Genomic DNA, 57671 nt, shown 5'->3' with positions numbered 1-57671 from the left:
GTGCTCGTTTCGTAACACCGCTCCAGCACGAGCAGCCGGGTTTCGTCGCCCGGAATGGCAATGAGTTCCGAGATGCCGCCGAGCGCTTCCTTGGGGTCGCTGGGGCAAAGATTCCGGTTCATTTCGTACGTAAACTCCGCGTCGAACACCACCGAACCGTTAATTTTTTTGTACCGGTAAAAGTGAATCAGCGGATTGTCGATGCGCGCTTCGTCGGTTGATCCCGCTTCGGGCGCAATCCAGAGGTAGTTGGCCGTCAGCGCCAGCGCTTCCACACCTTTGTTCTGATCGACCGGCAGGGGGCGGGGCAGCGGTATCCGTTCGAAGGTCTCGCCCAGGCGCGGCATTACGTGTTTTCGGTAGCCGACGTACGATTCGTTGTCGTCTTCCACCGCGAAGAAGTACGTATCCGATGCGGCATCGTACCGGATGGCTTCGAGGTCAAGCCCGGTTTGAAAACTGGAATCGGGCTGACAAACCCAGTCCGTCAGCTGGTTGATGTTCCGAAACAGAAAGTACTGTCCGCGGTCGCCCGCCAGGTGCCATTCCTGCCGCTCCGGGACGTATTCCAGACCGGAAATGTTGTGCAGGTTGCGGCTGCGCGGCAGGGTCAGGTAATCTTTGAACGTGAACGATACAGTTTGGCTATGGGCCGAAAGGGCGAGAAGAAAATAAAAAAGGCAGCTTAAGAACGGCTTCATGATTGAATGGAACGGACTGAGAAGAAACGAAAAGCGGTTTGGAGTTTTACTTTTCGCTTCAATTTACGACGCTTTGGCCGGAACCGGCGCGAGGAACTGCGTGAACTGGGATAATTACGGACTGGATTGCTAACAGCGCCGGCCAATCTCCCATGATTATGGGGTGGTTCGGTATTGCATCCTTGGTTATTTTGCACCGCAAACCTTGTGACCCGTGCCGTTATGCCAATCCGTGTCCTGATTTATGAAGATAATCATACGTTGCGCGAAGCGCTTTCTTTTCTGACGGAGAGCACGCCCGGTTTTGTGTTGGCTGGCGCTTTTGAAGATACCCTCCAGGTTGAAAAGCAGGTCGGTGAGCTCGCGCCCGATGTGGTGCTGATGGATATTGAAATGCCGGGTCAGGATGGTATTCAGGCGGTGATGAAAATACGCAGCCGGTTTGCCCTGGTGGATGTGTTGATGCTTACGGTTTTTGATGACGACGAGCGGGTTTTTCAGGCGTTGAGCGCCGGAGCAACCGGGTATTTGCTGAAGAAAACCGCCCCCGCCCGCATCATGGAAGCGATCAGCGAAGTGTATAACGGCGGAGCGCCGATGTCGCCCGCCATTGCCCGGCGGGTGTTGCTCTCACTGCGCCCACCCGCGATTTCCGAAGAAATGGCCCAACTCACCAAACGCGAAACCCAGGTGCTTTCGCTGCTGGCGGAAGGATTAAGCTACAAACTGGTGGCGGTTGAAGCCGGAATCAGCATTGAAACGGTGCGGACCCACGTAAAACGAATTTACGAAAAACTACACGTTCATTCCGTCACGGAGGCTATCGCCCGTTACCGGCGCTGAAGGTTCGTCCCTAAAAACCGGGCACCGTACGGTTATTGTTGTTCCCCGGCCTGGTTGCGATTGAACACCAAGCTGGCCACCCAGCTGCGAGATGCGTTGGTGCAGATTGGTCAAACCGTTGCCGGAGCGCCGGAGCAGCGGGTCAAAGCCAATGCCATCGTCCCGAACGACCAGCCAGAGGGTCTCACCAACGATTTGCAGACTGATCGACACTTCACGGGCCTGCGCGTGCCGGATGACGTTGTGCAGAATCTCCTTGTAAGCGAGCAGAAAATCGCGCCGGTGCCGGGTCGCCAGTAAAGTAAGCGGTACGTTCTTCTGAAACGACAGCTTCACGTCAACCGGGGTGTATTCAAACAAGGTATAGGCGGTTTCTTTCAGGCGCAGGCTCAGGTGTTCCATCGAATCCTGCGTTGAGTTCAGGCTCCAGATGATCTCGCGCATGGCCGACATGACGTTCTGAGCGGTTTCGCCAATGGTGTTCAGGGCTGCCCGGACCCGGTCGGGCTGGTCGTCGATTTGCCGGGCGGCCACCTCACTCAGAATGCTGATCCCACTCAGGTCGGAACCAATTTCGTCGTGCAGGTCGCGGGCAATGTCATCGCGGATATGCTGGAGCTGGCGTTGCTTCCGCTCGTTTTCCCGCAGCTGTTCAATCAACTGAGTCTGAAATTGAATTTTATCCTGCTCGGTTTTCCGGTTCAGCAGCGAAATTCCGATGGTGATGCAGATGGTTTCCAGAACCACCCCGGTTTGCATCGGAATCATGGGGAAGGTGAACGGAAAAGCGGGCTGGCGGCTGTCCCAGCCAAAATGGTACATGACCAGCCCCAGCAAGGCGCCTGACACGTAAAACAGCGTTCCGGTGATAAAATAGGAAACAACGGGTTTCCGCAACCGAAGAATGCGGGGGACGGTGGCCAGTGCACAGAAACACACGATATACCGACTCGCGGTATGGAAACCCTGCTGAACCGGATTGTCGGTGGTGCCGATCAGAAAACCAAGCACATCCGCGGCAATCAGCACCAGGGCCAGGGTGGCAATCAGGTTGATCAGCCGGACGCTAACCCGATCGTTGGTCTTTAAATCCATCAAGACAATGGCAAACCGGCCGTAAATAATGAACGAAACGCACTGGACAACGCTTTCGATCAGCAAGGCCCGGTTTATCTGCTCAGTTGAAGCGTTGGTATCCAGATAAAAGTGGCACAGATCGTTTAGCTGAAAATACACTAACAGGTTGACAATGTAGGCGCTATACAACAGATAAAGCGGTTTGCGGTGCCATACGTACGAAATGAGGATGTAGACCAGCATCATGCAAAGCATGCCATCCAGAAATACGCGCAGGCTGGGGTAGTCGATCGGGCGATTCATGGTGAATTGAATGGAATGACAAGCTACAAAGAACTGAGCGTTAGCCATCTATCACGCGCAAAAATACGTAATTCTACGCGATCGGGAAGGGTTTATCCAGTCCCATCATCATGGGATTGACGGGGGTACCAGGTCCACTTACATTTGGGAAAGTTTTAACAAAAAACCGCTTTCCGACTTGTATTCCGCCATGAAGCAGCTCACGTATCTCACACTAGTGGTCGTAGTTATTTTTACCCTGTTCCAATGTAAAAAGTCGCCTGAGCCCGTGACGCCCGGCGGTTCGACCAATCCCGGCAGCAACACCGCTGTTACGGGAACCTCTACCGCACCGACGCTCACCACCGCAACGGCCCCGGCCACGTCCGGTATTTCATCAACCACGGCCACCCTCTCGGCCGTGATCGATGGGAACGGGGGGGCAGCCATCAGTCAACACGGTTTTGTCTACAGCAAAACCAGCCAGACGCCCACTACCGCCGACAGCAAAACCGAACTCGGAGCCACCGCCGGACCGTTTCCGCTGACGATCACGGGCAAGCTGACCGGTTTGGACGCCAACACGACCTACTACGCCCGGGCCTACGCCACCAACGACAAGGGAACCGGTTACGGCGCGGTGGCGCAGGTGAAAACCGGTACCGCAGCAGCAGCCACCGGTGAATTGAGTGGAACCTGGGTCGAACGGGCCAAATTTCCGACCGATCCACGCAATGATTTCTGGTTAGTAGCCGTGAACGATAAAGTTTACCTGTTAGGAGGGTACAGTACTACACAACGGTATTATGATGCCTGGGAATATGATCCCGCCAGCAATCGCTGGACGGAAAAAGCTAAAACCACTTTTACGCAATCGGCGATTTTCTTTCCGCCCATTCGACCCCTGGTCGCCAACGGAAAGATCTTTTTCCCGGCGGCGGTTGGTCCGACACCAAATGATGTGAAAGCCAACGTCCATGAGTTTGATCCGGTTGCCAACAAATGGTCGGTCAAAGGGGCTTTGCCTACCGGATTCGATCCCTATGGAACAGCGGCTTTCGTGATTGGCGACAAGGCCTATTTTGCGGGGCATAGCAGTTCGGCCGGTTTTGTGAAGAAGGTGTGGGAATACACGATTTCATCCGACAAATGGACGCAGAAAGGCGATCTGACCGGTCCTTTATCAAGCGGTTCTATCGGAGCCAGTATAAACGGCAAGGGGCTGGTCATCGGAGCTTCTGAGCCGGGTCAGCCGATAGCCACGCTTTCGTATGACCCGGCAACGGACAAATGGACAACCGCATCCACCCGGGATTACCTCAGCGCGGGCAGCAGTTCGAAAACCCTCGGATTCAGCAGTGATAAAATTGTGGACTACAATACCTGGACGGGCCAGAAATACCGGGATGGTGTGATGCCGATCGTTCTGACGCTGGACCCGCTCAAAGTAACCCCTCAACTAACCAATCTGCTGCCGTATCCCAAAGAGTGTGACGCGTATCCCGAAAGCGGTTTAAGTATGGTACACGTCGGAGACCGGGTTTTCGCGCTGATTAGCAACACCAAATCGCTTTCCAAACTAACCACCTGCGACAAGGAGGAAATGGGCAAACTCTATGAGTTTGTGAAGAAATAATGAACACAATTCACACCTTTCAAAACCGGTTTTACCATGAAAGTTCGTCTGCATTTTCTGAAGATTGCTCTGTTTCTCAGCGTAATAGCCTGTAAAAAAGACACCGAACCCACCAGTGGGCTTTCGGCTAAAATCCAGACCATCGTGCCGCAGGCAACCCTGAACGACCTGAAAGCGAAGGGGATAAGCATTAACGAAGGGTCGTCGCCACCCAACATCGAAGGTGTTTATGAAATCAGCCCGAAGCGGTTGTTGAGTCCCTACAGTGAGAAAGACAGTTACCGGAAGGGGCGGATTATTTCCAACTACAAATACCGGTTTTACCAGCAGCAGGGCGATGTGGTTCAGGTCGATTTCAAAAGCGCGGCCAGTTCGGATACGGGCACCGGCAAAGGCGGTTTTTTGTCGGGATCAGGAAATAAGTTTACTCTTTTTCTGGAAGTTAGCGGGATCGATGGCGGGATTGCGTACAAATCACTGGATGTCATATCGGGGGAGGTCAGCCCGGGCGGTATTGTAAACTTTCAGGCGGGCGAAACCCTGACACAGAAAACCGGTGACGACAGGGACACCCAGCTTATTCCGGTCAATCAGGCTCGCATCTGGGAAGACGGCGATCAGTTGGCGAAGAAGATCAGTACGTATTAACAGAACCAATCTACTCTACACTTACTTTTTCGGGTCATGAAGAACAAAGTCAATATTTTCTGGCTGCTTGTGACGGCTTTCATCCTCTGTTCCTGTGGCCGGACCAAGGTACTGGTAGCAACCTTTGAAAATGACTCCGTAGGCGCTGAACCCAACACCACACTGCCGGGCGATCCTGTCGGGGATATGATTCGATACGATAGGTCTATGGCGCCCAGGATTCGGGTTCAAAACTCAGTTATTGCTGGCGATAAAGCCTTGCATATATCTCAAATACCAATTTCGGGTCAACCGACACGCCATACTGGTTGGGTGGAATTTATAGGGATTCCAATAACTTCAGACAGGAAGCTGCTATTTTCCTGGGCCGCTCAGTATCACAACACCGGTTTTCTGGAAGAATTTGTCCAGACCGATATTACAAACGGAGCCGGAATCGTTTTGGTGAGGTTGTATTTTTACGGAAATGACAGCGTTAAGAATGTCAGCGACATTTCCACTGACGAGGGAAGGGTTAGTAGGCCGATTAATTTAAAAAAAGAACATTCGGTTTTCGTTGAAATTGATCTGCGTACTAAAACATACAATTTGAATATTATTACGGCTGATTCAACTGTTAATTTGCCTAATCAGCCACTGGCTACCATTGGTGGTACAAGGCCGCCCTATGCAGTCCCCTTCAATCCCAAAGTGGCTTTTCAGCTGGATCAAGGCCAGAGTGAAAATCGAAAATACATTCTGGAAGGTGTAGACATCTCCCAGGAAAAATAGCAAAGTGGACGTTGATCCGTCAAAAGATTTCGATGCGATTAACGTCCACCACCGGTTTTTGCTTCGTGTTCCAGCCGCTGATAGGTAGCTTCAAAATCGTCACCTTTCTGAACCGCATCCACCAGCTTCCGCAAACCGCTCCGACCCACTACCGACAGCCAGCGCGACACCTCCCGACCGGCGGTCATGTAGGCCAGCATGACGCGGTCGGAGCTGCCGGAGAAAAAACCGCCCAGTGATTCCAGTTCCTTCAACTCCAAAACCATCTGCTGACCGTGTGACTGTTGCTGCCAGTGATCCTGAAATTCGTCGTAACGACGCAGGCTGTCGGTGCTGCCTGAAAACCGCTGGTCGATCATCAGCGCCAGTCCCTCGTTGAACCACTGCGGAATCTGGCGCTGGGTTTTCAGCCAGCCCAGGCGCATAAACAGTTCGTCGTGGCACATTTCGTGGGCCAGCACGTCGGGATTCCGCCCGTAGGGGTTGATGATGATCCAGGAGTCGCCCCAGGGCGTTCCGAGGCTGCATCCGGCCCCTTCGCCATCCTGGCAATACCGCTTATATTGTTCGGGCGTCTGGCAAAAGATAATCGTTGCGTGGCTCTGAACGGAGTGGCCCCACAGGTCTTTGAGCCGTTTTCGGGCCTCGTTGATTTCAAAAATCAGGTAAACCCGCTGGCGGTCCGGCGTCGTTTTGTCCACCCAGATGGCGGGTGTTAAGCGCTGAAACTCCGATGAATGACCAATCCATTGACAGCGAAAGATTTGCGGGAAGGTCGCAAAATAGGCCAGTGGAACAATCAGCAGAAAAACGAAAACGCGAACTAACCAACGCATTCGGCAAATATAGGGATGGGAGTTGGTTTACGGTTATCCGGTTTTCGGGATACGGTTTACGGTTTTCAGTTTTCGGTATCCGGTTTTCGCCGGGCCGACGTTTCGCCGGGCCGACGTTTCGGTAGGCTGCCGGAGCGCCACCCCACCGGAGCTGGCTCCTTAACGCTCCTTATTCGTTATTCAATATTCGTTATTCAATATTCGATATTTAAGATTGAAGGCGTCAGCCACCGAAACGTCGGCCCGGCGAAACGTCGGCCCGGCGAAAGCCGGACACCGAAAACTGAAAACCGTAAACCGGATAACCGTAAACCGGCTAGGCAACGGATTCATGAGCAATAATCAGTTCGGCTACCTGCCGCCCGGTTTGCATGGCCGCGTTGAGCGATGGATAGGCGGTTTGGTCCCCGCACTGGTAAAGTCGTTCGGCCTTTTGCAGCGGAAGGTGTTGGGCGTCCGGACCGTATGCGGGCAGCGCTTCCGGAAGGTGATAGGTTTTCAGCCAGCGCCAGTGTTCCACTTCCGGGCCAAACCAGCCGGCCAGTTCTTTCCGGATGCGCTCCGTCAGCGCTTTTTCATTCACCACTTCCAGTCCCTGCGTGCTGACCGAGATGAGGGCCTGACCGCCGGGCGCGTAGGCGGGCGCCACATCGCTCAGAATGGCAAGGTTATGAACCACCGACTGCCGGTTGGCATTCAGCAACAGTAATTTTTCGGACCGGGGATGGTGGGGGCGGGGGGGCTGGCTGGCCGTGAAATAGGTATTGGTGGTGTGGTTATAGGAGCGATCCGGTTTTTCGGTGCCGAGCAGGCGGCTGGCGGCTGCGGCATCGACGGCCAGCACCACCGCATCCGCCCGAAGGGTTTCGCCGTTTGCCAGCAAAACCGTCGTGTCCCGGATTTGCTGCACCGGCGTGTTCAATCGGATTTGCGCGGAATTCAGTCGCCCGGCCAGTTGCTGCGGAATGGCCTCCATGCCAGCCGCCGGCAGGGCCGCATCGCCCTCGTAAAAATTTTTGAAACAGAACTGGAAGAAATTGCTGGAGGTAGCCAGCGCATCTTCCAGAAAAATGCCGCCGAAAAACGGCCGGAAAAATCGGTTGATGATCTGCTCCGAAAAACCGGCTTCCTCCAGGAACGTCTCGGTATCGGTTGCCTGTTGATGAAAGAAATCCGGGGTCGACAATCCCGCCACCTGCCGCATCAGCTCGACGACCCGCAGTTTGTCGCTGAACGTTCCGGCTCCTGACGCCAACGTCTGGAACAATCCGGAGGGTTCGCGCAGCGGATTGATGAACGGCAGCCAGTGGCCGGACGTGGGGCCGGTGGATTCGTGGATGAGCGCGCCGGGCCGGAACCGTTGCAGATTCAGGGCGCCGTAATCGAGCAGGCGCCGGGCTTCGGGGTAGGCCGTCAGCAGGATCTGAAAGCCCCGGTCGAGCCGAAAACCGTCGATCACGTCAGTGCGGACGCGACCACCCACGCCGTCGGAGGCTTCCAGCAAGGTGGCCTCAATACCGGCCCGGCGGAGGTAAACGGCGCAGGTCAGGCCGGCCATGCCAGCGCCTACAATCACTACAGTGGGTTTCGACTGCATCGGAACGGAGGTCTATTTTGTGCAAAAATACAGCTTACCGGATAGCGTTATTATTTTTGCGGTTTTAGTTTACTAAGTACATGCATCTACTCGTTCTGGACAATATTGATTCGTTCACCCATATGCTGGTTGATTACCTGAAGCAGGCCGGGGCAACCTGCCGGGTGGTGCGGAATACGGTTCCGCTGGCCGAAATTACGGCGGAATCGTACGACGGGCTGGTGCTGTCGCCTGGTCCCGGAACGCCCCGGCAAGCCGGTTGTCTGATGAACGTGATCGATCATTATTACGAGCAACTGCCGATACTGGGTGTTTGTTTAGGCCATCAGGCGCTGGGCGAGCACCTGGGGGCGCGTCTGGTAAAGGCAGCCAAACCCATGCACGGGAAAGTATCGGTGATCAGAAAACAGGCCGAGGATGTTTTGTGGACCAACCTGCCCGACGAACTGAGGGTGACGCGCTACCATTCGCTGGTGTTGACCGACCTGCCTGCCGGACTGATCCCGCTGGCTGCGACGGAAACCGGCGAGAATATGGCGTTCCGGCACCGGGCGCTGCCCATTTGGGGGATTCAGTTTCATCCCGAAGCAGCCTTGACCCAACAGGGTCTGGAAATATTAAAAAATTGGATTACCTTTGTTAAAACGACAAAATACTGACTATTTCATTGTACTTTTCTAATTTTTCTACGACAAAACCAAGACCGCTATGAACTATCGTGTTCGGACCGAAGGGAACTACCGCTACATAGATGAAGGACAAGGCGATGTATTGCTTTTACTTCATGGATTATTCGGAGCTTTGAGTAACTGGGATGGCGTGATTAGCGCCTTTTCTGACCGGTATCGGGTGGTGATTCCGGTGATGCCCATTTATGAAATGCCGATCCGGGAAGCCGGGCTAGAAGGATTAGTGAATTTTATTGAAGGTTTTCTGGCGTTTAAAAACCTGAACAACCTGACCTTGCTCGGCAACTCGCTGGGCGGTCACGTCGGGTTATTGTATACCCTGAAACATCCGGAGATGGTAAACCGGCTGGTTTTGACGGGGAGTTCCGGTTTATTCGAAAACGGGATGGGCGGTTCTTATCCGAAGCGGGGAAGCTACGATTACATTGCCGAGCGCGTTGCCTACACGTTTTACGACCCGAAGGTGGCAACCAAAGAGCTGATCGACGAAGTATTCGAGATTACCAACAGCATTCCGAAATGCCTGCGGATTGTGGCCATTGCCAAGTCGGCGCAGCGCAATAACGTTGCCAAGGAGATTCAGCGCATTACCGTTCCGACCCTGCTGATCTGGGGACTGAATGATACCATTACACCACCGGAAGTAGCCCACGAATTCAACCGGCTGATTCCGAACTCCGAATTGCACTTTATTGATAAATGTTGTCATGCACCCATGATGGAGCACCCCGACCGGTTTAACGCCCTGTTAACGGAGTGGCTGGAGAAACAACCCCTGAGCGCGACGAGTCGGCAGGGCGATCTGACCGTTGCCTGAGGAAACTGAGAAATTTCCGGAAAGATTTTGAAACTCTAACGGAAATTTCTTAGTTTTCAGCTATACTGTCTTTGCCAGAACCGTACCGGGTAGGTCTTCCGAACGGCTTGAAGCGGCTGGCTGAAAAACAGCAGACAGTTTAGTAAACTTCCGACACCATGCTGGCCTCTGAATTAATAGACCCGATGATACCGGCCCTGAAGCCGACGGATACCGTTGGGCAGGCCCTCGACTGGATGCAGGAACACCGCGTGGGCCAGCTGGCGGTGGTTGATCAGGGACAGTACAAAGGACTGGTCAATGAAGATCTGCTGCTGGACGTTCCCGACGATACCCACCAGCTGAGTGAGGTGATGCGGCTTTTCGAGCATCTGTCAGTCCACGAAAATCAACACCTTTACGAACTGCTCAGCTTGATTACCGAACACCGCCTGCAGGTGTTGGCGGTGGTCAACGAAGAGCAGGAGTTCATGGGAACGGTATCGTCCGGTGAATTGCTCAAACAGTTTGCGCAATTGCTGGGAATTCAGGAAGCCGGGGCCATTCTGATTCTTTCGATCAACGAACGCGATTATTCCATGGCCGAAATCAGCCGCCTGGTCGAATCGAACAACGTCCGGATCATCAGCAGTTATTTCGCGGGAGCCGCCTACGGAATGCCCGATAAATCACGATTGACCCTTAAACTCAACCGCAAAGACATAACGTCGGTGGTGGCCACGCTCGAGCGGTTTGGGTACACCATCGAAGCGGCTTTTGCCAATACGCCCATCGAAACCATCGACCAGGGCCGGCTTGATTTGCTGCTCCGGTATCTGGATTCCTGATCCAACCGCCAATCTGTTCGCTGTCAATGTCAGAATTATTGGACTTTTCTTTCATCTTTGCAATCTGACTGACGAACTGACTGCCGATTTTATGAAAATTGCTATTCACGGGCGTAATGTTGTCGAACTGGCTACACCGTTCATCCAATCGATGTTTGATGAACTGGCCCGGCGACAGATAGAAGTGCAACTCTCAGAAATCTACCGTCTATTCCTGGATTCCGCCGGGATCAATCACCATACCACGTCAACGTATTCCTCGTATCAAACGATCTTCGACGCCGATTTTGCGTTCAGCCTTGGTGGTGACGGCACCCTGCTCGAAGTGCTCACCCATGTTGGGCCGCGGAACATCCCGATTGTCGGGATCAACATCGGCCGGCTGGGTTTTCTGACCACAATCTCGCCCGAAAATCCGGAGTCCCTGCCCAAACTGCTGCAGGCGCTGGACCGTGGCGAATACCGGCTTGATGAACGAACGCTGGTCAACCTGCAATCCGACGAAGATTTGTTCGATGGCGTGCCGTTCGGCTTAAACGACGTGACAATCACCAAAACCGAAACCTCATCGATGATTACGGTTCATACGTATCTCAACGGTGATTTTCTGAATTCCTACTGGGCTGATGGCCTGATCATTTCAACCGCGACCGGTTCAACCGGTTATTCACTGAGTTGCGGAGGGCCTCTGCTGCTGCCCCACAACAGCAATTTTATTGTCACACCCATCAGCCCGCACAACCTGAACGTGCGGCCGATGGTAGTGCCGGATTCGTCGCAGCTCTCCTTCGAAGTCGAGAGCCGAAGCAACACCTTTCTGGTTTCGGTCGATTCCCGGTTTCGTACCGTCAATACCGGCACCCGACTGAGCGTTCGGAAAGAAGAATTTGTGGCCCGACTGGTCAAAATGAGCGACGATACGTTCCTGAATACCCTGCGGAGCAAACTCAGCTGGGGGTGGGACATCCGCAATTAAGCAAGACGCCTGGGCAGGAGATCGCGGTTTTAGGGCGGCAACCGGCAATTTTAACGCTAATTCCGGAACAGTTTTACCCAATGACCCAATAAAACACCAAACGAACACGTTTCAGAGGAGGAGCTTGATCCTGGCCGATCGAATCCAACGAGATGAATCAGAGGCCCGGTTTTCCGGCGCGGTAGTAAGCAAAGAAACATGAAGAATAACCTACTGATTACCAGTGTACTTGCTGCGACCTGTCTGGCGTTGCAGCCGCTTGATGGACAGGCACAAAACGGGCGAAATCCATTCGTGCCGTACTCGGAAGTGGGATTGGGGCTGGGAACCGCCAGTTATTATGGGGAGATTGCCGGGTACCGCAAACCCATAAAATCAACGTTTATCATGATGCGCTGGAATGCCGGCGCCATGTATACCCGGCATTTTACGCCCCGGCTGGCGGCTCGGGCTTCGTTCAACTGGGTGCGCATTGCGGGCGACGATTACACCTACAACCGCAAAGACCTCAATTCCGGCATTATTCAGTACGTCCGGAACCTGCATTTTCGCAACGATCTGAAAGAATTTGCCCTGAGCGGGATTTATCAGTTTGTACCGGACGGACGCAATCCGAACTACCGGGCCAAACTCACCCCTTATATTACGCTGGGACTGGCCGCCGTGGCCCACAGCCCGGAAGCCCGCACGCCGGTCGGTTTTGGCACTACGCCCGACGACACCGAACAACGGTGGGTGAAACTGCAACCGCTCGGCACCGAGGGGCAGGGGCAGAACGGCGTAAAACCGTACTCGCTGATGACGCTGGCGATTCCGGTGGGGCTGGGTGTTCGCTATAAACTCAACGACCGGTTTGATCTGGCGGGTGAAATCAATTACCGCTATACCACAACCGACTACCTGGATGATGCGGGGGGAGCGTATCCCGACCCGACCATCCTGAAAGATGATCTATCCCGGGTTATGTCCGACCGCCGACTGGAGCCGGTAGCCGCCCGGAAAGGGGGCGACCGCGTTGCGGATTTGCAAAGTTATTTAAACACCCCCGACCCGCTGACGGCCATCAGCAACGATCCGACGTACAACGCACGGGGTGCCAACGGCCTGTTCAATGATGGCTACATGACCATCAGTTTTCAGATACACTACGTTCTGACGCCACGAATTAAATGCCCACCGATCAAATAAAGCCTGATTTTTTCCTTTCTCGTTTCGAATTTTTCGGCCCGTTGGGAAACCGGTTTCGGGCGGTTTTCTGGCTAACGGTCAGTTTGTTCGTGCTGTCTGGTTTCGCAGCGCGGGCGCAGTCGACCTGGGAAGTGGGCGGAGGGCTGGGCGGTCTGGTGTACAAGGGCGATCTGGCTCCCAGCCTGATTCCCGCCAACATTCGCCCGGCGGGCAATCTGCTCGTGCGCTACAACGTCAGCCAGCCCTTTACGGTGCGGTTCAATGCGGGCATTGGTCAGATTGCCGGTGACGACAAGCGGTTTAACGATGCCTTTCAACAGGCGCGCGGGCTGGCGTTTAAGACCAACATCCGGGAGATGAACGTGCTCATGGAATACAATTTCCTGAATTATTCGAGTCTGCGCAAAGTGAAAAACTGGACGCCGTACGTGTTTGGCGGGCTGGGCCTGTTTACGTTTAAAACCAACCCGAGCAATCCCGGTTATCAGCGGAAATCGTTGTTTAATTTCCCGCTGGGTGTGGGCGTCAAGTACGAGTTCAAACGCCCCTGGAGCCTGGGGCTGGAATACGGCACCCGGTTTTCCGGTTCCGATTACCTGGATAACTTTGGTCCGAACACCTTTGGCAGCACCAATAAATTGCTGAATGGCAATCCCGATTCCAAAGACAGTTACACCTACATTGGCCTCATGCTGACCTACCGTTTCTACCGGATTACCTGTCCTGAATAAGCGTGTTTCCGAGTTTTTTGCTTATTTTTCGCTCTTAAAAGCGATTGAATACAACCATTTAACGTGAAATCAGGATTTTGGGAAACTATGCGGTGGGTCGGCATCCTAAGCGCTTTGTGGATTGGATTATCAAATTCGGCTTCGTCGCAATCCATCGCCTGGGCCGGCTCCGACATTCCCCGGGTCGATTCGATGTGTCAGCAATTCCAGCAACTGTACACCCAGATTCGGGAGGAGAGCGTGCTGCCCGATACCGCCCGTAAAATCTTCAGTAACATCATGCTCGGGCTACGGGTGAAATTCCGTACGGCCGAATCGTTCCGACTCGATAGTGCCCGTCGCGACAGCCTGCTGCATTCCGCGTATTTTTCCTTTCCACTCCGCAACTACACCCCTGATGCCATTGGCGGGTCGCACGGTGAAGGGTACCGGGCCAAAGGCTTTGATTTATTTGATTACAATGTTCGCGGCAGCCACCCGGCCCAGGATATTTTTATCCGGGACCGCAACCAGGATTGCATCGACGACAATACCGACCAGCCCGCCGATGTGCTGGCCATGACCGGGGGCGTGGTGCTGGCTATCGAAACCGCCTGGTTACCGGGGCAGGAATACCGGGGCGGCAACTGGATTTGGGTCTACGATCCGCTGCTCGACGGCCTGTGGTATTACGCCCACAACAATGCCGTGCTGGTGCGGCCCGGCGACTGGGTGCAATCGGGTCAGAAAATCAGCGAAGTAGGCCGAACCGGCTACAATGCCTACGCGGCCCGCTCGCCAACGCACCTGCACATCATGTACCTGCAACTCCAGCCCGACGGATTGCCACTGCCCCAAAATCCCTACGAGTGGCTCCTGACTGCGCGCACCAACTGAGTTGTGAGTGAGTTGACACGAAGCAATTCATTGGCGCGCGGGCGTCCCCTCACAACTCCTTTCTGCCGTTCAATAATACGGCGCTTCATGACCTGATTTCATCGGCTGTAGGGGGCAATTCGTCCGGCCCGAAAGCCGGCTTCCGATGCGGCCGGTTGTTGTTGCTACTTTTGATTCATCAATCACAAACAACAACATACTTACTGCCATGAAAAAAATCATTTTTGCCCTCGTCACCCTCATCGCCGTTGTTAGCTGCAAAGACCAGGAGGAAATTAAGCCGGAAATGCTCGGTAATTACTTGTTCTACACCAGCTTAACGGCTTCGAAGTTCGATCAGGTGGAAGTAAAACTGAACGGAAAAACCGTCGGGCTGCTGACGCAATCGTTTACCGATGCCAACTCGCCTTCCTGCGAAACCAAGACCTCGGCCCTGGTTCTCAACATCAGCCGCCCGGCCGGAAGCTACTCGCTCGACGCGGTTGCTACCCTGAAAGGAAAAGAAGTAACCAAATGGTCGGATTCCATTCGCATTGAAGAAGGGAGCTGCGGCAGAAGCCGTCTGACATCCCGCCTGTAAGGAAAACGATCCAATAGCCTCCTGTTCAGAACGAATTTTAGCCAGAACCATCGCGCCAAAAAACCGTACCGAACCGTGCGGTTTTTTGTTTTTCACAGCCGCCGTAAAATTACACGACGTAATTCCTTACTTACAGCACGTCAAAAGTCCTTTTCATCGGCTCGGGGCACCCGGCTGATGGTGATCCGCCACATCCTTCGTATCTTGAAGGACGGCACCGTACCCCTTCGTTTACACCTGAATGTCCAGCTTGTTCGTCATCCCGTCAAACCGCCATCTGATCCGAATCCTGATCGGGCTGGTACTGTTTTGCTGGCTGAAAACCGCTGTGGCCCAGCAATTTGCCGACCGAACCTACGGCGTTTACGACGGACTCTCGTACGTGTATGTATCCGGTCTGCACCAGGATCGGGTTGGCCGGATCTGGATTGGGACCTACTTTGGGTTGAACTACTTCGACGGGGTGCCGCCCATTATCAACCAGCGGCAAATTCCGGAATTGCCCGACGGGGGCGACAACCTGACCGATTCGCCCGATGGCACGGTCTGGGCCTGTGCGGGCAATCGCCTGTTCCGGATGAACAACATTTCGTCCACGGGGCTGGCGGTGAAAGAGTTTTCGGTGAACTATGGCCGCACTCCGCAGCAGCAGGTCCTCTTCATGACGTCCGACCACGAAAACAAACTCTGGTTTGCCGCCCGCAGCGGTTCCGAAACCGTTGGCCAGCGCTTATACGTCTGGCAGGATGATCGGATGACGGATGTTACCAGGCGGTTTTTTACCAATCCGGAGCAACGGTTTCGGGGCATCCTGACCGACTGGCCGAATCGCCGGGTTTTGGTCCTGACCGACGACGGTCGGTTGTGGGAACTGAAAAACAAGCAGCGCACCCTGATTGCCGACCGGCTTCCGCTCAACCAGTTGCTGACCGACCCCGCGGGCGGTTTTTACGCCCTGGCCGGCGCGACGGTGTATCGCATTGAGGAACAGACCGTCAGCAAAGTGTACGATGTGCCGGTGCCATCCTCGGAACTGAAGATTTGTGCGATGGGGCCGAACGGGGAACTTGCCTTTCAGAAGAGCCAGGGCGATCTGGACATTTGCTGGTACGATGGCAAAACCGTCACCAATTCGCACATCAGTTCGTCGCCAGTCAATCGGCTGTTGTTCGACCGGCGGGGTGATCTTTGGGCCGGAACGTCAGCGAACGGTCTGGTACACATCAAGATGAGCGGCTGGCAATACTTCGACGGCTCGGAGGGCTGGCTGGAAGAAACCAACAATGTGGTGGAAGACCGGAACGGCGTGGTCTGGTTTGCCTCCTGGGGAAAAGGCCTGAGCCGACTGGCCGAAACCGGCATCGTGCCGGACCGGAAGTACCGAAAAATGATGCCCGCCGATCATTTCCAACCGGTCAGCCGAACGGATGCGGACGGCAATGTTTTTCTGGTGGCCGAGCCGCAAAAAGGGGTTTTTCGCTTCGACGGGAGCCAGTTTCGGTTGTTACCGGGCACCGATACGACGACCCTGCCCCTGCCTTTTTACGACGATGTGCGCCGGAACCGCTACCTGGTGGCTTCCAGTTCGAGCCTGTTTGTTTATAACCGGCAAACGCTGGCGCTCACCGAAACCATTCCGTTGCCATCGCACCAGTACGACAACATGGAAACCGATAAATTCGGACGGTTCTGGATTTGTGGCTGGGAACAAACCCTGTTGTGGGACGGCAAAAGCCGCTCATTCCGGAAACTGACCGTTAAAAACAAAGGCGTTCCGGCGAAAACCGTGGCCGAAGTTCAGCGCGATAAACGCGGCAATTTGTGGCTGGCCACCGGCGACGGGCTCTGGTTTTACGATTACAAAACCTTCCGCCGGGTTGCCCCCGCCTTTCTGCAACGCACCATTACCTACTGCCGACCGCTGGGCCGCTACCTGATGGTGGGCACGCTGGAAGGCTTGTATGTGCTGGACATGGAGCGGTTTTACGAAGCGGGTGAAGAATGGATCGCTTATTTTGACCGGGAAAATGGGTTTCGGGGCAGTCAGTGCATCTTCAATGGCATCCTGCTCGACTCGCGCGGGCGGCTGTGGGTGGCCACGCGCGACCGCATGATGATGATTTCGCAAAAGCGGCTTTTTCAATTGCTCAAACCGGTGCCAACCGGCATTCGGGCGTTTCGGGATATGCGATCAGGCCGGGTGGTTGAAACCCGGGCGGGCCGCATTGCGTTTGAATCCAGCGAAAACGACCTTGAAGTGCAACTTCAGGAAAATTCGGAGAAGAATTTACTGACAAACACCACCTATCAATACCGGCTGGAGCGGCTGGACGGCAACCCGACCACGCCCGAATGGTCGGAGCCGTTTCGCAACGATTTCTTTACCTTACAGAACCTCAGCGACGGATCGTACCGGCTGGCCATTCAGGTGCTGCGGGCCGATGGCCTGTGGAATGCGCGGCCGATTGTGCAGGAGTTCCGGATTGCGCCCCCCTGGTATGCCACCTGGTGGTTCCGGACGCTGGTGATCAGTGTGGTGGTGGGCGGCTTGTTTTACGGTCGGTTGCGGCAGGTGCGGATCCTGGCGCAGCGTCGGCTGAACCGGCTTCAGCTTCAGCGCAAAATGTCGCGGCTGGAGGTGGAAGCCGCCAATCGGGAAAAGCAGGAAGCCGAAATCCGGCGCCAACTGGCCGAAGCCAGCCGGAAGCGCGCACTGCTGGAAGTGAAAGCCATTACGAATCAGATTGATCCGCATTTTGTGGCCAATTTCCTGACTGCCATCCAGTCGATCACCTACGAATCGGATCCGGATACGGTGGTGAGTTACCTGGCTAAATTTGGGTCAATTTTCCGCAACCAGCTGATGACGCGCAGCCGGGTTTTCTGGATGCTGCGGGAAGAACTCGAATTTGTCCAGAACTACCTGGATCTGGAGCGGCTGCGCTTCGGGGACCGGATCCGGTTTACGGTAGAAGTCTGTCCGGGCGTTCCGATGGATACGCATCTGCCGAAAATGCTGATTCAGGGTTACGTTTCCAACGCCATCAAACACGGGTTAGAGCACAAACCAGACGGCGGGATCGTCAGTGTATTTGTCTGCGAATCAGATGGTTGTTTGAAGATTAAGGTGGAGGACGATGGCGTTGGGCTGGAAAAAGCCCGGCAATACCGACGCCGGAGCACGGGCCGTGGACTGAACATCAACCAGGCGGTTTTCGATCAGTTGAACCAGTACAACGAGTTGAAAAGTTCGCAGCAGGTTACGGATTTAACCCAGGCCGAAACCGGTATCTCCGGCGTCCGGCTGGAAGCGGTTTTGCCGCTGCACCCGGTTTTGCCTCCGGAAGAAAATGCGGTCGATACCGAATAGCGGTTTTATAAACACACGGTTTAACAAAAAATTACGATGAATTCATTAATTGTACGGTCGGTCATTATCGACGACGAACTTCCGGTTCGGCGGACACTGCGGAGCATGCTTACGTCGGTATCGGAAGTGAGCGTCGTGGGTGAAGCCGCGAACGTGACGGAAGGGCTGGATCTGATTGCGGAACAAAAACCGGATCTGATTTTTCTGGACATCAAAATGCCTATTCGCAGCGGGTTTGACCTGCTCGACGAACTGACGCTGCAACAGCAGTTTTACGGGGTCATTTTTGTGTCGGGGTATCCGGACGATGCGCTGATGGCCGTTCAGAAGGCGGCTCCGCATTTGCACTCGGATTTTGTGGTGAAACCCATTGATCCGCTGATTCTGAAGGAAAAATTCCGGCTGTTTTACACCAAATGGAAAGCCGACAAGGAGCACGAAATCGAGCTGACGGCCCAACTGGAAAAAGCATTCAGCCAGAATCAGGAACTTACGACCTTATCGGGCCCCCGGTTTTTGACGTTCCAGAACTCCGTCGCGCTCCACCGCATCGAAGTGGCCGACATTATGTATTGCGAATCGGCCAACAAGCAGATCAACGTGTATTGCTCGAAACAGGAACACCTGAATGTGCCCAACCTGACGCTCGATACGCTCGAAAGACTGCTGCCCGCCGATCATTTTATCCGCATCGGCAAGAGCCACATCCTGAACCGGGAAGCCATCAGTTATCTGGAGAAAGGGGCCCGTCCGAAATGCCGGCTGGTGCTGGGCAACCGCGTACGCGAATTGCTCATCTACGCCAGCAACGTCTGGAAAGTGGAAGAAAGTTACGCTTCGTGAGGGTGGCGCGGTAGGAACGTTACCGGAACCGGGTGACGGCCCGCTTATTTGGCAACAACGTCTTTTTCCTGCGAAATCGTGGCGTGGAGCGCTTCTTCGATCCGGTCAATGGCTTTTTCGAAAGTCCACTGTTCCTGAACCAGCCGCCGGGCGTTGCGCGAAAGCCGGTCGGCCAGGGCAGTATCGGTCAGGACTCGCTGAACCGCCAGCGCCATCTCGGCCGGTTTTCGGTTGACCAACAGGCCGTTATAATTGCCAATCACGGTTTCGCGAACCCCGCCTTCGGCCACTGCCACGACGGGCAACCCACAGGCATTGGCTTCCAGCGGAGCCAGTCCGAACGGTTCCAGGGTGGAGGTGTAGAGCAGGCACGACGCCGTATTGAGCAGGCGAACCAGCTCGTCGTGCGGTATTTTCTCGCGTGGTTCGAAGGAAACATTCAGCTGGCGGCTGAGGTCCTGTAGCTTGCCAACGTAGGCTTTGTCGCCCATGTCGCCCACCCAGACCAGTTTGGGCCGAATCGCTTTCGGAATGAGCGCCAGCGACTCAATGGCCATATCGGGACGTTTGTGCTGAAAAAACGCTCCCAGACCCATCACGAACGGCTCGCGGGGTCGATCCTGAAACGGAAACAAACCGGCGTCGATGCCCAGGTAACAGACCTCACCAGCTCCTCCGTAGGCCCGGAGCAGGTTTTCGTTGCTGAAATACGAATTGACCAGCACTTTGTCGTAACTGCGGTAATTTTCAATCTCTTCCCGCACCCGCACCCGCGCCTGCCGGATCTTGAACATATCGTCCCAGTACTGGCTCCGGTAGTCGGCCTTCTTCCAGTTTCCGTTGGCCGGGGGCAGTCCCTCCCAGATCAAATCCGGCGACGATTCAAACAGCGTCCGGTTGGGCTCACCGAGGTAAAGTGCCTTTGGGATGTTGACAAACCGGCCGATGTAAGGCATCGAGAAAGTAATGCAGGAGTTGGCGAACAGCACGTCAAAACCGCCCGCGTTAATCTGGTCGGCACATTGCCGGCAAAAGTCGAGCATCCGCCGGATGCGGGTTTCGGGCTCGAATTTCACTGCCCAGATTTTATCCCGGTATTCGTCCCGGATGCGGATATCCATTGACAGCGGCAGTACGTGCGTTTTGGTCACGTACTGATCCACGTCCAGAAATTTACTGTCGGCAATCGACGATGTCCACACCTCAATGGTGTGACCGCGCTGGGCCAGCCCTTTGATGTGCTGGTGCAAAGCCCGACTTCCTCCTCCGCTCCGCAAATTATGCCAAACTGCAATTTTCATCCAATACCGCCTATTCTGGTAATATGCCTGCCAATTTAGTATTTTTTTCTGACAACTTTCAGCGCTTCCCCAATTCAAGCACTTCCATGTCGCTGATCCGGCCGGCGTCGAGCGTAAATCGAATGGCGGTGCGAATTTTGTGAAAACCGTGTTTGCCAGCCGCTCCTGGATTGATAAACAAGACGTTATTTAATTTGGCGTCCCTGGTTACTTTTAGAAGATGCGAATGTCCGCAGACGAAAAGATCGGGTGGGTTGCGTACCAATTCGGGCCGGACAATAGGATTATACCGGGGCGGAGTACCTCCGATGTGCGTAATCCAGATTGAAAGACCTTCCAGCGAAAACCGCTGGTGTTCGGGGCATTCCAGCGCAATTTCGCGGTTGTCGATGTTGCCAAACACCGCCCGGAGCGGTTTGAAGCCCCGGAGCTGATCGACAATTTCGAGGGAGCCGATGTCGCCCGCGTGCCAGATTTCGTCACACTGCGCGAAGTGGGTGAAGAGTTGCGGGTCCAGAAAACCGTGGGTGTCCGAAAGCAGGCCGATGCGGGTCAAGGTGATTACACGGGGATGATCAGAGAAAACCAAAGGTAATCAGAGATCCCTGATAACCGCTGATGTTCGCTGATAACCCCGTGTAAAAACTTACTGCCAGCCGCCCCCCAGCGCCCGGTACAGGTCGATGAGCGACAGAAACTGCGCCCGTTTGGTGTTGACAAGCGACAGTTCGGCGGTCAACACGCTGCGTTGGGCCGTGATGACTTCCAGGTAATTGGCATAACCGGTGGCAAACAATTCGTCGGAAATGGTGGCGGCCTGGTTCAGCACGGCCACTTCCTGCGTTTGCAAATCCGCCACTTTCCGGTAATTCTCAATGCCGCGCAAGCTGGTCATCACTTCACTATAGCCCGCCAATACGGTTTTGTGATAGTTATAAAAAGCTTCCCGGCTTTGGGCAATGGACAGATTCAGGTTCGATTTGAGAAACCGCCGGTTAAAAACCGGAGCGGCCAAACCGCCCAGCACCCCAAACGCCAGCGACGCCGGGTCGAGCAGAACCGACGCCCGAAAGGTGTTCAGGCCAACGTAGGGCGTTAACGTGAGTGAAGGCAGAAATTCGGCGCGGGCCACATCCACGTCGATGTTGGCGGCCTGTAACCCCAGCTCGGCCTGCTGAATGTCCGGCCGGCGACGCAGCATCTGGCTCGGAATACCGGCAGATACCCGCGCCGGAAATTCCTGGTTGCTGATGGTTTTCTGGCGCACAATGGGTTGCGGAAAGCGTCCCAGCAACTGATTCAACTGATTTTCGGCTTCGACAATCTGCTGCTGCACCTGCGCTTCCAGACTTCGGGTGTTGATCAGCTGGGCGTTAAACTGCTGAACCGCCAGTTCGGTCACGCGTCCGGCGGCTTTCTGGACACCCACCAGCTCGGACGCTCGTTGCTGCAGAGCGACATTTTCCCGGATGATGTCCAGTTCGCCGTCCAGCGCCAGCAGGCTGTAGTACAGCCGGGCGACTTCCGAAATCAGGGAAGTAACGATCAGCTGGCGGCCTTTTTCCGACGCCAGAAAGCGGACGTAGGCGGCCCGTTTGCGGCTTCGTAATTTACCCCAGAGGTCCACCTCCCAGGTGCTCCGAAAACCGAGAAAATAATCGGGCGTGGCATCCGGAATCCGCTGTTTGCCGTCGATATTGGGCGACAGGTTCGTGTCGTAATTGCCTACGCCGTTCAGCGTGTAGCGGCCAAACCGGTCGACGCCCGCGGCTGCTACGGCATTCACCGAAGGCACCAGAGCACCCCGCGTGTACTCAAAATTGGCCCGTGCCAGTTCAATGCGCTGCGTGGCAATCTGCAAATCCGGGTTTCGGGCCAGCGCCGTGTCGATCAGGTTTTCCAGATCCGGATCCGAAAAGAACGCCTTCCAGTTCAGACTTCCGATGGTGGTAGAATCACTACTGCCCGAAAAAGTGGTGGGCACGGGCGTGGTGGCCGGTAATCGCAGGGGTTCGGAAACCCGGCAACCGGTTAAAAACAAAAACGGAAGGCACCAACAGAGAAGCTTGATCAGATTAAAATTATGAATGAACGGTCGTACCATTTTCGTGAGTTTGAGTGAATGCCGGAACCCGGTCAGATTCGTCGTCTTTGGGGGGGCTGGCTTTGAGCATCTGGGCCAGTTTGGCAAAGGCCACGTAAAGGCCCGGAATCAGGAAAAGCCCGAACAGGGTGCCGATGAACATGCCTCCCGCGGCCGCCGTTCCGATCGAGCGGTTGCCGAGCGCCCCGGCACCCGACGCAATACAAAGCGGAATCAGACCGGCGATGAACGCAAACGAGGTCATCAGAATGGGCCGCAGACGCGACAGGGCGCCTTCCATCGCGGCTTTCAGAATCGACAGGCCTTCCTGCTGTTTCTGGTTGGCAAATTCCACAATCAGAATCGCGTTTTTACCCAGCAGACCAATCAGCATGACCAGCGATACCTGCGCGTAGATGTTGTTCTGCAAACCGGCCAATTTCAGACACAGAAACGAACCGAAAATCCCGGCGGGCAACGACAACAAAACCGCTAACGGCAAAAACAGGCTTTCGTACTGCGCCACCAGCAGCAGGTAGACGAACACCAGACAGATCACAAAAATCCAGATGGCCTGATCGCCCGACAGGACTTCCTCCCGCGTCATGCCCGACCATTCAAACGAAAAACCGCGCGGCAGTTTGGCCTTCGCCACCTCTTGAATGGCCCGAATGGCGTCGCCGGAACTGTAGCCCGCGGCCGACTCGCCGTTGATCATGGCGGAGGTAAACATGTTGTAGCGGGTCAACTGTTCCGGCCCGTAGACGCGCTCGAGCGTAATGAAGTTGGAATAAGGCACCATTTCGCCCTGATCGTTTTTCACCCGCATGTTCAGCACGTCTTCCGGTTTGGCGCGGTAGCTCGGAGCCGCCTGCACCATCACTTTGTACATCTGGTTGAACCGGATGAAGTTGGACGCGTAAAAACTACCCATCAGCGTCTGGAGCGTACTCATTGCGTTGTCGATGGAGACACCCTGCTGGGCGGCTTTATCCTGATCGACGTGGAGCATATACTGCGGAAAACTGGGGTCAAAACTCGTGAAGACCCGGCTGATTTCGGGCCGTTTTTCCAGTTCGGCAATGAACTGATCGGCGACTTTCTTCGTGTTTTGCAGGTCGTCGCTCCGGGTTTTATCGAGCAGGCGGATTTCAAAACCGCTGGAATTCCCAAAACCGGGTACGGTCGGCGGGGAAAAGAATTGAATGCTGGCGTCGTTGATGTGCCTGGTTTTTTCGGCCAGCACGGCAATGACGTCATCGACGGTTTCGGCCCGCTGATCCCAGCTTTTGAGGTTGATCATGCCCATCCCGTACGACGCCCCGGCCCCGTCGGTCATCAGACTTAAACCGGCCAGGGTCGAAACGTTCTCCACCGATTCGAGTTTGGAAGCCGCCAGTTGCACCATGTCCATGACTTCTTCCGTCCGCTCGACGGTGGCGCCCACGGGCGTTGTCACGTTTACGTAAATCATGCCCTGATCTTCGGTCGGAATAAAACCGGCGGGCAGTACGGTGTTTACGCCCCAGGTAGCCACGATGAACAGCAGCAGAACGCCCCAGGTGACCATTCCCCGGTTGACAAAAGGCCGAATCCCGCTCAGGTATTTCTGCGCAATCGCGTCGTAGCCCCGGTTGAATTTAGTGAAAAACCGCCCCAACAAACCGGTTTGTTCGCCATGAACCGGGCGGAGCAGCAACGCGCACAAGGCGGGCGTCAGCGTCACGGCGTTAATCCCCGAGATCACAATTGAAATAGCCAGCGTCAGCGAAAATTGCCGGTAGAAAATGCCGACGGGTCCCGACAAAAAAGCCACCGGAATAAAAACTGCCGACATGACGAGCGTAATGGCCACAATGGCTCCGCTGATTTCTTTCATGGCCGCAAACGTGGCCGCGCGCGGGGATAAATGATCCTCGGTCATTTTGGCGTGAACGGCCTCCACGACCACAATGGCATTATCGACGACAATTCCAATGGCCAGCACCAACGCGAACAGCGTCAGCAGGTTAATGGAAAAACCGATCGTCTGCATGAACGCGAACGTTCCGACCAGCGCCACTGGCACCGCCAGCGCACAAATCAGGGTCGAGCGCCAGTCCTGCAGGAACAGGAAGACGACGATAAAGACGAGAATGAAGGCTTCGAACAGGGTCCGGACCACTTCGTGAATGGACGCATCCAGAAAGCGCGAAACGTCGTAGGCAAAATTGTAGGTCATGCCGGGCGGAAACGTGGTCTCCTTCAACTCGGCCATTTTCGCCTTGACATTGTTGATGACCTCCTGCGCGTTGGACCCCGGTCGCTGCTTGAGCATGATAGCTGCCGACGGTTTTCCGTCGTTTTTGGAAAGGATGCTGTAATCCAGCGATCCGAATTCGACATCGGCAATGTCTTTCAGGCGCAGGATCGAACCGTCTTCTTCGGTTTTAATGACCATGCTTTCGTACTGGGACGGTTCAAAAAACTTGCCCGAATACCGCAAAACATACTGCAACACCTGCGCATCGCGGTCGGCGCTCTCCCCGGCTTTTCCCGGTGCGGCTTCGACGTTTTGCCGGCGAATGGCGTTGATCACATCATCGGGCGACACCTGGTAGGCGGTCATCCGGTCGGGCTTGAGCCAAACCCGCATCGAATATTCCCGCGCGCCGAGGATGTCCACAAAACCGACGCCGTCGATCCGCTTTAGCTCGGACAGAATATTGATGTCGGCAAAATTGTAGATAAATTTCTCGTCGGCGGTGGTGTCGCTGCTGATCAGATTGAGATACAGCAACATCGAGTTTACTTCTTTTTCAGTCGTCACCCCGGCCTTGATCACCTCTTCGGGCAATTCGTCGAGCACGGTAGTAACCCGGTTTTGCACGTTCACGGCCGCGAGGTCCGGGTCCGTACCTACTTCAAAGAAAACCTGAATCAGGGTCGAGCCGTCATTACCCGAAACCGAGGTCATGTAGGTCATGTTCGGCACCCCGTTGATGGCGCGCTCGATCGGCATGGCCACGGCTTTGGTGCTGACCTGGGCATTGGCTCCGGTATAATTGGCCGTTACGACCACCGAGGGCGGCACAATGTCGGGGAACTGGGTAATGGGAAGGTTTGTCAACGCCAGCAACCCCAGCAACGTAATCAAAACCGAGATTACGGTGGAGAGCAGCGGCCGTTTTATGAAAGTATTGAACATAAGGCGCGATGATAAAATCCAAAGAGCACGGCCGTATCCTCTTCATCGCGGCTGCGATGAAAGGTCGGTCGTACTTTTAGAGTTGGGTTAGTAGGTAACGACCCGTTAATTGGTTGTTACCTGGGGGTTGGATTTATCCGGATTCAAGGTCAGCAGACTGTCGGACGACATTTCCTGCGGAACAATCTGCATGCCTTCGCGGATGTTCTGAATGCCTTCGTAGACGACTTTTTCGCCCGGTTCCAGACCCGATTTGACGAGGTAAAACTGCGCCAGTCGGCTTTGCGGCACGAAACTGCGCATTTTCACTTTGTTGGACGGATCGACTACATACACGTAGTTTTTGTCCTGAATTTCAAAAACCGCCTTTTGGGGTACCAGAACGGCATTATCAACTTCGTTTTTCAGGCGGACCCGACCCGTCGCGCCGTGCTTGAGCAGTTTGTTCGGGTTCGGAAAACGGGCCCGGAACGCAATCGTACCCGACCCGTCGTCGAAGACGCTTTCCATCGTTTCAATTTTCCCCGATTGGCCATACGGCGTGTTGTCGGCCAGCAGCAGATCCACTTCCTGCCCGCCCATATTGGAGCGGCTTTTCCCTTTTTTAATGTATTCGAGGTATTCTTTTTCCGACACATGGAAATACGCATAAACCTCCCGAATGTCCGAAACCGTCGTCAGCAGGCTGCCTTCTTCGATCAAGCTTCCCATTTTAGACGGAATCCGGTTGATAACGCCGTCGAAAGGCGCCCGCACGCTGGCCTGCGACAGCCGCAGGCTGGCATTTTGCTGCGCCGACTCGGCTTCTTCAATGGCGGCTTTGGCCGCTTCCACTTTCGATTTGGACAGCTCGAGTTCGGAGGCCGAGATTATTTTTTTATCGACCAGCAGTTTGACCCGCCCCATTTCCACCTCGGCGGTTTTGGCTTCGGCCATGGCGCTTTTCAGGCTGGCTTTGGCTTTAGCGAGTTCGGCCTGGTACTCGGCCTGATTGATCTGGAACAACAACTGGCCTTTGCTCACCTGCTGTCCTTCATCAACGTGTATTTTATCCAAATAGCCGCCGACGCGGGCGCGAATTTCGACATTCCGAACGGCTTCGACATTGCCCGCATATTCGCGCTGCAGGGTGGTCGATTGCCGGGTGACTTCAAAAATCGGTAAGGCCGGTTTTTCAGTCTCGCTTTTTTCTTCGGTCGTTTGCGAACAACCCGCCAGTAAGCTGCTGATCAACAGTGAACTTACAATAATGTATCCTTTCATAGTTATTAAGTAGAAAGCCAGACAAGAGGGAAAAGAAGGGCGGTTTTAGTTAGTTGTTTGCCTGTCTCCTGCCCCCTGTCTGATATAGTGTTTCGAGTTAAGCGTGTTAGGTATAGTCATGCCACAGCTCATCCGGGCCGGATGCCTGTCATGAAAATTCATCGTAGAATGGTAACTGAGGTTTTGTCGTACGCGATTGCAATAGGCCTTTCGCCGGGGCGAAACGGATTTATTGCTGCGGTGGAGGAGAGGTAATCTCCTGAACGTGCGAAAACACGCGAATGAAGGTGAGGCCGATGGGCCGGGGAGTCAAATGCCAACAAACCGGTTTCAGCGCAAAGGCGAAAAGCGGAGAGAAAAAATAATCATGCTCGATATTGGCAACGTCGGACTCTTCTTTGGAATCATCCTGCTCCGGAACGGCGTCGATAAAGCCCAGCCAATGCTCCAGAACCAACTCGCCAATGCTTTCGATCCGGTTAACGGATAAGTCTTCTTTTTGGGCACCATGCAGTATCCTGGCTGAATAATGGGAAGGCACATCCACGCTGATGTTGATGATGTGCAAAGCCATTAGCCAGCAGAATAAGCGGTGCAGAAAGAAGTTTTTTCCCCGTTTACCCATTGTGCGCTTTATTCCTTATTGATTCAAAAGTAAGCTCTTATATCGGAAATATGCAAATTTTAATCTAATAATAGGGCAAATTTGCAATTATTTACTGCTTTTTCTCCGATCATTACAATTTATAGGACTCGGAAAACCGTACTTTTCGAGCCAATTCGACCGCTTTCTATAAAAATAAACCCGGAAGACTCAAAAGAGTTCGGCCGTTGGATTATTTTGGGCGGCTCGTTTCTCGTTTTTGTCATAAATTGGCCTCTGATTTTCGGCTAAAACTCGAAACGAACTGGTGTTGGTTATGAAAACGTACCTGGCCATGCTGCGTGGCATCAATGTAAGCGGGCAGAAAAAAATCAGCATGGCGGAGCTGAAAAGCCTCTTCGAGTCGCTGGACTTTGAACAGGTGAAAACCTACATTCAAAGCGGTCATGTCCTCTTTAAGCAGGAAGTGATGAACCACGAAGAGCAGGCAAAACGGATTGAAAAAAAGATTGCGGAGCAGTACGGTTTTGCCGTGCCGGTTATCGTCCGGTCGCAGGAGGAACTGGCTGAAGCGATTGATAAGAACCCGTTTCTGAACGAACCGGGCGTCGAGTTGGACAAACTCCACGTCACGTTTCTGACCGATGCGCCGAGCCCGGCCAACTACGACAAAATCAAGGACGTATCGTTCGGAAGCGACCGGTTTAGGCTGGCTGGCAAAAACGTCTACGTTTACTGTCCGGGCGGTTATGGAGTCACCAAACTGAGCAATGCATTTTTTGAAACGAAATTGAAGGAAACGGCCACAACCCGCAACTGGAAAACCGTCAATGAACTTTTAAGAATGATGGAACCGGCATACTTGTAAACCGGTGTCACCGATTCAATTCAAGAGTGCAATGAAGGGTGACAGACCAGCCGCCCAGGCCGGCGAAAGGATCATTTCTACAACAGCAGACCCGCCAGCGTGGCCGACATATACGAGGCCAGGGTTCCGCAGATCAGCGCCTTGAAGCCCAGTTTGGCCAGATCACTCCGGCGGGCCGGAGCCAACTCGCCAATGCCGCCCACCTGAATGGCAATGGACGAGAAATTGGCAAAACCGCAAAGGGCAAAACTGGTGATGGCAATGGTTTTGGGGTCGAGCGTGCTTTTCACTTTGACCAGATCGAGGTAAGCCACAAACTCGTTAACCACCATTTTGGTCCCCATCAGTGATCCGGCCACCTGAATGTCCTTTGACGGTACGCCCATTGCCCAGGCAAAAATAGAGAAGATGTTGCCCAGTAAATAGTTGAGACTCAGGTTTGAAAAGCCGAAAATGTAGTAGCCGATCCGGAACAGAATACTGTCGACCAGCGCCATCAGGGCGATGAAGCCGATCAGCATGGCAATGACGTTAAAACCGACTTTTAATCCTTCACTCGCGCCGGATGCAATGGCGTCGAGCAGGTTTGCGTGGCTCTTTTTGATTTCCAGCCGCACCGTGCCCTCCGTTTCCGATACTTGTGTTTCCGGAAAAACAATTTTACTGATGACCAGCGCGCCCGGTGCCGCCATCAGACTGGCCGCCAGCAGGTACGGGGCCGGGACACCCAATGAAATATAAACCGCCAGAACACCCCCGGCAATACAGGCAAAGCTGCCCGTCATCGACGCCAGCAGCTCCGACTGGGTCATGGTTTTCAGGTAGGGCTTAATCATAATTTGAGCCTCTACTTGTCCGACAAAGGTGCTCGATACATTCGACAAAGCCTCGGCACCACTCACGCCCATCAGCCATTTCATGACCCGGGCCAGAATGGCCACCACGCGCTGCATGATGCCCAGGTGGTAGAAAATGTTGACCAGCACGGCCACAAAAATTATGGTCGGAATCACCTGAAAGAAGAAGATAAAGCCATTTTCGGGTCCGAACGCCCGGCTAAGCAGTTCCCGGTTTACCAAAGGAGAAAAAACAAACTCGGCCCCTTTAACGGATTTTTGCAGCAACCGATCAACAAACTGGCCCAGCGTCTGGAAAATCTGTTGACCAATGTCTGTTTTTAAAATGAAAACCGCTAACCCAAACTGGAGTAAAAGGCCCACACCAACGGTGCGGTAATTAATGGCTTTGCGGTTGTTTGACATGGCATAGGAGATGCCCAGAATCAGTACAATGCCGATCAGTCCGGTAAAACGGCTCATTCAGAAAGCTTGGTTAATGGAAGTGTATAGTAGTTTACAAAAAACCTGTGAAGATACGAAGGAATGAGCGGTCTTGCGTGAGAATCATACGGTTTTCTCAAGGGGTAACGGTCACTTTATACGGCGACAAGTCCCGGAGCCGCCAGGCAATTGGTACCCAATACGCTCATCGGCTATTTATTTTTCTGTTGATTATCAGACAAAAATATATATTATTTGTTACTGTATAATATTAATCGTCAGCACATTGGTTTGAAGTTTATTCCTGATTAAAGAACATTATGAAAAACCGATGGATTCTACTTTTACCGGTCATTTTCCTGATGACGACAAACGCCTGTCAGAATCCTCTGGAAAATGTGACAATTGGGTTCAAAGATCCAATTGAGAACGGAATTGTTGAAATTCGGTTCAGGAGTTTGAAAGGCCCCATTCCCAAAACCGTTGCGCTGGCCCTGACCGGCCCCGACGCCAGTCAGGTTGTAACGACGCTGAATACCACCAACTATAAGGTGAACGAAGACGGGATGCTGCTGCTGGCGGCTTCTCCCGAATCGAATTATTCGAAAACCGATCCGCTGACGTTTACGGTGGCTGCCAGGGCCAATGGCTATCTGGATATTCTTCAGCCGGTTCAACTGGCTGATACGGGAAGGCAGGCGTTATCGCCCGCCTGGATCAACTTGAACAACCCGCCCCCGCATCTGTCGGCGGTACAAACGACCGGTTTTCAGACTCCGTCGGCCAGTGCGATGACGATCAGTACGCCCGCTTTTAATCAAAAGAAAGATAACATAACGGTTTTGATTCCAGCGGGTTCTGAATTCCAAACAACGGAAGGAAGTACCTTGGCCGGTCCGTTTACCGCAGCGGTACAACACATGGAAAACCGGGGCAACAACCCCGCCGACTACCTGCCCAGCGGAGCCATTATGCCGGGCGTCACGGGTTTGTCAGCCGAAAATCTGGGCTCCCTGCAACTAAGCCAGATTGCGGGTGCGTTTTCACTGGAACTCTACAACGACGCCTTTCAGGTTGCGGAAGCGTTTTCCAAGCCGATTCTGTACACCATGGCTCTGAATCCGGCGACGGTTAATCCGGTAAAGGGCGTTCCCGTTCAGCCGGGCGATGAAATTCCGGTTTACCGTTACGAACGGTTTCGCAACCGCTGGCACCAGGAAAAGCCGGTTTTGGTCAGCCGCAATTCGGCGACGGGGCAACCGGAATGCCGGCTTTCGTCTTCCCGCCCGGGGCTTTGGGTTATGGGCTGGACGCAGGCGGTTTGCGATGCCGGCCCGGTTTTTACGGTAAAAAGTCTACTGAAGCAGGTCGATATCCGGTTTCTCTGCAAAGTCGTCGATGCCAATACCCGGCAGGAAATAAGCTCGTTTTATGCGTCGCTGAATGATGGCGAACGGCTGGTGCTGACCCACTTGCGGCAGAATCAGCAAATTCGGTTGCAGGTTTACAACGTCAACGATGCCTACAGGACCGGAAATCCGGGCCAGCCGATTCTGGAAACCGGGCCGTTGCTGGCCTGCAACCAGACTCCGCAACCACTGGACCTCCAGAAGCTGCCGGTTCCGCCGGCCATCACTGTACGCTTCGATTTTGTGTGTCCACCGCCGACGCAGTTGAACCAGTCGTTGCTGCCCGCGAAACTGCGGTTACAATACAGTGAATCGGGCCAGCGCAACTGGCGGGATCTGGTCACGCTGAATCGCGACAATCCGAAAGCGGTTTCTTCTAAATTACAGCTGAAACAACCCTATGATATTCGGGTCAGTACCGACGGCGGGGCCAGTTGGCCGTTGGAGAAAAGCCGGTTTGTGCCGAACAACAACACGCTGGCTTTTGAACTGGCGTCGCCGGAGTTTTGCAAGTAGGAGGGGCGGTATACGGTTTTCAGTTTTCAGTATACGGTTTACGCTGGGCCGTCGGTACGGTGGGCTGACGCCTTCATTGATGAATAGCGAATAATGAATAACGAACATTAAACGCTGAAGGCGTCAGCCACTGTAAACCAAAAACCGTAAACTGAAACTATTTGTGAACCTCTTCCGGTTCGGGCTGCTCGGGGGCGGTTTCGGGTTCAGCCGGTTTTTCGTTCACGAAGAGTTTTGCCTGCATCACCTCTTTCTGCGTTACTTCAAAAAACTTCTTCTGAATGTTGAACGGTTGTTCCAGGCCCTCCTGCACACAGCACTTGACGTAATTGCCGTCTTCGTAAAGCTCGTACGCGTTCACGTTGTCGCGCAGGTTGTAATCCAAAAGGTGGATGGCCTGCTGTTTCACCCGCTTGTCGACCAGCAGAAACAAGGATTCGATGCGCCGGTCGAAACTGCGAACCATCACATCCGCACTGCCCCCGTAAATTTTGGGATCGTTGTTGTTGTGGAAATAAAATAACCGGGTGTGTTCCAGAAAATCACCGACAATCGACCGAACCGTAATGTTCTCGCTCAGGCCCTGGCGGTGGGGCCGCAGGCAGCAAATGCCGCGTACGATTAATCGGATGGGCACACCGGCCTGCGAGGCTTTGTACAATTCGTCGATAACAACCTGATCTTCCAGCGAGTTGATTTTTATACAGATACCGCTCGGTAACCCCTGGCTGGCGTTTTCTGCTTCATGCCGAATGAGCTTGACCAGTTGCTTCCGCATGTCGCGCGGAGCCGTGATCAGGTATTCATAATCATTCGGCAGGGAGTGTCCGGTAATGACGTTGAAAAACTCCGAAATATCGTGCGTATAGACTTCATCGGTCGTCAGCAAACCGATGTCGGTATACAGCTTGGACGTTTCTTCGTTGTAGTTTCCGCTCGACAAGTGGGCATAGCGAACCACCCGGTTTCCTTCGCTCCGGACTACCAGCAGCAGTTTGGTGTGCGTTTTGAAACTACTGATCCCGTAAATGACAAAGCACCCGGCTTTCTGCAGCCGTTGTGCTTCCCGGATGTTGTTTTCTTCATCAAAACGGGCTTTTACTTCAAACAACACCGAAACATGTTTGCCGTTCTCGGCGGCTTTCAATAAGGCTTCCGTAATCCGGGACCGTTTCGCCAGACGGTAAATGGTCAGCTTGATGGCCAACACGTTCGGGTCTTCGGCGGCCTGTTCCAGCAGGGCAATAACCGGCTCAAAGTTGTTATACGGATGATGCAGCAGGATATCCCGCTCCTTCATCAGCTCGAAAATGTCGGTATTTTTCTCCCGGCGCATCCCCAGGGCGGGTACGGGTGGGGGAGAAGCGGGCAGTTCATCGCGGAATTCCGGATGGCGAATCACCTGCCAGAGACTCGTATAGTCAATCAGTTGGCCGTTTTCAAACAGGTTGTAGCTGTCGATTTCCCACTTTTTTTTCAGCAGGTTAATCATCCATTCCGAGGCATCGGGTTCAATCTCGACCCGAACGACCCGGCCCAGCCGCCGGTTTTTGATCTTCTGTTTGATCTCGTCGATAAAGTCGGTTTCAATGTCGTCGCTTTCTTCCAGCGTAAAGTCACCGTTGCGCGTAATCCGCAACAAATTGACCGCGACAATATCAACGTTTCGGTATAACTTCTTGATTTCCTGCCTGATAATTTCTTCAATCGGCAGAAAACAGGTTTCGTCCTTTCGCTCAAATGGCATAAACCGGGGCAGGTTCGCCGGAATCTGAACGAACGACATGCGCTGGTTTTCGTCGTCATCACCGGCTTTCACCGGACGGTTGGGGTCTTGCGTAACGACGCAGAAAATCAAGACTTTAGCCAGTAAAACCGGAAACGTGTGCGTGTAGTCGTAGACCATCGGCGTCAGCATGGGGTAGATCGTCCGGTCGAAATAATCGACGGCTTTCTCCCGCTCTTCCTCCGTCAGGTCATCGAGTCGGATAAACCGCAGATCAATGTCGTCGAACGAGCCTTTCAGATCTTCAAAAACCTCCAGCTGGTCCTTACTGAATTGCTGCGCGGCCGTCATCAGGGCCTTCCGAAACGGGATTTCCCGCAAACCGGAGTAATCGACCCGCTCTTTACCGTAGTCGAGGTAATTGTATAAACTACCGACGCGAATGGTGAAAAACTCGTCCAGGTTGGACGCGGTGATGGCCAGAAACTTCAGCCGATCAAGAATATGCCGTTCGGGGTTGCGGGCCTGATCCAGCACCCGCGCGTTGAATTTCAGCCAGCTTAGGTCGCGGCTGATGTAATTACTCTGGTCGATGACATTCGCCAGTTTCTCGTTCATTTTCATGGCCTTACCGTCTTCCGAATCTGCCGGTAAAGTTACTTTTCGTCCTGAGAAAAACGAGAAAATGCCCCCGAAAGAACCCTTTCTTTCTATATTATCTTTTTGTGAAGAACTTTTGTCGTTCATAGGTTGGGTGGATTGCTTCTAGATAGGTAACGCAAAGTAGTACAACTTCGTACGAAATTTTTAGTTTTCGATCTTATTGCCGGTTGATACGGCTGTAACCCGCATTGCACTTGCCGAAAACCCGCACAGGGCTAAAAAAAAGCGGGCTATTCGCCCGCTCTTCTTTAAACATCCACTTTCGCATATTTAGCGTTTCGTTCAATGAATTCCCGGCGGGGGGCCACTTCGTCGCCCATCAGGGTCGAAAAGACGTGGTCGGCTTCGGCGGCTGACTCGATGGTCACCCGTTTGAGGCTCCGTTTGTCGGGGTCCATGGTCGTGCTCCACAACTGCTCGGGGTTCATTTCACCCAGACCTTTGTAGCGTTGCACGTTCACGTTTTCTTCCCGACCCGCTCCGGCCAGTTCACGAATGGCAATTTCCCGCTGCTGTTCGGTCCAGCAATACCGCTCTTCTTTGCCTTTCTTGACCAGATACAAGGGCGGCTGGGCGATGTACACGAAAGCGTTGTCGATCAGCGTCCGCATGTGCCGGAAAAACAAGGTCAGAATCAGCGTCCGGATGTGGCTGCCATCGACGTCGGCATCGGTCATGATGATAACTTTGTGGTACCGCAGCCGCTCCAGGTTCATCACGGTTTCGCCGTTCACCCGTTCGTACCGGATGCCGAGGGCCGTGATGATGTTCTTGATCTCTTCGTTCTCGTAAATTTTGTGCTCCAGGGCTTTCTCCACGTTCAGGATTTTCCCGCGCAGGGGCAGAATGGCCTGGAACGCCCGGTTCCGGCCCTGCTTGGCCGACCCACCGGCCGAATCACCCTCGACGAGGTAGATTTCGCACTTTTCCGGATTGGTATCCGAACAGTCGGCCAGTTTACCCGGCAGGCCCATGCCGCTCATGAAGTCCTTGCGGTCGGTCATGATGCGTTTGTAGGCCAGATCGGCGGCAATCCGGGCCTGGGCCGAGATCAACACCTTGCGAACAATGGCACCGGCTTCTTTCGGGTGTTCTTCCAGCCACATCTCGAGCATTTCGGCCACCGTTGAGCTGACGGCGCCAACGACGTCGCTGTTGCCCAGCTTGGTTTTGGTCTGCCCTTCAAATTGCGGCTCAGCCACTTTTACCGAAATAACGGCGGTCAGGCCCTTGCGGAAGTCACTGCCGTCGAAGCTCACTTTGCCGGAGTTTTTACCCAGCAGATGCGCATTCCGTTCGGCATAGGCCTTCAAAATCCGGGTTAGCGCCGTCCGGAAGCCCTGTACATGCGTACCGCCTTCGATGGTGTTGATGTTATTGACGTACGACGAGATGTTCTCTCCGGCTTCGAGGTTATACACCATCGCTACCTGCACGGGCGTTGAACCGGTTTCCCGTTCCATGTAGATCGGCTGCATGCCTTCCAGCGATGCCCGGTTTTCGTCCACGTATTTCACAAACTCGGTCAAACCGCCTTCCGAGTAGAACTCGGTTTTCAGCGGCTCGCCCTGCTCATTGATATCGCGCAAATCCGTCAGCGTAATGCGGATGCCTTTGTTGAGGAACGCCAGCTCGCGCAGACGCCCGGCAACCGTATCGTATTTGTAAACGCTTTCGGTAAAAATGGATTCGTCGGGCTTGAAACGCACCGTCGTACCGGTATCCTCCGCCGTTCCGATTTCCCGAACGCTGTAGAGTGGATTCCCGATGCTGAATTCCTGTTCAAATATTTTGCCTTCGCGGTGCACTTCGACCCGCAGGTGCGTCGAGAGGGCGTTCACGCAGGAAACCCCGACCCCGTGCAAACCGCCGGACACTTTGTAGGTATCTTTGTCAAACTTACCACCGGCGTGCAAAACCGTCATGACCACTTCCAGCGCCGACCGACCGGTTTTGTGCATTCCGGTCGGAATGCCCCGGCCATTGTCCTGTACGGTAATGGAATTATCTTCGTTGATGATTACGTGGATGGTGTCGCAGTAGCCGGCCAGAGCCTCATCAATGGAGTTGTCGACTACTTCCCAGATCAAATGGTGTAATCCCTTGATTCCAACATCACCGATGTACATAGCTGGCCGTTTGCGAACGGCTTCAAGACCTTCCAGAACCTGGATGTTACTGGCTCCGTAATCACCCTGCATATGCTCTTCCGGTGTGGTGTCGGCTTCAATCAATTCGTTTGTCATAGAATGCAACCAGTATGGTTCCGCTTTGCGGAAATGTTATAAGAAATACGGTTAAAAAGACGTTTTCAGATAGTAAAAATACAAATTTTTCAGGTCATTTCCTAGCCTGATACTCCTTACCGTATAAATATACCAACAAAACAATGGACGGCAAAATTTTAGGCGGGTGAAAAACGTTGAAAAACGCAAAGAATTCGCTTTTTTTAAACTAAACCATCGCTGGTTTCGTCTATCTAAGTGCAACATCCATCAAGAATGACAAGTACATGAAAAAACTGTTGTTTTTCGCCTTTATTTCCACGCTCGTGCTGACATTCAGTCAATGCAGTGTCAACCGTCAGATCAGCCAGGCCAAAGCCCTGGGCGACTGTAAATTCAATATCACATCGGCCGATAGCGTCTACCTGTCGGGCATCGATGTCCGGAAGCTGAAAAACATCGAAGACCTCAACCCGATGCGGTATCCGCAACTGGCCGCGGGGTTTCTGTCCAAAAGCATTCCGGTGAGCGCGCGTCTGAACATCGATATCACCAATCCGACCACGAAAACGGCGGCTATCGATCAACTGGAATATAAAATTCTGCTGGCCGAGCAGGAATTGTTCAACGGGTTTGTGAACCAGCGCATTGAAGTTGCGCCCGGGGGCGGCACCACGCGCGTTCCGGTCAAACTGAACGCCAACGCCTATCAGCTCATGACCGACGAAAAAACGCGGGTGGCCTTCACGGACCTGGTTCGGAACATGGGCGGCAACAGCAACGCCAAGCCGTCGAAACTGACGATCAAAATCAAGCCGACGCTGGCGCTGGGGAATAAAAAAATCGATTACCCCGGCTACATCACCATTGATCAGGATGTGACGAGCAAGATGTTTCTGGGGCAATAATCGGGAGTGAAGCGCGAAGCGTTACGGGTTAAAACACGAACGGCGAACTGATGATCAGTTCGCCGTTCGTGTTACGGGGAAGACGGTTTTTTAAAGCGGTATTTGCTCGAACACAACCGCCGGTTTTTCGCTGTCCTTGAAGGCTTTGCGCGGACGGATGTTCAGCGTCTGGAACAACTGCCGGTCCTGATCTTCCTCCGGATTCGGCGTGGTCAGCAATTTGTCACCGGCAAAAATGGAGTTGGCACCGGCCAGAAAACAAAGCGCCTGCTCCTCGGTGCTCATCCGGACCCGGCCCGCCGAAAGCCGTACCATCGCTCTGGGCATGATGATGCGGGCGGTGGCAATCATCCGGATCATTTCCCAGACCGATACGCGGGGCTGGTCTTCCAGCGGAGTACCTTCCACCGGCACCAGGGCGTTGACGGGCACCGATTCGGGGTGTTCGGGCAAGTTTGCCAGGGTGCGCAACATGCCAATCCGGTCCTGGTGCGATTCGCCCATGCCGATGATGCCACCCGAACAAACCGAAATACCGGCCTGCCGAACGTTGCCGAGCGTATCCAGCCGGTCGTCGTAGGTGCGGGTCGAGATGATGTCGCCGTAGAAATCTTCGCTGGTGTCGAGGTTGTGGTTGTAGGCGTACAAGCCGGCATCTTTCAGTTTCTCGGCCTGGCTCTCGGTCAGCATTCCGAGCGTACAGCACACTTCCATGCCCATCCGATTCACGCCTTTGACCATTTCCAGCACCTTGTCGAAGTCGCGGTTATCGCGCACCTCGCGCCAGGCGGCTCCCATACAAAACCGGGTGCTGCCCGACTCTTTGGCCCGGTGAGCGGCCGTCAGGACTTCATCGACTTCCATCAGCTTATGTACCTTCACGCTGGTGTGATACCGGGCGGCCTGCGGGCAATAGGCGCAGTCTTCGGGACAACCGCCGGTTTTGACCGACAGCAGCGTACAGACCTGCACTTCCTGCGGATCGTGGTGCTGGCGGTGAACCGTAGCCGCGCGGTAAATCAGGTCCAGAACGGGAGAATTGTAAATTTCGGCGATTTCGTCGCGGGTCCAATTCGTGCGAACGTCAGTCATATAGGTCAATCTTGGAATCTGTGCAAAAGCTAAGTAAAGCCAAATATAGGGCGCGCAGAAGATTAGCGCAAACCGCCAGCCGCTTCAAACCGCCCGTTGGAAAAGATTACCGGACCGAACCGGCCTTTGAAACGAAATCTAGTGGCGCAGCGGGCGCTTGTTTGAGTTGCCGTTGGGCCCTGACCACCAGGTACAGCAGATAACCGATGATAAAAAGCTCCATGCCGTATTCGAGGGCGTAATCAGGGCGACTCAGAAGCTGGCGGATGGACTGGTAGTAGGGCTGCCCGATGCGCCACCAGAAGGACGGTTGCACGGCGGCCACCACGTTGAACAGCAGCAGAACAACCGGGGCGGTTTTCTTCCGGAAATCGACCATCTGAAAAACCAGCGGCAACATGAACAGGTACGCATAATTGGCGATGGCGTTTTTCTGAACCACCGTCATGATGCTGAACGTGGCGATGTAAAACAGCGGGAAATAGGTTCGGTAATCGTGATTGGCCCGCAGACGAAGCGTCTGAACGCCAACCAGTAGGCAGATCAGCAAACCGGCGTAGGTCCAGATGGACAGGTCCGGATTGATGAACCCGGACGTCCAGGGGTGGAGCACCGAGGCCCAGTTGGGGGCTTTTAAATACCGCCCTTCTTCCAGCGGCTGGTCGATAAAAAGCGAGTGGGTTTTGAGGTACAGGAAAACCAGCGCCGGAACACCCAGCGTGGCCAGCCCCGCCAGCAGCGGAAGCCACCGGCGGGTGAGCAGAAAAAACGGAAGGATGATCAGGATAAAAACCGCCTTGGTCGACAAAATGCCCAGGGCCAGCAGCAACCCGCAGCGGTAGGCATTGCCGTCGCGTTTGAGCACCACGATGGTCAGCAGGGCAAAAATCCAGAGGAAAATATCTTCCTGCCCGCTCAGCACCGACATAACAAAGGGCACCGGCAGCATAAAATAAAACAAGGCCCGGAAGAGCCGTTCACCGCGGGCGAGCAGGCCGTCGTAGGTTCGGAAGGTGAGCCAAACCGCCACAAGTTCGACCAGCGTCAGAAAAAGCACCAGCGAGCGGGTATTGTTCCAGATCACCAGCGGAATCGCCATCCAGAAACCGTACAGCGGAGCGTACGGATTGTACACGTCACGGTACGGAATCTCCAGGGATTTGGCCGACAAACCGATGGGGTAATAGTAATTGGCGACGTCGGACTGGGGCGCAAAATCAAAAATCAGGTAAACCGCCAGAAAGGGCACCAGCCGCAGCAGCGCCCAGAAAATCAGGAGCCAGGGCGCGTCGCGCCGATCCAGAAACGACTCGATGGCCGAACGTCGGTTCCACACCAGCACGAGCAAAACACTCAGAAAAAGCGATGCAGCCGCCTTCGCGTAGACGATGAACATAATGGGGGGGAACCGACCTACACCGATTGCGTTGCGTACAGGCGGGTGGGTACCCGATCGATTGATTTAAGATGAGCGAGCGTTTGCCACACCAGCGACAGCAGCAAACCGACTTCGGCAACCTGAATGAAATAATCGGCGGTGCAGACGGCCGACGAAAAGACGGTTTGCCAGTCGTCGTAATTTTTCATGCCGACGTACAACACCCAGATGATGGGCTGGATGCAGATCAGAAAATTCAGCGCAACGAGCTGATAGCCAAACGCTTTGTTGTTGGTGCGCAAAAGCTCGAACAGCACCACGATCATGTGGATGAACAAATAAAAACCGGGTGCGCTGGGCTGAGCGAGCATGAAAACGCCGAACGTCAGAATGAAAATGGACGGGAAAATTTCCCGGTAACCGAGGTGTTTGTACCGAATGACCACGTAGGTGGTGATGCCCATGGTGATGAACAGGCTGATGGTGTTCAGGCGGGTCAGGCTCACCTGATTGTACAAATCGCTGAGGAACGGGCGGGTAACGCTGACGATGTTCGGCGTCATGTGGTAGCCGGAATGTTGCAGCGGCATCAGGAACGCATCGCCCATCAGCAGGTACAGAATCACGATGGTTGGAACCCCCACCAGGGCCAGCCCGAGCACGTATTTGAATTTGTTATCGACCAGAAAAAACAAGGGAATCAGCAGAACGATCACCATGCTTTTGATGATGATCATCGACAAACCCCAGATGACGCCGATCCACAAACTACCTTGCGCGCGGCTGGCGTAAAGCATCGTAATCAGGCCAACGCCCCAAAACCAGATGTCTTCTTCGCTGCTCAGCACCATCGCAATGAACGGCATCGGCAGCAGAAAATACAAAACCGCCATCAGCAAGGCATCGGGCCGGGTGACCTGGTAATAGCGCCAGGTGGCCCAGACAATCGCAAATTCGACGATTGCCATAAACGGAATCAGAATCTTGGCGTTGTTCCAGAGATAAAGGGGCAGGCTGATGAGGTAGCCAAAGAGCGGAGCGTGGTAGGAGAGGAAATCGCGGTAGACCAGTCCGCCGTTAAAGGCCCCCAGGGCTTTTTTGTAAAAAAACTCGGTATCGCTCCGGGGCGCAAAATCCATGATCAGGTACACGATGATAAACGGAACAATCCGTAAACCGATAAAGGAAGCCCAGAGGGTCACGCCGGGTCGGGGATCCAGCAGTTTGCGGAAAGAAGCCGGGTAGCGGATCAGGAGCCAGCTGGCGATGGAAAGCAGCAACGATACGGCCACTTTAACGACGGAAACCGTATCCTCGAAAAATATCATGTAAACAACGGTGGAGGTTTAATTGTCAGGTAAAGTTCGCGAATACCACAATAGCTACCAAATTTAAAAATGATCATGGACATTGCATCATAATTTTTGGTAAAATTCACAGAATCGCGTCAGAGTTACCAGACGGCAGGTTTACTCCGTGATGGAAAGGCCAATAGGCGCTATTTCGGGGTAAAGCGGGTGGATTTCAGGAAACTACCGGGCACCGGACAGGGAAGGGCAATCGGTTTTCAGGAGCTTGTATTTATACCCGGTCTGGGCCTCTTTCAGAACCCAACGGCCCTCTTTTTCAACGCGTTCGCCTTCCATCCAGGTTACGGCATCGCCGGTTAGGGTAAAAATCATTTCGTAGGGCTGCGTAACGCCTTCGCCCGACCGCTGCCAGTCGGCCCGGATCTGGTTGTTGGCGACTGTTCCATTGATCGGGCCGCGGGCCCGGTCTTTTTCAAATGGTAAAATTGCCAGTTCGCCCGTTACGGCCGACCCGTCGATCACCAGCCGGAGCGTCGTGGTGTCGTTGCCCACAATCTGCCGGAAACAAACCGTATCCGTTGAGGCAGAACCCGTTGTGCCGGTGGTGTCCGCCGTGTTTTCAGAACGCCGGGAGCCATCACCGCAGCCCACCAGAATAGAAAGTAGAAATCCCAACAGCAGAAAAGAGCGCATCGGTCTTTGGAAAGGATAAGTTAATTTTAATGATAAATGTTGACTGTGGAAGTGTCTGACGAGGCCCACTTTTTACCGGCAACATTCATCTTTTTACAGGTCGTATTTCTATTAACCCGCTAAACACCCCAATGGTTGGAATGACCGGAACGGCGACCGGCTGCATCCTGAACTTTATCATTCCGCATTTAGTATTTTACATTAAGGATTGAACCCTTTTTCGGCTGCGGTTTTTATAAACACATGACAACACAAACTGACAAACACGAAACCGTGGGTTGCCCGCGTTGCGGCACGGTTTTCGAATGCAAGGTGGGCAGCATCAATCTCTGCCAGTGCGTGGCTGTTCAGCTGACCGACGAACAGCGGGATTTTGTTCGTTCGAAGTTCAGCCACTGTCTGTGTGCCACCTGTCTGCGGGAAATGCGGGCGGAATACAACCAGAAAAAGCACCTGGAAACGCTGGCGAAATTCCGGAATGCGCATTGAAACGCCTGGCGGGTTTTAGAGCCGGTTTGGGACCCGGAAAAGCCGCTTCGTCAAATACCTGCGGACCGGTTCGTCGTACAGTTTCAAGCATCCATACGCCAGAGCAACGGAGCCGACCACCAGCGCTACAGCACCGGGCAACGATTGTTCGATGGTGAGGTTTTCATTTTTAACCCACGCGTAATACAGGTAAATAAAGGGATAATGAACCATGTACAGCGGATACGATAAGTCGCCTAAAAATTTACACAAGCGATTGGTTACCAGATCGGTTGTCTTTTCGGAAGCGCCCAGATAAACCAGGAGGGGGAAGAGAACCGTAACGCAGAGGGTGTCGTATAAACCGTTCATCCAGAAACTCTCGTTGCCACCGATGCGGGGGATGGCGGATAAAACAACAATCGACAGACTGCCGATCCAGAAAGTCCCTTTTACCCGGACCGGTTTGAAGACGCGGGAGAGGAGCAATCCGGCCGGAAATGAAAACAACAGCCGCAAAAAACCGCCCATGATGTTGTCTCCGGTTAGCGAAAATCCGACGCATACATCGCCGTAAGGTCCCCAAATGGCAAAAACCGCCAATCCGCAACCGGCTAGCACGACCAGGATGGCCAGCGCGGTGGTCGAAAGTTTACGGAGAACGAACGCGTAGAGCAGCGTGCCGATGTATTCAAACAGTAACGACCAGCTCGGGCCATTCAGCGGGAACATTTCACCAACGCCCCGGACTTCAAAACCGGGGGTGGCCGGAATCAGGCAAGCATTCAGCAGAGTCGCCACCAGGAGCATCGGAACCGACACTTTTGAAACGTCCCAGGCCGCACAACCCTGAAAGTAGAAGACAATTGCGCCGATCAGCGCCCCAATCACCACCAGCGGATGCAGCCGGATAAATCTGCGTTTAAGAAAGTCCCTGCTGGTCATTGTTTTCCAGCGGTCATCGTACGCATACCCGACCACAAAACCGGACAGGATAAAGAAGAAATCAACGGCCAGGTAACCGTGGTTGATTTTTTGGTCAACGTGACTGGTGGCAAACGCTTCAAATACATGAAAACAGACCACGGTTAATGCCGCTACGCCCCGTAACCCGTCCAGGAGGTTGTAATGCGGTTTGGTGTCCGCAAAGGCAGCAGACGGTTTTTGTTTTACCATTGATCGTAAATTTGTACGCGTTTAGAGACGGCCCGGTTGCCGGAACATAGGCGCAATACCTATTTTTTAATTCTAAAAGCTCGAACCGAAATACATGAGTGCACTCGACGAAAAAATTAAACTGGCCGAAACCCGCGTTTTTAAGGCGGTTTTTCCGAATACGACCAATCATTACGACACGCTCTTTGGCGGCACGGCCATGCAGATGATGGACGAAATTGCGTTCATCACGGCCACCCGGTTTACGCGCAAACGGGTGGTGACGGTTTCGTCCGACAAGATCAATTTCAATAAACCGATTCCCGCCGGAACGATTGTGGAGCTGGTGGGCAGCGTGGCCCAGATCGGCAATACGAGTCTGAAAATCGATGTCGAAATTTACGTCGAAGAAATGTACAGCGACCACCGCGAGCGGGCCGTTCACGGTTCGTTCACCTTCGTCGCCATCGACGAACACAAAAATCCGGTGAAAGTGCTCTAACTTATTTTCCGGTTCCGGAACCCCCTGCCTCCTTGCTGGGTTCGTTCCAGTTGGGCGGATCAACACCCAGCAGGGTTTTAACGAAGAAATCCCGCCGTTTGCGTTCCCCGAACTCGCCCCCGGCGGTGTGGCTCAGGCCCGGCAGCGTCACCAGTTCAAAGTTTTTATTGGCTTTGATGAGCGCGTTGGCCAGTTGGTAGGTCGAAGCCGGGTCCACGTTGTCGTCCACTTCCCCGACCAGCAGCAGCAGATTTCCCTGCAGTTTGTGGGCGTTTGTGACGTTCGAGCATTCGTCGTAGTGCGGCCCGATGGGGTATCCCATCCACTGCTCGTTCCACCACATTTTATCCATGCGGTTGTCGTGGCAGCCGCAGGACGAAACGGCCGCTTTGTAAAATTCGGGATGGAACAACAGCGCGCCCGTCGAACTTTGTCCGCCCGCCGAGGTGCCGTAAATGCCGACTTTGCCCAAATCCAGGTGATTGTATTTCCGCGCAGCGGCCTGCAGCCACAAAATCCGGTCGGGAAAACCGGCATCTTTCAGGTTTTTCCAGCACACGTCCTGAAACGCTTTGGAGCGGTTGGACGTGCCCATGCCGTCGATCTGCACCACGATAAAGCCCAGTTCGGCCAGTTCGTGCATCGACACATTGTTGGTCATAAACGTTTTCGGAACAAACGAACCGTGCGGCCCGGCGTAGATGTTTTCAATGACCGGGTATTTTTTGGCCGGATCAAAATTCGTCGGGCGGATGATGACGCCCCAGATGTCGGTTTTGCCGTCGCGCCCTTTGGAAACAAACACTTCCGGCGCTTTCCAGCCCGCTTTCTGCCATTCGCTAATGTTTGCTTTTTCGAGTTCGAGCACCACGCTACCGTCGGTGGCGCTCCGCAAAACCGTCACCGGCGGCAAGTCCACACGCGAATACGAATCGACAAAATACTGGTAATCCGGCGAAAACGTCGCCGTATGATTGGCGTTTTCGCTGGTCAGGGCGGTCAGGCCCGAACCGTCGAAATTAACTTTGTAGTAGTGCACAAAATACGGGTCCTGATCGGCATTCCGGCCGCTGGCGGCAAACAGAATCGTGCGGTTTTTGTCATCGACGTGCACCAGATTCCGCACCACCCACTCGCCTTTGGTCAGCTGTTTTTTGACCTTTCCGGTGGGGCCGTCCAGCAGATACAGATGATTCCAGCCGTCGCGTTCCGACGCCCAGATGATTTCCTGCCCGTCGTTGGCGTCGTGCCGGGCGCGTTTGCCGCTGTAGTCAATGAAGGTGTTGCTGCGTTCTTCGATCAACGGTTTTACCTGGCCGGTCGTTGCGTTGACTTCCAGCACCCGGTAAATCTGGTGGCCGCGCTGGTTGTATTCAAACGTAAACGCCCGGCTGTCTTTCCGCCATTCCAGCCGCGACAGACTGAATTGCTGGTTGAACAGAGCGTCGTCAACCGAAAGCTGCTTTTTCGACTCCACCCAAAACAACTGGGGCCGCCGAACCGGCAGCGCGTCACCCGGTTTCAGGTATTCGCGGCTTTCCAGTTTGGGCTGAAGCTGGTCCTCCGGCGACGAGCGGACGAAGTAGATCAAATGCTTTTTGTTGGGCCGGATTTTGTTGGTCACCAGTTTTTTCGAGTCGGGCGACCACTGGACGTTGCCGGAATAGTAGTCACCTTCCGAACCATCGTAGCTGAGCTGCGTTTCCTGCTTTGTTTTTTCGGAACGGAGGTAAACGTTGTAGTTCTTGATGAAAGCCGTCTGCGTGCTGTCGGGCGAGAAAACCGGTTTTTCGTCGAGCTCTTCGCGGCTGTTGCCCCAATACCGGCGGTCGGTGGGTTCGGCCCGGAACGGTCCTTTTTTTCGGAAGGCAAACGAACCGGTGGCATACTGCCAGACGGAGCCTTCGGCGGTAAATTCGACTTCTTCATCGTCCTTGCCGAAGGTGATGGACGTAAACGGCAGGTTGAACGGGTCGATCTTTTTGCCGGTCGCTTCGGCCAGCTTCTTCGCGAGTTGTTCCTGATCAAAAGCCGGTTGGCGGTTTTTTTTCTTGGGATCAACCACCACAAATTCCCGGCCCCGCGCCGTTCGGATCAGGTACCAGAGCTTCTGGCCGGGTGTCCAGTAAACGTTGGCCGGGGCGTTGTAGACTTTGCCCTGCAACTTTTCCTTCAGGGCCGCCGAGCGATTGTAGTCATCCCGCTTGCCCTGCGCCCAAACCGGGTGGAAAAAAAGCAGACCGGCGGTAGCGGAAAGCAGGGCTGGGATACGGGGGGAAACCAAACGCCGGAGAAAAAGGCGGTTTTTAAGAAAAAGAGAATGCATGACAAGGCGGTTTTCAGGCAGATGCCGAACGAATCCCCCGAAAATACGAAAAAAAGAACACCCGGCCATTCCGAAGTGAATCGGAACAACCGGGCGTGTTCTAGCAGACCCTCATAACACGAACCGGTAACATCAGCGGTTCCCCTGGCGCTTCGTTATCATAGATAGGTCGGGTCAAAGGCTTCTGTGACTCATATACGAACCAGAAGCCCAAACGGTTGCGTGGAAATGAAAAAAGATTTTTTTAGTGTGGGACCTGGCGTAAAACCGGCTTGTTGTTATCGCTATCTTAGCGGAGAACTGGATACAGTTGCCAATGGCCGACTTTGACGAAAAAGACAACGAAGGAAGCGGGCTGCCGAATAGTCAGAAATTCGGGCAGCTCCGGGAAGCCCTCATGCATTTAATCAGCAGCGTTGATCCGACCATCGACTGGTCGAAAGTCGGCTGGGAACAGGAAGCGGGTGCGGGGTACGGTTCCTGCAAATCCGATGACCCCGAAACAACCCAGAAATTGCAGGCTGCTTTTTTTAAACTGAAATCGGACGCTGGGCAAACCGAGTAACGGGGTCGCATCCGGTCCACCGGCACGGTCAATCCTGAAAAATGCGCGTTACGGTTTGCATGACCTGATCCACGGAAATGGTTTGCATACAGAGGTTGGCGGGGCAGGAAGACAGCCGGTTGTTGTAGACGTTGTAGCAGGGGCTGCAAGGCAAGGCGTTGTAAATGACGTGCGTTCGGGCGGACAGGGGCGCGTAGAGAGCCGGCGTTTCGGGTCCAAACAGCACAATCGTGTGCACGGAGGTCATGGCGGCAAAGTGGGCCGGGCCGCTGTCGCTGGTGAGCAGCAATTTCGAGCAGCTATAGAGCGTCAGAACATCCCGCAGCGTGGTTTTGCCGCACAGATTAACGGCCGAGGACAGGCCCACCCGCTGAATCAGGTGGTCGGTTTTTTCCTGCTCATCCACCCGGCCCGTAAAAACGAACAAGTGACCGGGAAACTGCCGGTTGACGGTTTCGATGAACGTCATAAACTGCCGGGCGGGCCACTGACGCAGGGGCAGAACGTCGTTCAGACTCGGATTGATGATGATAATGGGCTTGGAAAGGTCGGCGTGGGCACCCAGAAGAACCCGAATCCGGCCCAGATCCTGCGGGCCCGGTTGAAAGCTGATCTCGGTTGGGTTGTTGTTCAACGGAACCGGCAGGGCCGGTAAATTTTTTACGGGGATTTCCAGACTCTTGAGCAGACACCAACTGCTGGCCGTTACGTGGACATAGTGCGAATAGTTCAATTTATGGGTGAACAGGTCGCCCCGGTAATTTTGTGAACCCTTAAACCGGTGATAACCCGCCCGTTTGGTGGCGCCCGTCAAATAACAGAAAATGGCGGTTGCGCACGAAAAAAATTCCAGATCAATGGCGGTGTCAATGCGGTTTTTCCGAATCCGGATCAGCGCCTGCGCAAATCCTTTGAGAAAAAGCAAGATGCTTTTCTCGTTGATCTCAATCCGGTTTTCCGGTGGAACTACGTTCAGTAAGTCGATCAGCGGGGCGCTGGCTGCGAAGGTGCAGAGGTACACATTGGCGCGGCCGTAGTGGCTAACGGCTTCTTTGAACGTATTCTGGTGCAGAACCAAAGCGCCCTGTTCAATGAATTTTACAAAAAGGATCTTCCGGCTTGGCGCATCCACCCGGTTTTCCCGCACCACCACCGCCAGGGCTTTTCGAACCAATGTGAGCAACGCGCAGCCCATAAATCCGGCGTATTTTTCAAGCAGCGAGATCGCAGAATTGGTCATTTTTTGGATTTTAGGCCAAGAAAAGCGGATTTCGGAAGAAAGCCGCCTTCCGGGAGCCGGTTTTTATCCACCGGGCCGCGCACACCGTTTTGCACGGAAGCCGCCGAATCCTTAACCGGACGCTAAAACGATGCCCATTTGTTTCGGTTTACGGTCGATGCGCCCTGACGCCGAATCGTTACGGCAATTGATAGGCCACGACGTAATCGCCCAGTTTGGTGCCGAGTTTGCCGTGTCCTCCGGCGGCAATGACGAGGTATTGTTTCCCGTTGACCTGATAGGTCATGGGGGTGGCCTGCCCACCGGCGGGGAGTGGCACCTCCCACTGCAGGCTGCCATCGGCGGTTTTGAACGCCCGGAAATGCCCATCGACCGTAGCTGCCACGAACACCAGACCGCCCGCCGTGGCGATGGCCCCCCCAAGATTTATGGATCCCCATTGTTTGGCCTCCGGAAACTGGGCCGGATTGTACATGAAACCGAGGGGCACCTCCCAGGCCAGCGTTCCTTTTTTCAGATTGACAGCCGCCAGCGTCCCCCAGGGCGGGGCGGTTTGCATCGCAATGCCCTGTTCACCTTTGGTAAATAAATAGCTTCGTTTGAGCACATACGGCGTTCCGGACTGAAAACCGGTTTCGGACCGCAGCAACTCCTGGTCGTCTTTCACCGCCACCGCCAGGCCCTCGCGGGGCAGTAGCCGGATCACGGCCGCAATCCGGTTGACATTCGCGATCAACAGGCCCGATTCGGGGTCGTAACACATCCCGCTCCAGTTCATGCCCCCGACGTTGCTCGGCGCAATGATCGAACCCTGCAACGAAGGCGGGGTGAAAATACCCTGGTATTGAAAAGACGAAATGCGTTTTTGGGCGGCTGCTTTGGCTTCCGGCGTGGCCCCCCAGGCTTCTACTTTGTGGAGCCCCAGGGCCGGGAGCGAAACCGGGAACGGCTGCGTCGGATAGGCTTCTTCGCCCGGAACGCTGGAAGCCGGAACGCCCCGTTCTTCCACCGGCAGCAGCGGAACGCCAGTTTCGCGGTGGAGAATAAAAATGTGGCCCATTTTGGTGCCAACGGCCACGGCGGGCACGGTTTTGCCCTTCTGGTCGAAGGAAAACAACAGCGGCTGGGAGGCATTGTCGTAATCCCACAAATCATGGTGAACGGTTTGAAAACTCCACACCACGTTGCCGGTCGATGCCCTGATGGCGACGATGGAGCTGGCGTACAGGTTCTGGCCCAGCCGTTCACCGCCGTAATAATCGGGGCTGGGCGAGGTAGTCGGGACGAAAACAAGGTCGCGTTCGGCGTCTGCCGAAATCACCGACCAGGCGTTGGCGGCTCCGGTTTGGGTGGCGCTGGAACCTTTCCAGGTTTTGGCCCCCGGGTCCTTGTCCGATCGCGGAATCGGGTCCCAGCTCCAGCGCAGTTTTCCGGTTAACACGTCGTACGCGCGAACCACGCCCCGGTCGTAGTTAAACCGCTGGTTGTCGCCCATTGACGAGCCAACGACGAGGGTATTGCCGATGATGGCGGGGGGCGACGTCACGCTGATGTTTCCGACGCCCTGCCGCAGGTCGATGGTGCCGTTTTTGCCAAAGGAAGCGATTGGCTGGCCGGTTTTGGCATCCAGCGCAATCAACCGCCCGTCGAGGGTGGGTACAAAAACCCGTTTGGGAGCGCTGGTGTTGGTTTTGTCGGTTGCTGCGGGCCAGATGGACACCCCCCGCGAAGTGACTTCCGACAAATCCTGCCGCAGGTAAACATCGGGATCGTAGGCCCATTTTTTTGCACCGGTGGCGGCATCAATGGCAAAAACCCGGGTGGTGGGCGTTGTGAAGATAAGCGTTCCATCGACCATCACCGGTGTGGCTTCAAAGGCGGCTTTTTCGGCGGCATCGGTGCCTTTGTAGTGTTCCAGTTCGCCGGTGCGAAACGTCCAGGCGACTTGCAACTGCTTGACATTGTCGGGGGTAATCTGCTTCAGGGGCGAAAACCGCATGCCGCCCGCGTCGTTGCCGTAAGCGGGCCATTCCTGACCGGATGCGGTTTGCCCCGGGGCCGGGAGTGTCAAAAAGCAATTGAAGAGGGAGACCCAGACTACGAAAGTTTTCATAGGGAGATGAAGGAATGGGCGGTTATTTTAATCCAAACAGAAAACGGGTAACTCTAAAAGGCCGAATCAGGAACCAGTAAACCGTTCCACAAAGCAGCAGCGTGGACAGACTGATCAGCCAAAAACCGCCGTAAATACCGAACTGCTCCGATTTTAACACATAAAAGCCAAGGACAATAATAGCGGTTTGGTGCAGAATATAAAACGGGTACACGGCTTCGGTTAAATACGGAAGAATGGGTCGGTCGACGTTCAGGTACCGAAATCCGTAGGCAACCGAAGTCAAGACAGAGAACCAGGTCAGGCAGGTGACATTGAGGTGGTACAGGGTTTCCCAGGGCAACTGCGCTTCCAGGTCCGGATGGCGGTCAATGTAGGCCCGCGACGCATAGAGGTAAATGGTGCAAAGCAGCGTTCCGAACAGGAAAAACCGCCTTTGTTCGCTCAGAAACCGGGCAAATTGCGGGCGGCTGACCAGCACATACCCCGACCAGAACAGCAGCAGATTGAAAACAAAATAGGCCCAGTCGTTCACCAGCGCGTGGGTGTCATCCGGAAAAAACGGCCGGAGCAGCACCTGACTGGCAATGATCGGCAGAACGAAGGTCATGGCCCCGCCTGGTTTTTTAAGCAGAATCTCGATCCGGTCGAGCCACCGCTGGCCCCCGGCTGATTTCAGATACCGGAACAGCGGAATACTGATCAGGGAATACAGGAATAAGTACAGGATGAACCAGAGGTGGTGCCAGCTAAAAGCGCCCCCCCGGCCGCCCTCCTGATACGGCTGGAAGCCAAACACGTTGGGGTAGAACTCGGCGTAGCTGCCCGAAAACCGCCCCCGGAACAGCCATTCGTAATAAATCTGGGGCGGCACAATGACGAACATGCCAAACAGCAGCGGCACAAAAAGCCGGTTAAAGCGCTCCCGGGCGTAATGACCGTTGGTCCGTTTGCGAAGGGCGTAGTAAGTTCCGGCACCGGAGATAAAAAACAGCAGCGGCATCCGCCAGCGGTGCAGCCAGCGCATGATATCCTCAAACAAGGGACTGGTTTCCGGGCTTTGGAGGTGAAACCCCCAACTGACGTAGATCATGCCGGTGTGGTAGAACAGCAAAATAACAATGGCAAACACGCGCAGCCAGTCGAGGTCGTAGCGTCGAATGGAGGCAAGGGGTCTTGAAACGGGACTGGGTGGAGCAGGAACTGCTTGCATGGCCTTTTCGGTTGATCGGGACAAAAGTGGCCGCTCCGGGCGCAAAAACCGCTATTTCCCGATCATCCCGAAGTTCAAGCCGACCGGGACGAAGTTGCCGTGGCCCGAAACTGGGCGGGCGTCTGGCCCGTCAGGCGCTTGAACGCCGTGTGGAAAGCCGAGCTGGAATTGTAACCGACGCGCTCGGCAATCTCGTCGATTTTCAGATTGGTGGTGGCCGGGTCCTGCAACAGAACCTGCGCTTCCCGAACGCGGTAGGTGGCCAGCAGGTCAAAAAAACTTTGCTCCAGCCGGTCGTTGATCAATTGGGAGAGGTGGTGGGGTGAGGTGTTCAGGCGCTGGGAAAGTTTAGGCAGCGACAGGTCGCTTTCCAGATACGGTTTTTCCTCCTCAAAAAGCCGGGTCAACTTGCTGAGCAGATTTTCTTCAATTTCTTCCGAAAGGGAAGACCGCTCGTACTTTTTTCGGTGGTCGGAAGCGGGGTCGGGAGTCGTTTCCAGGGGCTCCGACGGAGTGGCTTCCCGGAAAAAATCGGATCGGCGCATCACCAGAAAACTGGTGGCGTAAATGGTGGCGGCAATGTAGGTAGCCAGCAGATAATCCCCGACATCCCGCTGAAACTGCGGTTTTACCAGAATGATCAGGAACGGAACCAGCGCAAATAAACCGCTCAAAAACCGCAACGACTGGAGCCGACCGGAGGCCCGGAGGTCGGGATTCTGGCGCATGGCCTTTCGGATGGCCAGCAACGAAAGAACGGCATACACCAGGCAACTGAGCAGCGTCATTTCGTTGATGTAGGTCCGTAGTTCGGTGAAATCCTCGGCCAGATACGGTTTGGCGTCGATCGGAGGGAGTTCGGGGTGCTGCGAATGCAGGTAGGAGTTGTACTTGTACTCCAGGGGTTGGTAAAACCAGGTAATCGAATTAACGGCCCAGATCGCAAACGGAATCAGATGCAGCAGCCACCGCCGGGGCAGGCGTTTCCAGATTCGGCTGAACGTGAAAAAATAAAACAGCGGCCCGATGACAAAGTTGAGCGGTTCGGAAAAGTCCACCGTCCACAGGGCCCGGAACGTGTAATTGCTGTAATTGAGAAAGATTTCGCCACTGATGGCCGCCAGCGCGAGCGTAAACCAGCCCTGACAGCGGTTGGCAACGCTGCGGCTGCGTTCGCCCGTCAGAAAGAAAATTCCCAGAAAGAACCCCTGTACCACGCCCATCAGAATGATGAGTGCGTAGAAATCAATCTGAACCGGGAGTATCTTCATAAAGGCCAATCGTGAATCGGTTGGTAAGATACAAAAAAGAAAGACCTGCCAAGTTTCTAAAACCTGCAGGTCTCCACACGCATGAAATTTAGTCCGTGCGTCTTACTTGATATCCAATCCAAACGGCAGACGGGCCTGAGCGCCTTCCATCCGCTTCAGCATTTTCAGGTACGTCACGTAGGGAGCCAGGTCACCCAGTTTGGCCTGAAGCTGCTCATCTTCATCGCCGGAAAACGATTTAACCAATTCTTCCAGGGCATTTTTCTTGTCCGGCGTGTAGCGAACCCGGTAATCGCCTTCCTTCAGGTTGGCGGCCTGGGCCGCCAGTTGAACGGCTTTGTCTAGCCCGCCCAGCTCGTCGACCAGCCCGTTGGCTTTGGCCTGCACCCCCGACCAGACGCGGCCCGACGCCAGCGCTTTCAGGCTATCGACGGGGATTTTCCGACCCTGCGCGGCTTTGCTCGTGAAAATTTCGTACCCCCGATTCACGCTTTGTTGCAGCACATTTTTCTCGAACGGCGTCATCTCGCGGGTAAACGAGGGGAAGTCCGCGTGGGTGTTCGTAACGACGCGGTCGTAGGTGATGCCCAGTTTATCCTTGAAGAAACCTTCGGTATTGAAGAGCATCCCGAAAATGCCGATGGAACCGGTAATAGTATTCGGCTCGGCCACAATTTTGCGGGCCCCCATCGCCAGGTAATAACCGCCCGAAGCCGCATAATCCGACATGGATGCAATTACCGGCTTGGCCTTGTTGGCCAGCACCACTTCGCGCCACATCACATCCGAGGCCAGCGCGCTACCGCCCGGTGAGTTCACCCGGATCACGATGGCTTTTACTTTTTCGTCCAGCCGGGCTTTGCGGATTTGCTCGGCCACGCGGTCGGACGCAATGTTGTCGTCGTCTTTGCCGGAAACAATCTCGCCGTCGGTCACAATGACGGCTACCCGGTTTTTGATGTTGCCTTCTTCGATGTATTTTTTGGCATTTTCGTACTTCCCGAGTGAGATGAAGTCGATCTTTTTCTTTTCCTCGATTTTCAGCGACTTCCGGATGTCGGCTTCCACTTCGTCGTAATACGCCACTTTCGTCACCAGTTTGGCCCGCAGTGCATCACCGGCGGTTTGAATCGACAGCTCGTCGGCCAGTTTCTTCAGTTCCGGAACCTGCAAGCCCCGGCTTTGGGCCACGTTGACCAGAAAATGGTTGTTGAGCGAGTTCAGGAACGAGGTCGTCTGCGCCTTGTTGGCTTCGCTCATATTTTCCCGAATGAAGGGCTCCACGGCGCTTTTGAACTCACCCACCCGAAAGATTTCCGGTTTGATGCCCAGTTTGTCAAACGTCCCTTTGAAAAACGTGTACTCGGCATCCAGTCCGTTCCATTCCAGCGCCCCGGCGGGGTTCAGGTAAATGTTGTCGGCCACCGAAGCAATGTAATACCCTTTTTCGGTCATCACTTCGCCGTAGGCCACCACAAATTTCTTGGATTTTTTGAAGTCGATCAGCGCCGTCCGGATTTCTTCGAGCGACGCCCAGCCGGTTTGCGGGTATTCCGTTTGCAGGTAAACCCCTTTGATGTTCGGGTCGAGTTTGGCGTTGGCCAGCGCCTGTTTCAGGTCAATCAGACCAATCACGTCGCCGGTTGAATTAAGCGGGGCAAAACCGCCGAAGGGGTTGTCAACGCCGATTTCGCGAATGGGGCTGTTCAGGTTGAGCTTCAGAACCGAATTTTCTTTCACGGCTACTTCATCCCCGGACGCAGCTGAGAAAGCCGACCCAATGGCGAGTAACATCAGGAAGGCCACGAAGGTAAAAAGCAGCATACCGACGACGGTTGCAAAAACGAATTTAAAAAACTGACGCATGTTTTGTATCGAAAACGAACGATTGACGGGTTGATAAATAATTTCAGGTGAAAGCGAATCCGTTTCCCTGTAGCAGTATAACAAAAATAAAAAGGAGACGGCTCCCCATCTCCTTAATTTGTATTGAAGGTAACTATTTGAGGAGGAAAGGAGAAAGGGGAGGAGGGGAGGAAAACCGCTGGACTCAGTTTTCCTTCTCACTTTCCTGCCTTTTCCTTTTCCGGCCTTACTTGGCCCAATTCCGAACGAGCATCCAGTAATCTTCCTCCGCCCGGCGAATGACGTCGTGGGCCTCTTCCCGGCCGTATACGTTGACGATCTCACAGGTCATGGGTTCGCCGGGTAAGTTCTTGTACGTCAGAAAGTAATGCTTCAAACGCTGCACAACGCTGTCGGGCAGCTGGTTGAGATCCTCGTAGCCTTTGTACATGCCGTCGCCTTTCAAAATGGCAATAATTTTGTCATCGGCTTCGCCTTTGTCGAGCAGCCGAAAACCGCCGATGGGAATGGCCTGCAAGATGATGTTTCCGTGCGTGATGGCGTGTTCGCTCAATACGCAGATATCAATGGGGTCACCGTCGCCTTTTTCGATCTCCCGACCGGACCGCTCCCGGGCCAGCGAAGCCACCTGCTCGTCGCAGTAGGTCATCGGAATAAAACCGTATAAGGCCGGAACGATGTTGGAATATTTCTGGGGACGGTCAATTTTCAGGTAACCCGTATCCTTGTCCACTTCGTACTTCACGGTATCGGTCGGTACGATTTCGATGAAAGCCGTCACCTGATGCGGTGCATTTTCGCCAATGGGAATCCCGTGCCAGGGATGTGCTTTAAACTGATTGTTCATGCTTAATTCAGGTAAATCGGTTGGTAGCTGAATGGTTGTAATGGCTTAATTGATTTTATGGTTGTAAATGGCTGGTGATGGTTAATATGGTTTTTAATGGTTGAATGGTTTTAATGGCTAAATCTTGAGGTGGTCGCGGGTGTACTTTATTTGTTGGTTGATTAGCTTGGGTAATAGCAATAAGCGGGAGTGGATGTCATTATATTCCTGATCACTCAGTAAGTTTCTAATTTTCGCTTTACTTACCCAGTCAATCGATTCCTTGATTGAACCAGCTGCAATGAAATAAAACCGTATTTTATCATTCCGGCCATGACGACCATATCCTTCAGCGATATTGGCTGAAATGCTATCGATGGCTCTGACAAATTGCTTTCCAATGGTATCTTTTGCAAACGGGGTCCACTCGATGACCAATTTCCAAATTAGATTACTCAAATCGAACGAGACTTTATAAACTTCCAAATCCGTTACGTCAATGTATTTTGGAGGATTCAAATTCATTCAGTAGCCATTAACCATTTAACTATTTAACCATTAAAACCATCTGAGTGATCTAGAACCCCGCTTTTTCCGAGATTAAATAATCCCCGGTTTTGTGGCTCGATTGCCGGACGAGCATTTCGCCCAGAAAACCGGCCAAAAATAATTGAACACCAAGAATAATAGCGACTAAGGCCAGAAAAAATAAGGGATTATCAGTCACGTTCCGGTAGCGGAGGTGATTGGCAATGTTGTATAGTTTCTCCCCGATCAGGTAAACGGTAATCATGGTTCCGACGAAAAACGACAGCGTTCCGAAGGTGCCGAAAAAGTGCATGGGCCGCCGGCTGAATTTCTGAACGAACGCAATGACGAGCAGGTCCAGAAAACCGTTGATGAACCGGTCGAGGCCAAACTTGGTGCTGCCGTATTTACGCGCCTGGTGCCTGACCACCTTCTCGCCAATTTTCGAAAAACCGTTCCATTTGGCCACAATCGGCAGATTCCGGTGCATTTCGCCGTAGAGATTCATTGATTTGACGACCCGTTGCCGGTAGGCTTTGATCCCGGAGTTGAAGTCGTGCAACTGAACGCCCGACACCCAGCGCGAAACCGCATTGAAAAATTTGGTCGGAATGGTTTTGCTCAGCGGATCGTAGCGCTTTTGCTTCCAGCCCGATACCAGGTCGTACCCTTCGGTGGTAATCATGCGGTACAGGTCCGGAATTTCGTCGGGACTGTCCTGTAAATCAGCGTCCAACGTAACGACCACGCTTCCGGCAGCGGCCTGAAAACCGGTTTGCAAAGCGGCTGTTTTGCCGTAATTCCGCGTAAACCGGATGCCCCGGACGTGCGGATTTTCGGCGGAAAGCCGAACAATGACCTCCCAGGAGCGATCGGTGCTGCCGTCGTCGATGAACAGAATTTCGTACGTATACCCTTGCTCCGTCATCACCCGCACAATCCAGTCGTGCAGTTCAGGTAACGATTCGTCCTCGTTGTAAAGCGGGATAACGACGGAAAGTTGAAGTTTTTCAGTCATGTAGCTAGCCTCCTTTAGAGACCGGCTTTGTGGCGCGTTCAAACCGCCAGCCTCACAAAGCACAGCGCAAAGGTCGTAAGGATTTTAGAAAATCAGATAAAAAGCTTGCAATAACTGACGGAATGCCTCAGTGTACGTTTTTCCGTCCAATTCAAAAATGGATAATTCATGCATTTCGGGTTCAGCGCAGGGGGCGGAAACGAAACCCGTGATGGTTCGGAAAACCGGCTTCCGGGCGTGATGGCGGACGTTCAACTTGTGGAATGGGTGTAAACCGGCCCGCTGGGCCAGCGCCGTCAGCCGTTCCATTTCAAACGGGGGCAGCAAAACCCAGAACTGCCCCGCCGGTTTCAGCAAGCGCAGCACACTGGCAATCAGGTCTTCAAACGGCAGTTCGTCGTTGTGGAGCGCCCGGCTGGTCGCCGAATTGGGTGAGCGCAGGTGATTGGTGTAAAAAGGCGGATTGGAAAGGATCCGATCATACGGTTTTTCCGAAAACAACTGAATGGAACTGTGAATTACGCGCACCCGATCCGCGAACGGACTGTTCATCACATTATCGGTGGCCTGGCCAAAAGCCGCTTCGTCTACTTCCACCGCGTCGATCCGGGCCACCGGATTTCGCTGGGCCACCGGATTTCGCTGGGCCGCCATCAGGGCCAGCAAGCCCGTACCCGTGCCGATGTCCAGCAATCGTCCGCCCGCACCCAGATCGGCGTAGGCGCCCAGAATGCAGGAATCCGTGCAAACCTTCATGGCCGCCCGATCCTGCTGAATAGTGAATTG

Annotated in this window: 49 protein-coding genes (1 of these 49 running past the window's edge); 20 read left to right on the top strand and 29 right to left on the bottom strand. The window is 54.0% G+C overall.

Going from position 1 to position 57671, the window contains the following annotated elements; translation table 11 throughout:
• A protein-coding gene (locus ACYVHX_RS00520) for an esterase-like activity of phytase family protein (protein ID WP_460669637.1) crosses the window boundary here: on the bottom strand, window positions 1-701 show its 5' portion. The gene continues 244 nt to the left of window position 1, outside the view; only the first 701 of its 945 coding nucleotides appear in the window; the start codon lies at window positions 699-701; its stop codon lies beyond the left edge, outside the window.
• Between the two features lie 222 nt (window positions 702-923).
• Here ACYVHX_RS00520 and ACYVHX_RS00515 point away from each other — a divergent pair, with 222 nt between their 5' ends.
• Entirely contained in the window at window positions 924-1544 is a 621-nt protein-coding gene (locus ACYVHX_RS00515; protein ID WP_460669636.1) for a response regulator, read from the top strand.
• Here ACYVHX_RS00515 and ACYVHX_RS00510 read toward each other — a convergent pair.
• A complete protein-coding gene (locus tag ACYVHX_RS00510; protein WP_460669635.1) occupies window positions 1497-2924 on the bottom strand; it encodes a sensor histidine kinase in 1428 nt (475 codons plus the stop codon). The two genes, ACYVHX_RS00515 and ACYVHX_RS00510, sit on opposite strands and share 48 nt — an antisense overlap.
• 190 nt (window positions 2925-3114) lie before the next feature.
• Between ACYVHX_RS00510 and ACYVHX_RS00505 the strand changes: the two genes are divergently transcribed.
• The 3 genes from ACYVHX_RS00505 to ACYVHX_RS00495 are packed head-to-tail and all read left to right on the top strand — an operon-like array spanning window position 3115 to window position 5958.
• Window positions 3115-4539, top strand: coding sequence for a Kelch repeat-containing protein (locus tag ACYVHX_RS00505; RefSeq protein WP_460669634.1), 1425 nt, complete (start codon window positions 3115-3117; stop codon window positions 4537-4539).
• A gap of 36 nt (window positions 4540-4575) precedes the next feature.
• The gene (locus ACYVHX_RS00500) at window positions 4576-5187 is read left to right on the top strand and encodes a hypothetical protein (RefSeq protein ID WP_460669633.1); all 612 of its coding nucleotides are present in this window, start codon (window positions 4576-4578) and stop codon (window positions 5185-5187) included.
• Window positions 5188-5223: 36 nt separating this feature from the next.
• Window positions 5224-5958: a hypothetical protein gene (locus ACYVHX_RS00495; protein ID WP_460669632.1), complete on the top strand. Its 735-nt coding sequence runs from the start codon at window positions 5224-5226 to the stop codon at window positions 5956-5958.
• A gap of 38 nt (window positions 5959-5996) precedes the next feature.
• Here the strand turns inward: ACYVHX_RS00495 and ACYVHX_RS00490 are convergent, their stop codons facing one another.
• From ACYVHX_RS00490 to ACYVHX_RS00480, 3 genes are all read right to left on the bottom strand, one after another.
• Window positions 5997-6794 carry a hypothetical protein gene (locus tag ACYVHX_RS00490; protein WP_460669631.1) on the bottom strand — a complete coding sequence of 266 codons (798 nt, stop codon included), beginning with the start codon at window positions 6792-6794 and terminating at the stop codon, window positions 5997-5999.
• 180 nt (window positions 6795-6974) lie between these two features.
• Window positions 6975-7127 carry a hypothetical protein gene (locus ACYVHX_RS00485; RefSeq protein ID WP_460669630.1) on the bottom strand — a complete coding sequence of 51 codons (153 nt, stop codon included), beginning with the start codon at window positions 7125-7127 and terminating at the stop codon, window positions 6975-6977.
• Complete coding sequence (locus ACYVHX_RS00480; protein ID WP_460669629.1) at window positions 7111-8391, bottom strand: NAD(P)/FAD-dependent oxidoreductase; 1281 nt, start codon at window positions 8389-8391, stop codon at window positions 7111-7113. Before ACYVHX_RS00480 ends, ACYVHX_RS00485 begins: the two co-directional genes overlap by 17 nt.
• Before the next feature lie 80 nt (window positions 8392-8471).
• On the opposite strand from ACYVHX_RS00480, the gene ACYVHX_RS00475 reads away from it, so the two are divergent.
• The 10 genes from ACYVHX_RS00475 to ACYVHX_RS00430 all read left to right on the top strand — a co-directional run bounded on the left by ACYVHX_RS00475 (window position 8472) and on the right by ACYVHX_RS00430 (window position 19288).
• The gene (locus ACYVHX_RS00475) at window positions 8472-9050 is read left to right on the top strand and encodes an anthranilate synthase component II (protein WP_460669628.1); all 579 of its coding nucleotides are present in this window, start codon (window positions 8472-8474) and stop codon (window positions 9048-9050) included.
• 49 nt (window positions 9051-9099) lie between these two features.
• Window positions 9100-9897 (top strand): alpha/beta fold hydrolase, encoded by a 798-nt coding sequence (locus tag ACYVHX_RS00470; RefSeq protein WP_460669627.1) that lies wholly within the window; start codon window positions 9100-9102, stop codon window positions 9895-9897.
• Between the two features lie 158 nt (window positions 9898-10055).
• A complete protein-coding gene (locus ACYVHX_RS00465; RefSeq protein ID WP_460669626.1) occupies window positions 10056-10724 on the top strand; it encodes a CBS domain-containing protein in 669 nt (222 codons plus the stop codon).
• A gap of 91 nt (window positions 10725-10815) precedes the next feature.
• Entirely contained in the window at window positions 10816-11700 is an 885-nt protein-coding gene (locus tag ACYVHX_RS00460) for an NAD kinase (RefSeq protein WP_460669625.1), read from the top strand.
• Between the two features lie 198 nt (window positions 11701-11898).
• Window positions 11899-12888, top strand: coding sequence for an outer membrane beta-barrel protein (locus tag ACYVHX_RS00455; protein ID WP_460669624.1), 990 nt, complete (start codon window positions 11899-11901; stop codon window positions 12886-12888).
• Entirely contained in the window at window positions 12870-13619 is a 750-nt protein-coding gene (gene porG / locus ACYVHX_RS00450) for a type IX secretion system protein PorG (RefSeq protein WP_460669623.1), read from the top strand. Before ACYVHX_RS00455 ends, porG begins: the two co-directional genes overlap by 19 nt.
• Window positions 13620-13706: 87 nt before the next feature.
• Window positions 13707-14495, top strand: a complete 789-nt coding sequence (locus tag ACYVHX_RS00445) for a M23 family metallopeptidase (protein ID WP_460669622.1) — start codon at window positions 13707-13709, stop codon at window positions 14493-14495.
• A 208-nt stretch (window positions 14496-14703) separates the two neighbouring features.
• Window positions 14704-15075 carry a hypothetical protein gene (locus ACYVHX_RS00440; protein ID WP_460669621.1) on the top strand — a complete coding sequence of 124 codons (372 nt, stop codon included), beginning with the start codon at window positions 14704-14706 and terminating at the stop codon, window positions 15073-15075.
• Window positions 15076-15316: 241 nt separating this feature from the next.
• Complete coding sequence (locus tag ACYVHX_RS00435; protein ID WP_460669620.1) at window positions 15317-18445, top strand: two-component regulator propeller domain-containing protein; 3129 nt, start codon at window positions 15317-15319, stop codon at window positions 18443-18445.
• A 36-nt stretch (window positions 18446-18481) separates the two neighbouring features.
• Complete coding sequence (locus ACYVHX_RS00430; protein ID WP_460669619.1) at window positions 18482-19288, top strand: LytR/AlgR family response regulator transcription factor; 807 nt, start codon at window positions 18482-18484, stop codon at window positions 19286-19288.
• Between the two features lie 44 nt (window positions 19289-19332).
• On the opposite strand, the gene ACYVHX_RS00425 is transcribed toward ACYVHX_RS00430, so the two are convergent.
• The 6 genes from ACYVHX_RS00425 to ACYVHX_RS00400 all read right to left on the bottom strand — a co-directional run bounded on the left by ACYVHX_RS00425 (window position 19333) and on the right by ACYVHX_RS00400 (window position 27696).
• Complete coding sequence (locus ACYVHX_RS00425; RefSeq protein WP_460669618.1) at window positions 19333-20589, bottom strand: glycosyltransferase family 4 protein; 1257 nt, start codon at window positions 20587-20589, stop codon at window positions 19333-19335.
• Window positions 20590-20647: 58 nt separating this feature from the next.
• Window positions 20648-21145: a metallophosphoesterase family protein gene (locus tag ACYVHX_RS00420; RefSeq protein WP_460669617.1), complete on the bottom strand. Its 498-nt coding sequence runs from the start codon at window positions 21143-21145 to the stop codon at window positions 20648-20650.
• Between the two features lie 90 nt (window positions 21146-21235).
• The gene (locus ACYVHX_RS00415) at window positions 21236-22693 is read right to left on the bottom strand and encodes an efflux transporter outer membrane subunit (protein ID WP_460669616.1); all 1458 of its coding nucleotides are present in this window, start codon (window positions 22691-22693) and stop codon (window positions 21236-21238) included.
• Window positions 22671-25859, bottom strand: coding sequence for an efflux RND transporter permease subunit (locus tag ACYVHX_RS00410; protein WP_460669615.1), 3189 nt, complete (start codon window positions 25857-25859; stop codon window positions 22671-22673). The genes ACYVHX_RS00415 and ACYVHX_RS00410 overlap by 23 nt, the downstream gene beginning before the upstream one ends.
• A gap of 105 nt (window positions 25860-25964) precedes the next feature.
• The gene (locus ACYVHX_RS00405; protein ID WP_460669614.1) at window positions 25965-27122 is read right to left on the bottom strand and encodes an efflux RND transporter periplasmic adaptor subunit; all 1158 of its coding nucleotides are present in this window, start codon (window positions 27120-27122) and stop codon (window positions 25965-25967) included.
• A gap of 229 nt (window positions 27123-27351) precedes the next feature.
• A complete protein-coding gene (locus tag ACYVHX_RS00400; protein WP_460669613.1) occupies window positions 27352-27696 on the bottom strand; it encodes a hypothetical protein in 345 nt (114 codons plus the stop codon).
• 346 nt (window positions 27697-28042) lie between these two features.
• Between ACYVHX_RS00400 and ACYVHX_RS00395 the strand changes: the two genes are divergently transcribed.
• Entirely contained in the window at window positions 28043-28594 is a 552-nt protein-coding gene (locus ACYVHX_RS00395; RefSeq protein WP_460669612.1) for a DUF1697 domain-containing protein, read from the top strand.
• Between the two features lie 77 nt (window positions 28595-28671).
• Here the strand turns inward: ACYVHX_RS00395 and ACYVHX_RS00390 are convergent, their stop codons facing one another.
• A complete protein-coding gene (locus ACYVHX_RS00390) occupies window positions 28672-29913 on the bottom strand; it encodes a NupC/NupG family nucleoside CNT transporter (protein WP_460669611.1) in 1242 nt (413 codons plus the stop codon).
• Between the two features lie 281 nt (window positions 29914-30194).
• Here ACYVHX_RS00390 and ACYVHX_RS00385 point away from each other — a divergent pair, with 281 nt between their 5' ends.
• The gene (locus ACYVHX_RS00385; RefSeq protein ID WP_460669610.1) at window positions 30195-31799 is read left to right on the top strand and encodes a hypothetical protein; all 1605 of its coding nucleotides are present in this window, start codon (window positions 30195-30197) and stop codon (window positions 31797-31799) included.
• Between the two features lie 157 nt (window positions 31800-31956).
• Here ACYVHX_RS00385 and ppk1 read toward each other — a convergent pair whose 3' ends face one another.
• Window positions 31957-34149 (bottom strand): polyphosphate kinase 1, encoded by a 2193-nt coding sequence (gene ppk1, locus ACYVHX_RS00380; RefSeq protein WP_460669609.1) that lies wholly within the window; start codon window positions 34147-34149, stop codon window positions 31957-31959.
• 287 nt (window positions 34150-34436) lie between these two features.
• Window positions 34437-36434, bottom strand: coding sequence for a DNA topoisomerase (ATP-hydrolyzing) subunit B (gene gyrB / locus ACYVHX_RS00375; RefSeq protein WP_460669608.1), 1998 nt, complete (start codon window positions 36432-36434; stop codon window positions 34437-34439).
• A gap of 266 nt (window positions 36435-36700) precedes the next feature.
• Between gyrB and ACYVHX_RS00370 the strand changes: the two genes are divergently transcribed.
• The gene (locus ACYVHX_RS00370) at window positions 36701-37321 is read left to right on the top strand and encodes a hypothetical protein (RefSeq protein ID WP_460669607.1); all 621 of its coding nucleotides are present in this window, start codon (window positions 36701-36703) and stop codon (window positions 37319-37321) included.
• A gap of 90 nt (window positions 37322-37411) precedes the next feature.
• Here ACYVHX_RS00370 and bioB read toward each other — a convergent pair whose 3' ends face one another.
• The 4 genes from bioB to ACYVHX_RS00350 all read right to left on the bottom strand — a co-directional run bounded on the left by bioB (window position 37412) and on the right by ACYVHX_RS00350 (window position 41794).
• Window positions 37412-38413 carry a biotin synthase BioB gene (gene bioB, locus ACYVHX_RS00365; RefSeq protein WP_460669606.1) on the bottom strand — a complete coding sequence of 334 codons (1002 nt, stop codon included), beginning with the start codon at window positions 38411-38413 and terminating at the stop codon, window positions 37412-37414.
• 106 nt (window positions 38414-38519) lie between these two features.
• Window positions 38520-39809: a hypothetical protein gene (locus ACYVHX_RS00360; RefSeq protein WP_460669605.1), complete on the bottom strand. Its 1290-nt coding sequence runs from the start codon at window positions 39807-39809 to the stop codon at window positions 38520-38522.
• 17 nt (window positions 39810-39826) lie between these two features.
• Window positions 39827-41119, bottom strand: coding sequence for a hypothetical protein (locus ACYVHX_RS00355; RefSeq protein ID WP_460669604.1), 1293 nt, complete (start codon window positions 41117-41119; stop codon window positions 39827-39829).
• A gap of 204 nt (window positions 41120-41323) precedes the next feature.
• Complete coding sequence (locus tag ACYVHX_RS00350) at window positions 41324-41794, bottom strand: hypothetical protein (RefSeq protein WP_460669603.1); 471 nt, start codon at window positions 41792-41794, stop codon at window positions 41324-41326.
• Between the two features lie 243 nt (window positions 41795-42037).
• Here ACYVHX_RS00350 and ACYVHX_RS00345 point away from each other — a divergent pair, with 243 nt between their 5' ends.
• Window positions 42038-42283 (top strand): cysteine-rich CWC family protein, encoded by a 246-nt coding sequence (locus tag ACYVHX_RS00345; RefSeq protein WP_460669602.1) that lies wholly within the window; start codon window positions 42038-42040, stop codon window positions 42281-42283.
• Window positions 42284-42298: 15 nt separating this feature from the next.
• Here the strand turns inward: ACYVHX_RS00345 and ACYVHX_RS00340 are convergent, their stop codons facing one another.
• Window positions 42299-43438 carry an acyltransferase family protein gene (locus tag ACYVHX_RS00340; protein WP_460669601.1) on the bottom strand — a complete coding sequence of 380 codons (1140 nt, stop codon included), beginning with the start codon at window positions 43436-43438 and terminating at the stop codon, window positions 42299-42301.
• Between the two features lie 94 nt (window positions 43439-43532).
• On the opposite strand from ACYVHX_RS00340, the gene ACYVHX_RS00335 reads away from it, so the two are divergent.
• Window positions 43533-43919 carry an acyl-CoA thioesterase gene (locus tag ACYVHX_RS00335; protein ID WP_460669600.1) on the top strand — a complete coding sequence of 129 codons (387 nt, stop codon included), beginning with the start codon at window positions 43533-43535 and terminating at the stop codon, window positions 43917-43919.
• A 1-nt stretch (window position 43920) separates the two neighbouring features.
• Here the strand turns inward: ACYVHX_RS00335 and ACYVHX_RS00330 are convergent, their stop codons facing one another.
• The gene (locus tag ACYVHX_RS00330; protein ID WP_460669599.1) at window positions 43921-46245 is read right to left on the bottom strand and encodes a S9 family peptidase; all 2325 of its coding nucleotides are present in this window, start codon (window positions 46243-46245) and stop codon (window positions 43921-43923) included.
• Window positions 46246-46561: 316 nt separating this feature from the next.
• On the opposite strand from ACYVHX_RS00330, the gene ACYVHX_RS00325 reads away from it, so the two are divergent.
• Window positions 46562-46810, top strand: a complete 249-nt coding sequence (locus ACYVHX_RS00325) for a hypothetical protein (RefSeq protein WP_460669598.1) — start codon at window positions 46562-46564, stop codon at window positions 46808-46810.
• 28 nt (window positions 46811-46838) lie between these two features.
• Here the strand turns inward: ACYVHX_RS00325 and ACYVHX_RS00320 are convergent, their stop codons facing one another.
• The 9 genes from ACYVHX_RS00320 to ACYVHX_RS00280 form a co-directional block, all read right to left on the bottom strand.
• The gene (locus ACYVHX_RS00320) at window positions 46839-48050 is read right to left on the bottom strand and encodes a glycosyltransferase family 9 protein (RefSeq protein ID WP_460669597.1); all 1212 of its coding nucleotides are present in this window, start codon (window positions 48048-48050) and stop codon (window positions 46839-46841) included.
• A 178-nt stretch (window positions 48051-48228) separates the two neighbouring features.
• Entirely contained in the window at window positions 48229-50163 is a 1935-nt protein-coding gene (locus ACYVHX_RS00315) for a pyrroloquinoline quinone-dependent dehydrogenase (protein WP_460669596.1), read from the bottom strand.
• A gap of 22 nt (window positions 50164-50185) precedes the next feature.
• Window positions 50186-51376 (bottom strand): acyltransferase family protein, encoded by a 1191-nt coding sequence (locus tag ACYVHX_RS00310; protein WP_460669595.1) that lies wholly within the window; start codon window positions 51374-51376, stop codon window positions 50186-50188.
• Window positions 51377-51450: 74 nt separating this feature from the next.
• Window positions 51451-52647, bottom strand: coding sequence for a helix-turn-helix domain-containing protein (locus ACYVHX_RS00305; protein WP_460669594.1), 1197 nt, complete (start codon window positions 52645-52647; stop codon window positions 51451-51453).
• Between the two features lie 102 nt (window positions 52648-52749).
• The gene (gene sppA, locus ACYVHX_RS00300) at window positions 52750-54513 is read right to left on the bottom strand and encodes a signal peptide peptidase SppA (RefSeq protein WP_460669593.1); all 1764 of its coding nucleotides are present in this window, start codon (window positions 54511-54513) and stop codon (window positions 52750-52752) included.
• A 226-nt stretch (window positions 54514-54739) separates the two neighbouring features.
• Entirely contained in the window at window positions 54740-55360 is a 621-nt protein-coding gene (locus ACYVHX_RS00295; RefSeq protein ID WP_460669592.1) for an inorganic pyrophosphatase, read from the bottom strand.
• 117 nt (window positions 55361-55477) lie between these two features.
• Entirely contained in the window at window positions 55478-55864 is a 387-nt protein-coding gene (locus ACYVHX_RS00290; protein ID WP_460669591.1) for a four helix bundle protein, read from the bottom strand.
• A gap of 52 nt (window positions 55865-55916) precedes the next feature.
• Entirely contained in the window at window positions 55917-56885 is a 969-nt protein-coding gene (locus ACYVHX_RS00285) for a glycosyltransferase family 2 protein (RefSeq protein WP_460669590.1), read from the bottom strand.
• A gap of 84 nt (window positions 56886-56969) precedes the next feature.
• Complete coding sequence (locus ACYVHX_RS00280) at window positions 56970-57641, bottom strand: tRNA1(Val) (adenine(37)-N6)-methyltransferase (RefSeq protein WP_460670403.1); 672 nt, start codon at window positions 57639-57641, stop codon at window positions 56970-56972.
• Between the last annotated feature and the right edge of the window lie 30 nt (window positions 57642-57671).

It is taken from the genome of Larkinella ripae (assembly GCF_054780775.1).
This window is presented reverse-complemented; position numbering and strand designations above follow the sequence as displayed.

Coding starts and splice junctions, on each gene's coding strand:
- ACYVHX_RS00515 (WP_460669636.1), top strand. CDS start 924: ATGCCAATCCGTGTCCTGATTTATGAAGATAATCATACGTTGCGCGAA.
- ACYVHX_RS00510 (WP_460669635.1), bottom strand. CDS start 2,924: ATGAATCGCCCGATCGACTACCCCAGCCTGCGCGTATTTCTGGATGGC.
- ACYVHX_RS00505 (WP_460669634.1), top strand. CDS start 3,115: ATGAAGCAGCTCACGTATCTCACACTAGTGGTCGTAGTTATTTTTACC.
- ACYVHX_RS00500 (WP_460669633.1), top strand. CDS start 4,576: ATGAAAGTTCGTCTGCATTTTCTGAAGATTGCTCTGTTTCTCAGCGTA.
- ACYVHX_RS00495 (WP_460669632.1), top strand. CDS start 5,224: ATGAAGAACAAAGTCAATATTTTCTGGCTGCTTGTGACGGCTTTCATC.
- ACYVHX_RS00490 (WP_460669631.1), bottom strand. CDS start 6,794: ATGCGTTGGTTAGTTCGCGTTTTCGTTTTTCTGCTGATTGTTCCACTG.
- ACYVHX_RS00485 (WP_460669630.1), bottom strand. CDS start 7,127: ATGAATCCGTTGCCTAGCCGGTTTACGGTTATCCGGTTTACGGTTTTC.
- ACYVHX_RS00480 (WP_460669629.1), bottom strand. CDS start 8,391: ATGCAGTCGAAACCCACTGTAGTGATTGTAGGCGCTGGCATGGCCGGC.
- ACYVHX_RS00475 (WP_460669628.1), top strand. CDS start 8,472: ATGCATCTACTCGTTCTGGACAATATTGATTCGTTCACCCATATGCTG.
- ACYVHX_RS00470 (WP_460669627.1), top strand. CDS start 9,100: ATGAACTATCGTGTTCGGACCGAAGGGAACTACCGCTACATAGATGAA.
- ACYVHX_RS00465 (WP_460669626.1), top strand. CDS start 10,056: ATGCTGGCCTCTGAATTAATAGACCCGATGATACCGGCCCTGAAGCCG.
- ACYVHX_RS00460 (WP_460669625.1), top strand. CDS start 10,816: ATGAAAATTGCTATTCACGGGCGTAATGTTGTCGAACTGGCTACACCG.
- ACYVHX_RS00455 (WP_460669624.1), top strand. CDS start 11,899: ATGAAGAATAACCTACTGATTACCAGTGTACTTGCTGCGACCTGTCTG.
- porG (WP_460669623.1), top strand. CDS start 12,870: ATGCCCACCGATCAAATAAAGCCTGATTTTTTCCTTTCTCGTTTCGAA.
- ACYVHX_RS00445 (WP_460669622.1), top strand. CDS start 13,707: ATGCGGTGGGTCGGCATCCTAAGCGCTTTGTGGATTGGATTATCAAAT.
- ACYVHX_RS00440 (WP_460669621.1), top strand. CDS start 14,704: ATGAAAAAAATCATTTTTGCCCTCGTCACCCTCATCGCCGTTGTTAGC.
- ACYVHX_RS00435 (WP_460669620.1), top strand. CDS start 15,317: ATGTCCAGCTTGTTCGTCATCCCGTCAAACCGCCATCTGATCCGAATC.
- ACYVHX_RS00430 (WP_460669619.1), top strand. CDS start 18,482: ATGAATTCATTAATTGTACGGTCGGTCATTATCGACGACGAACTTCCG.
- ACYVHX_RS00425 (WP_460669618.1), bottom strand. CDS start 20,589: ATGAAAATTGCAGTTTGGCATAATTTGCGGAGCGGAGGAGGAAGTCGG.
- ACYVHX_RS00415 (WP_460669616.1), bottom strand. CDS start 22,693: ATGGTACGACCGTTCATTCATAATTTTAATCTGATCAAGCTTCTCTGT.
- ACYVHX_RS00410 (WP_460669615.1), bottom strand. CDS start 25,859: ATGTTCAATACTTTCATAAAACGGCCGCTGCTCTCCACCGTAATCTCG.
- ACYVHX_RS00405 (WP_460669614.1), bottom strand. CDS start 27,122: ATGAAAGGATACATTATTGTAAGTTCACTGTTGATCAGCAGCTTACTG.
- ACYVHX_RS00400 (WP_460669613.1), bottom strand. CDS start 27,696: ATGGCTTTGCACATCATCAACATCAGCGTGGATGTGCCTTCCCATTAT.
- ACYVHX_RS00395 (WP_460669612.1), top strand. CDS start 28,043: ATGAAAACGTACCTGGCCATGCTGCGTGGCATCAATGTAAGCGGGCAG.
- ACYVHX_RS00390 (WP_460669611.1), bottom strand. CDS start 29,913: ATGAGCCGTTTTACCGGACTGATCGGCATTGTACTGATTCTGGGCATC.
- ACYVHX_RS00385 (WP_460669610.1), top strand. CDS start 30,195: ATGAAAAACCGATGGATTCTACTTTTACCGGTCATTTTCCTGATGACG.
- ppk1 (WP_460669609.1), bottom strand. CDS start 34,149: ATGAAAATGAACGAGAAACTGGCGAATGTCATCGACCAGAGTAATTAC.
- gyrB (WP_460669608.1), bottom strand. CDS start 36,434: ATGACAAACGAATTGATTGAAGCCGACACCACACCGGAAGAGCATATG.
- ACYVHX_RS00370 (WP_460669607.1), top strand. CDS start 36,701: ATGAAAAAACTGTTGTTTTTCGCCTTTATTTCCACGCTCGTGCTGACA.
- bioB (WP_460669606.1), bottom strand. CDS start 38,413: ATGACTGACGTTCGCACGAATTGGACCCGCGACGAAATCGCCGAAATT.
- ACYVHX_RS00360 (WP_460669605.1), bottom strand. CDS start 39,809: ATGTTCATCGTCTACGCGAAGGCGGCTGCATCGCTTTTTCTGAGTGTT.
- ACYVHX_RS00355 (WP_460669604.1), bottom strand. CDS start 41,119: ATGATATTTTTCGAGGATACGGTTTCCGTCGTTAAAGTGGCCGTATCG.
- ACYVHX_RS00350 (WP_460669603.1), bottom strand. CDS start 41,794: ATGCGCTCTTTTCTGCTGTTGGGATTTCTACTTTCTATTCTGGTGGGC.
- ACYVHX_RS00345 (WP_460669602.1), top strand. CDS start 42,038: ATGACAACACAAACTGACAAACACGAAACCGTGGGTTGCCCGCGTTGC.
- ACYVHX_RS00340 (WP_460669601.1), bottom strand. CDS start 43,438: ATGGTAAAACAAAAACCGTCTGCTGCCTTTGCGGACACCAAACCGCAT.
- ACYVHX_RS00335 (WP_460669600.1), top strand. CDS start 43,533: ATGAGTGCACTCGACGAAAAAATTAAACTGGCCGAAACCCGCGTTTTT.
- ACYVHX_RS00330 (WP_460669599.1), bottom strand. CDS start 46,245: ATGCATTCTCTTTTTCTTAAAAACCGCCTTTTTCTCCGGCGTTTGGTT.
- ACYVHX_RS00325 (WP_460669598.1), top strand. CDS start 46,562: ATGGCCGACTTTGACGAAAAAGACAACGAAGGAAGCGGGCTGCCGAAT.
- ACYVHX_RS00320 (WP_460669597.1), bottom strand. CDS start 48,050: ATGACCAATTCTGCGATCTCGCTGCTTGAAAAATACGCCGGATTTATG.
- ACYVHX_RS00315 (WP_460669596.1), bottom strand. CDS start 50,163: ATGAAAACTTTCGTAGTCTGGGTCTCCCTCTTCAATTGCTTTTTGACA.
- ACYVHX_RS00310 (WP_460669595.1), bottom strand. CDS start 51,376: ATGCAAGCAGTTCCTGCTCCACCCAGTCCCGTTTCAAGACCCCTTGCC.
- ACYVHX_RS00305 (WP_460669594.1), bottom strand. CDS start 52,647: ATGAAGATACTCCCGGTTCAGATTGATTTCTACGCACTCATCATTCTG.
- sppA (WP_460669593.1), bottom strand. CDS start 54,513: ATGCGTCAGTTTTTTAAATTCGTTTTTGCAACCGTCGTCGGTATGCTG.
- ACYVHX_RS00295 (WP_460669592.1), bottom strand. CDS start 55,360: ATGAACAATCAGTTTAAAGCACATCCCTGGCACGGGATTCCCATTGGC.
- ACYVHX_RS00290 (WP_460669591.1), bottom strand. CDS start 55,864: ATGAATTTGAATCCTCCAAAATACATTGACGTAACGGATTTGGAAGTT.
- ACYVHX_RS00285 (WP_460669590.1), bottom strand. CDS start 56,885: ATGACTGAAAAACTTCAACTTTCCGTCGTTATCCCGCTTTACAACGAG.
- ACYVHX_RS00280 (WP_460670403.1), bottom strand. CDS start 57,641: ATGAAGGTTTGCACGGATTCCTGCATTCTGGGCGCCTACGCCGATCTG.